The organism is Cylindrospermum stagnale PCC 7417 (genome assembly GCF_000317535.1).
Classification (GTDB): Bacteria; Cyanobacteriota; Cyanobacteriia; order Cyanobacteriales; family Nostocaceae; genus Cylindrospermum; species Cylindrospermum stagnale.
In genome coordinates this window covers 5130202-5187872 of the sequence record NC_019757.1, presented here as the reverse complement: position 1 = coordinate 5187872, position 57671 = coordinate 5130202, and the positions used below count along the sequence as shown (strand labels likewise).

Sequence of the window (57671 nt, the reverse complement as noted above, 5' to 3'; positions counted from 1 at the left end):
GGTGGCAGCTTTAAAAAGGGAGAATTTTTGGTGAAGCTGGATAGAAGATATGCCGTGGGAACTATTGACATAGCTGCTAATGGGCCTAATGTAGCTAGAGGCGTTATTGCTGGGCCTAGTTGCGGTACTCTTTGAACTATTCACAGGATTTCTAGCTCAATACGGTTCAGTTAGAGCCGAAAGCCTTAAACTGCGTAGGTTGGGCTTACCGTGTGAGAACCCAACAATTAACATTTAATGTTGGGTTTCGTTCCTCAACCCAAGCTAGTATCTGGTTAGGTAACTTACTCAGTAAACCATGATACAACCAATACTAGCTCGCTTAAGCTGAATTAATCTGCGGAACTTCCTCGAACAGATCCTTTATCTGTTGCATTCCTGCTGCTCCATTTATTAAATAAGGCAGTCCCAAACTAAAATTGTTGATAGGTTGAATTTAAGCCAATTACTAAAAGCTGATTAGAAACAAGTGTGCCTACAGAAATAAAATTTTTATAGGTCATAACAACGCTAATACCTAAAATTATCAGTTGCTCTAATATAAAAGTTAAGATAGAAATTTAGCCTTGACGTAAACGGTTTTTAATTCTTCTAAATTGGTAGAAAAATTATTTGCTGCTCGGTTTTTTAGTCCAAATATATTGATTACAGATTGAGAGAGAATGTTTTCTTGTACCACGCTAGCAATATATCCTTCTTTTTGCCGTAGTTGATAACCTTCTTCAGTTCAATATCCACAATTAAGCATAAGTATTAAATTTTTTATTAATGAAGTGGGCGCTATGCCCACCGCAACGCCGGATAATAAACTGATGAGATTAGCCCAAATTTTTTACTGGCTGAGTTTGGCGCTTTTTCCTAGCAGTAATAGAGAATACACCAAGCGCTAACAGACCCCCTAACATACTGTACTTTTCAGGTACAGGTACAGCAGTAATACCGACAGAACGCACCAGACTACTGTTAGTAAATTGACTACCAGTGAAATTTGTAGAACTGCCTGTAGCCCCATTGAAAGCTAAGACTGAGCCAAGGTTGTTATTAGTAAAGTCAAACCCAGCAGCATAGAGATTATTACTAGAACTACCAGCCCCGAAAGTTAAGCCGCCAATAAAATTATTACTGGGATTAGTACCTGTGTAATTAGTCGATAAAGTCTCAAGCAACAAGCCATCTGAGTTATAACGCCGGATGCCCCCAGCAAAGTCACTAACTAAAATATCATTGTTGGATGCGATCGCTAAACCCAGCAAACTCACAAAACCGAAACTTTCGGGTAATGGGGTAGGCTGAGAGATAAAGACAGTGGGAGTTGTAGTTGCCTCAGTACCAGCTACTTGCGCCGGACTGTAGCGCAACACCTGGCTTTCGTAAGGAAAATCGAGGCTACCATCAGCTTTATTAGCCGAACCCTGGGTAGTCACATACAGGCTACCATCTGAACCAAACACCAGACCATCGGGGCCATTCAATCCGTTAAGTGACCCTTGACCGTTATTATTATCAGAAGCAAAGACACCTAAAAAAGCTCCTGTTACAGGGTTAAATTTCAATATCTGATTACTACGGAAACTAGCGACATAGAGAGTACCATCGGGCCCAAACGCATTCCCATAGGGGCGAATCAATCCGTTACCAGTAGCAGCTACACCCAAGAACTCCCCAGTTGGGCTATAGCGCAGCACCGCAGAATCAGTTGGATATAAGGAGTCAAGCAGGTTGAGGTTAGAGTTACCACCACTACTAACATAGAGGTTGCCGTCTGGTCCGAAAGTTAAGTCATCGGGAGCGCGTAACCCACCGCTACTAGGGGTTGTAAAGTTACCCAGAAAGTTGCCAGTATGTTCATCAAAAATAATAATACTGTCGCTATCACTATTGCCAACTAAAAGGGCTGCATTTACCTGGGGCGCACCAATGCACAAGGTTGAGAAAATACCAAGAAGCAGTGAAGCTGAAAGGGTAGAAGCTTTAAAACCGATTGAACTCATTTTTTTCACCAGTTTATTTTGTGTATTTAAATGCTAGTTAGCTACAGATGCATATGATATTTTCAGCATTTATACGAGTAATTATGTAGAGTTTAATCTGAAAAAATAGCTATAAATTATCTAAAAAACTATACTTTATCAAAAGTTCATTGAACTTCGCCAATTTTGGCGGCATTTTGTTTTCTACCTTCATATTTTTTCTGGTGATCTTCACAAAACACAATCAAAAATAAAAGGTAAAAATCCTGACTTGGACTTTTACCTTTTATTCACCTCAAATCATCAACATCAAGAAAATTAAGGATATAAACCCCGATCAGTTAGCGCCTGCGCCACTCTACCCACCCCCAGCGTATAAGCTGCTAACCGTAGAGTAACCTGCCGCGCCTTTGACTGTTGAACCACCTGGCGATAAGCCTGCACCATCAAGTGTTCCATTTCCCGGTTGACGCGTTCCTCATCCCAAAATACGTAGGAAAGACCCTGTACCCACTCCAGGTAACTCACCACTACACCGCCAGCATTCGCCAAAATATCTGGCAACACCGTTACACCCCGCGCCTCTAAAGACAGGTTAGCCTCAAGGGTAACTGGGCCGTTAGCAGCTTCGGCGACAATCTGCGCCTTTACCTGATGGACATTTTCTTCAGTGATTTGGTTTTCCAACGCTGCTGGAATTAAGACATCGCAAGGTAAAGTCAGCAAATCTGCATTGCTAATTGGTGTCGCTTGGGGAAAACCTGCAACACTTTTATGGTTGTTAGCGGCATAAGCTTTCAAGGCAGGAATATCAAGACCGGTTTGGGAAAATACACCCCCAGCACCTGTGGAAACAGCAATAACCTTCGCTCCCTCTTGATGTAGCAATTCAGCAGCAGCACAGCCAACATTACCGAAACCTTGGATGACAACTCGCACTCCCACCAGGGATTTACCTTGATCTGCCAGCGCCTCACGCACAACAATCATCACACCGCGTCCGGTGGCCATTTCTCGTCCCCGCGAACCACCAATGGAAAGCGGCTTACCAGTCACCACCCCAGGCACAGCATGACCAACATTTACAGAGTAAGTATCCATCATCCAAGCCATCTCACGGGCAGAAGTACCCATGTCTGGTGCAGGTATGTCTACAGCGGGGCCAATATCTTTAATTAACTCACTAATATAACGACGGCTAATCCGCTCTAATTCGCCTACACTATAGCGTTTGGGATCTATGGGAATACCTCCCTTCGCACCCCCGTAGGGAATACCTACCAACGCACATTTCCAAGTCATTAGCATCGCTAAGGCTGACACTTCCCGCAGTGTCACAGCCGGATGGTAACGAATTCCCCCCTTGTAGGGGCCTAAAACGTCAGAGTGCTGCACCCTGTGTCCGGCGAGAACCCGCACTTCTCCATCATCTAGTTTCACAGGAATAGAAACTGTCACCACCTTACGCGGATGGCTAAGGATTTCCAATAAACCTTGATCTAGTTTTAGTTCTTTACCCGCCCATTCTAAATAGCTACAAGCTTGATCGAATGGGCAAATATGCGCTGGCGAATGATTTTCCAGCGATCGCACAGAGGTTGAAACCATAAGATTTTCTCCTCATCACCGTATATTCGCAAACTGAATTTATGTATAGCTAGTTTATCCCTTTTTTTAGAAAAATAGGGATTTTGTAAATTTCGTTACATTTTTTTTAGATTTTTTGTTGTATATTCTTTCTGCCCTCTCAATCAGAAGAGAGCTAATGCCTTAGCTAGAGCAGCAGAAGCCCCACCTCCTACCCTGCCGTTGGCGAAGCCTGCCGTAGTCATAAGCATAGTTCGGCAAGCACAGACAGCACCCAGCCATCTTGTTGGAAATTTGGGCGGGGGGCATTGGAGGCTGACTCACAAAACGACGGGACGCAGCACGCCACAATTGTCTTTCCCCTGACTCCAAATCAATTTTTAACTATCAAATCAGGTGAAAACGATTGTCACCCCTTCTTGACTGACAATGTTGTAATTTCAGTTTGCTCTTCAGTATCTGGTAGCCAATTGAGGAATAGTAGGGGTAACAAGGTGGTGAGGTTAGCAATCAACACTAACAGCCAAAGCAACTCAAAGTTCGTTGCAGTAATCCCCAGCCAATGCATGATTAATGCCCCAAATGCCTGGGAAACGACTCCTCCCAAATTCAATACCGACATTAGCAAGGCAAAGAATGTTGCTTCAACTCCAGAGGGACAAAGTCTTGCTGCTAATACCATTACTGGCATAAATGCGATTTGCCCCATCACAGTCAGAATCAAACTATCACCTAAACTAAACCAGTGGTCATCTATACCCAAAAGTCGGTTAGTGTGAGTCACTAACAGCAATGTCGTCATTCTCAAAGCTGTTGATAAGACGATACTCCAACCAAAAATTACCCGAAAGGGGACGGTTTTGAGGAAACGTTGAAAAAGCCAAACTCCAATTAAGGAAGCAAAACTTGTCACTAGGCGCACCCGCCCTAAAAATTCTGGTGCAAAGTGCAGTTCGTTAGTGGTGAAGAAGAAAAAGGCTGAGTCTGCGCTTGGGGTAGCATGCCAAATAAAGATAAATGCTGTTGGCAGCCAAATTGCTTTTTGGGCGATCGCTTGGCGTAGTTGTCTTAGTTGATGTTTGAGTGTCGGGAAGTTGGTTTGATCTGAATCTTGATCGTCTTTGCTGATGGGTGTTTCGGCAATTAACCAAGCGACTGCTGAGACAATCAGGGGGAATAACGCGGTAATCCAAAATACAGTGCGGGTAGTGAAGTGTTCTAAAAGCAAACCGCTAAAGTATGCTGTGATCAAACCCCCAATTGCAGACGCACCCCAGCAAAGGGATTGTAGAGAACCTGCACTTGCAAGTGATTCTGCTCTTGCCCGTTCGACAACCAGGGAATCAACTATCACATCACTGACAGCGACGGAGAGGGAACCAAGGGCGATCGCAATTGCCGCTGCCCAGCTAGTATGAACTATTGTCGCCAGACTCAGCCAGGCAGCTGCTCCCAAGATGCCAGATAACACAAGGTATGGACGTCTGCGGTAGCCGAATATGGGTAAGCCATCGGAGACAAAACCATACAGTGGCTTGATCATCCAAGGTAGGGCAACTATTCCCAATAGCGCAGATACCTGAACCGGACTCAGCAATAATTCATCTTTAAGGAAAAAGCTGACAGCTAGACGCGCTAATCCTAAGATGCCTTGCACAAAGTAAACGCTGAGAATAGCGATTAATTCCGCAGTGGGTTTATTGCCGAAAAAAATCTTTTCTGTTACCGAGTCTTTGACCTTGGACAAGCCAGGAGAGTCAATCAGCATTTGGTAAACATTCTTTAAGCTTTATTTACTTACCTATCATATCGACATTTCAGCTTTGGGAGTTAACTCACCCAAGCAGCTATTTTAATGAAGTGGCGGGATGAAGCCGCACACCCAACCCTTAGTTTCTGTATCAGTGAGCATCATTCCTAGCTTCATATATTCTATGTGTGCAGATTGCAAGATATGCTTCATCATCAAGAGTTACCCGCCATCAGCTATTGATAATTAGCAGTTTACCAGTCATTGTTCAAAGTCATATTCATGACTATTCCCTTGATTTTCAGCCGATTTAGTCAAGATTTTTCTACGTGCTTGGCAAAACTTGGTCAAAAGGTTAAATTAGTTACAAAGCTGTTAATAACACTATTATAGTAACTTGCGTATGTCTCGCCATAAAGTACAAAAGTCATCTTTTGGAAACAATGCGGTTCCCAAGAAAAGCAGTTCTTTGAACCAAGCAAACTCTTGGACAAACCCTTATCAACAGAGAAACGCCAAAGCCTCAGAACAGCCGATAAACACTGTCAAGCCACCGACAACAGCCGAATGGCTGCAAGATAATGTCTTCCTGAAAGCCATAGAAACTAGAAAAGCGCAACTTCAGAGACAGCAGCTAGAGGAGAATGCTGGCACTGAACCACAGCTAGAATCAATTCAGACAAAGTTAACAGTGGGGGAGCCTGGGGATAAGTTTGAGCCTGTTGCAGACATGATGGCTAGTCGAGTCATGTCTATGCCGGATAATGCTGTGCAACGGCTTCTGGCACCAGAGGAACAGACAGAGCAGGAAGTACAAACCAAGCCGGCAAATGCTATCACCCCACTTGTGCAACGGGCAGCAATGCCAGCAACTGATGGCAGTTCACAAGCTGGTGGTAATATTGAAAGTCGGCTAAATAGCAGTAAAGGTGGTGGTAGTCCATTATCGGCTGATGTGCGGGGCTTCATGGAACCGCGCTTTGGGGCTGATTTTAGCTCAGTGCGGGTGCATACAGGCAGTGAAGCAGTGCAGATGAGTCGTGAGTTGGGCGCACAGGCGTTTACTCATGGTAGTAATGTTTACTTTGGGGAAGGGAAGGCTCCTGGTAATAATGAGTTGACTGCTCATGAATTGACTCATGTTGTGCAGCAAGGGGGTGGGGTGCAGTTTCAGCAAGGTCAGAACTCACAAAAGCATCAAGATACAAAAGCGGCAGTAGTTTCATTGACATCACTGGTACAGCAAAATGTAATTGCTCCGCGTATTCAACGTTGGGTTCTACCCACAGATTGGTTAGATTATATTGGACTGACTGTTGATGCAGCAGAGCGCATTTATATTGAATTAAAATATAAAGAAGGACAAGAAAAAGACTTTAAGCGCTTTGTTAATAACCTTTTTATTGCCATAGATTTAGTATTTGCAGCTGCACCTGGGGCTGGTGGGGGTGGACTTGCACTTAGAGCGTCTCATTCAGGTGCAGTAGTAGCCTGGGCTGCTACTCCTGATTCACTGAAGTTAAAAATAGCAGCAGAAGTCGCTAAAAGAATGGGTTGGCCTGTAACGAGAGCATTACAGATGGCCAATATTTATTTTTCTGCGACTGAGGGGAGTGGAGGAGAAGAGGAAAACAGACCCTGGAAGGAAGATGCTTATCATGGTCAAAAACCAGAATATGAAAATCCCGGACATCACGATCCATCATCTCCTAATTTCCGAGGTCAAGGATCTAAGACTTCCAAATTACCTCAAGATGCAGAGGAAGTCTACAAAAAAGCAATTCCAGAAAAAGATGGAAGAACGTGGTGGGGTAGAAATTCTCAAGGAGAGTATTACAGATATCAAGGGTCAAATGGTAAAGTTCATTGGAACGGGCGCCAACAATCTGAACGCGGCTTAAAAGTCCCTGATTATATAAAGAAAAGGTTTGAAGGACTTAATCAGAGATAGAAGTGGGAAATAATTTATGATATTAGGGGATAAACAAGAATTTGCTCTAGAGTGTGTGGTAGATCGGAGAGAAAACGAGCCACAAAACTACTTATTTGGACATATTGCTCTTTGGGCTGGAGAATCTATGATAGGAGATTTTTCTTTGACGGTAATACTGGATATTCCTTATGCTTATTTTAAAGATTCTTTAACAGAATGCGGACAAAGAAAAGATCCATTTGTGATGGGAATTGCTGCCGTAGAAGCTTGGAATTTTCTCGACTCGGCTCTTTACGGTGATAATAGTGAATCTGATTGGAGTTCAGAGCAACTAGAGGAAAAATATAGAAAGTTTTGTATATGTCCAGGTTTTTCTGAAGCATTTGATGGAGAAACAGCTTTCCTTATTGAAGGTGAACAAGAGGAAAGATTCATTTGGAGAGATTTTGCATCTCAGTCCATTAAGGAAATCAGATTAAAACCTGAAACATATAAACATATAGTTGAATCTTTTGTTACTTGGTATTCCAATCTCATTAGCACTTGACACTTAATATAGAAAGCTAAACCGTAAGCAGTACAAGTGTACGAGTGTGATCGCTATAGGCGATCGTACTTGTCCCGCCAAAACCGACAAAAGTCATATCCTCTTAACAATGCGGTTCCTAATAAAAATCGATAATTGTTATCTTATGTCCCAGGAAATTTCCCCAAATATACCTAATTTTTCCAATACAGAACTCTTGCAGGAACTACGTTTTCACCTGAAAGAACTTTATTGGGATATGACTAGCCTAGTCAAGAGAATGTCAGCGCTATTGGATACTTTTACCCAGACCTCTCAAACTTTTCAGGAAGTGCGATTGGGAATGTTTGATGTCACCTCTGATATGGAACATGATGTTACACACCACCTTGCAGAAGCTCTTAAACTGGCAGGAAAATTGCTGGGGAAGCCATCCCTGCTCGAAGTTGGCGAACAGCTAGGTTGCCAAGAGATAAACTGGGAAACTCTGGCTACACAGCTACCTAATGATGGACAAATAGATGACCCTGCTAGGCTACATCTGGAACTACAGGAATTGGCTTCAAACTTGCGTTTTTCCTTGGATACAGTTGCCCAAGTTGTTAATTACCAAGGAGAAGAAGCAACAGGATGGGAGCAATTAGAAGATAAACTAAAGTATTTGGCTGAAGTGTTAGGTACTCGCTCTTGGCTAGATACACAAAAAATGTACGGACAAGCTTTGCGCCTCGATCTAGCAGCAGATCCGGCTCGGCAAGCCAGAGACGATTATTGGCGAATGGTATCTACGCCCCTAAATCAAAATTACCATCCCTCAGCTCGTAGTTTAGATTTTTGTCCTACTTGTGGTGCAATACTTACAAGCGATGAGCGCACTTTTGATGGTTCTTATTGTGAGGAATGCCGCACTGCTTGGATAGAGTCGTCAGCAGATAGTTTACTTGTCGAGTGACAGACACTAATCGCTTGTTGTTTTTTCGGGAGGTTTCTAGTAAGCAAAACTCAGAAATCAAAGCATTTATTACTGATCGCGTTCTGCGTTTTACCCGGCCTTGGTTTGCCAAGAGGTTCGCGATTAGTTACTATCGGAATCATTATAGCTACTATGGGATTGTGTGGTACTATTTACGTAGCATTAATGCGTTCGCGCGTGCGTAACGTGCCGTAGGCAATCGCTATTTTTTTGTTGAACTCCTGCTAGGGTAATTAACCAAGTTCAATATTATGAAAATATCTTTGCCAATACCACTCACTATCTTCATCTTGTTATTTCCACTTATTTTAGCTATGGGAGGATGGTTTAGTAGAGATTATATCTTGGCTGCTTCATTCTTCATGGGCTTCCAAAATGCCAAGACAAACGATGTTAAATGTGGGAATCTTTTACAAATTTTGAGAGTTAGTCCAGAGGCAAGTTTGACCTCAGTGGTTCAACAAACCTACCCCAACAGACAATACAAAGTAAAGCGCGGTACTCTTCTGTGGAATAAATATGCTGTTGCTGAATTGAAGGAAACAACAGAGTCGGTGACATCCCAAAAGGAGTGGCAAGGGTCAAACTTGGAAGTAGTGCTGTTTAAAAAAGAGTCGAATGGTAATTTACAAGTTATTTATTCTTGTGAGAAGTTATTGGGTTAGAATTCGAGAGCGTTTAGCGCAACTGAACACATTGCACAACCAAGAAAAATATGCAGAAGCATTTAAATTGGTTGAAAAACTTTTGGAGGATTATCCATATTCAGTTGAATTACTTGTTAAGCGGGCTAAGATAATTCAATTGTTAGATAACGATGATGCAGCAACTCCCAGCTTAGAAACAGCTAAAGAAAGCTTAAAAACAGCTAATGTAATAGCACCTCAATCTATAGAGCCTTGTATAGAGTTAGGCTATTTTGAATATGCAATCAATAATTGTCCAGGTGATGCAATTAACTATTTTGAGGCTGCCAGAAAAAATGCAGAATTAGGTTTAAAGGAGGCATTAATTGGGGAAATCAAATGTTATATAGACATGAATAAAACATCCAAAGCAAGGGAAATTATAGAAAAAGCAAAGATTTTTTTTCCAGATGACAGTGAAATTGGATTTCTTGAATTTGAATTACAAGAGTATGAGTGACAAAAATAATAAGCTGCTCTTGGTGGGCATGGCTGTTATTTTGTAGTGCAATTGCCGCTAAATTGAGAATGGGAATTGCTTTTTAGTCAAGTAACTCCATCAAAGCATCACACCCAACCTCTAGTTTCGACATCAGTGAGCATCATTCCCAGCTTCAGATATTCAATCTGTGCAGATTGCTTAATATGCTTCATCATCACTGGTTCCCCAGCATCAGCCGCAATAAAGGCAGCATTTAAAGCAATATTGCGGATATTCCCACCCGCGACATTTAACCGCCCTAGATTAGTATAATTTAGTTCTTTAGTTGGGGTATTTTTGGGGAAAACCCGCTGCCAGATCTCTTCTCTTTGCTTGGCATCCGGGAAATCAAACTTGACAATAAACCTGATCCGCCTCATAAATGCCGTATCAATTGCATCTTTTAAATTAGTCGTGAGGATAGCTAAACCTTGGTACTCTTCCATCCGCTGGAGCAAATAGCTGACTTCCATATTAGCATAGCGATGGCGCGGAGCGCCCGCTGGAAGCGATCGCGTGCATCCTTAACCTCAGAACGCTTACCAAACAAAGCATCAGCCTCATCAAACAGCAAAATCGCCGCCCCTGCATCTGCCGCATCAAAAATCCGCCGCAGGTTCTTTTCCGTCTCACCGATATACTTACTAGCAACAGCGCTGAGGTCAATTCGGTATAAATCTAGGCGGAGTTCATTAGCTAACACTTCCGCAGATGTAGTTTTCCCAGTGCCGCTAGCCCCAGCAAACAAAGCACTAATACCTAAACCCCGTCGAGAAGCACCAGCAAATCCCCAATTTTCATAAACTTGGATACGTTGACGAACATGTCCAGCAATACTTTGCAAAATTTGTTTTTGCGTCTTCGTAAAAACTAAATCATCCCAAGTTGCTTTAGCAGGAATCTGTTGGGCTAGATCATCTAAGCCCAGACGTGCTTGAGCGCGGCAAGTATCCCATAACAGATTTTGAAGCTCACCAATTTCTCCCCTAGATTCTGCCAACTTTCCCCGAACTTCAGTACACACAGCCTCAATTGTCGGTGCATTGAGATTAAACTGATTTACTAGAATATTATTGATATTTTCATTGTTATTATCTGCTAATTCACCCAAAGCAATTTCCCAGAGGGCGCTTTGCTCATTTCTGGTTGGGTGATGAACTTCTAGGCAGATTAAAGGACGCCGCCTTTGCCCCATTCTCTCGCGGCTAGTGATAATTAGTAAGCTATTAATTTTATCAATAATTTGGAAAATAGCATTTTGTTGGGCTTTTTCTAATTCATCACTTTCACTATCAATTAACAAGACTGAATTAGTTAATATTGCCTCTCTTTCCCAAAGCAGGAGAATATTATTTAGCTCATTAATATCCTTGGGAAGATGTATTGGAGATATAGTGGAAATTGGTAGTCCTAACATGGCACTAGCAGCCGCAGCTATAGCTTGCATACTGGTAAAATCATCGCCATATAACTGTACAATCGGGAAATTTTTACCTGGTTTACCCTCAGTCCAAATTGCTGCCACTTCTTGGGCTATTTTCTCATGAGAGGGAACTAAAAAATCAACTGCGGTAATGGGTGAAATTATGCCTTTAAGACGCTCATCCTGAGATTGTAAACCAAGAAGATAGTGAAATATGCGCTCATCAATTCGTAACGGGTTTTGGGTATGAGTTATACCACCTTGAATTTGGATTAATTGCCAATGACGTAAAGGAGCATCAGCAGTCCAAGCACTCCAGTCTGCTCCCGGTAAAACTTCCATTGCCAAAATTATCGAGGGATAAGCCAATTGCATATCTCCTAACACCTGACCGCACAGAGAACCCAAAGAATAATCGCCTTCCATCGCGGCACACAACAACAATACATTTCGCTCAAATTCTGTCAAGTTAAAAATGGTACAAAGTTGCTCTAAAGCTGAAGGCGCAGACATCCCAAAGTTGACAGATGGCTGAATATCTCGGAGTGGTTGATTTTCTTGGCTTTCAATGGCATTTTCTAGAGTTTGGCGCACTAAAGATATTGCACCAAGGAAATATTCATAATTAGCGGTGTACCATTCGTTATTCAAATTCATATTCATTACCAGTTCCAAATATTTTTCTACGTGCTTGGCAAAAGTCGGACAAAAGGTTAAATTAGTTACAAGGCTGTTGATAACATTATGACAATAATTTGCGTATGTCTCGCCACAAAGTACAAAAGTCATCTTTTGGGAACAATGCGGCTCCCAAGAAAAGCAGTTCTTTGAACCCAGCAAACTCTTGGACAAACCCTTATCAACAGAGAAACGCCCAAAGCGCAGAACAGCCGATAAACACTGTCAAGCCACCGACAACAGCCGAATGGCTGCAAGATAATGTCTTCCTCAAAGCGATAGAAACTAGAAAAGCGCAACTTCAGAGACAGCAGCTAGAGGAGAATGCTGGCACTGAACCACAGATAGAATCAATTCAGACAAAGTTAACAGTGGGGGAGCCTGGGGATAAATACGAGCAAGAAGCAGACATGATGGCTAGTCGAGTTATGTCTATGCCTGATAATGCTGTGCAACGGCTCCTGAAACCAGAGGAACAGACAGAACAGGAAATACAAACCAAGCCTCTAGCAAATGCTATTACCCCACTTGTGCAACGGGCAGCAATGCCAGTAAGCGATGGCAGTTCACAGGCTAATGGTAATATTGAAACTCGGCTGAATAGCACTAAAGGTGGTGGTAGTCCATTATCGGCTGATGTGCGAGGCTTCATGGAACCCCGCTTTGGGGCTGATTTCAGTCAGGTGAGGGTGCATACGGGTTCTGAAGCGGTGCAGATGAACCGGGAGTTGGGCGCACAGGCGTTTGCTCATGGCAGTAATATTTACTTTGGTGCGTCCAAGGCTCCTGGTAATAATGAGTTGACGGCGCATGAGTTGACTCATGTGGTGCAGCAGACAGGAGCAAAAACACTACAGCAGAAGCCTGTTACTGAACCAAAGACGCTTGTGCTGCAAGCGATGATGATCAGATGGACAATTCAACGCAGAGTTCCTCAACAGTCAGCTTCTAAAGATGGGACATTTGCCATCAGGTCTACAGCTGGTTCTACGGTCAAGGTAGGAACTCAAATAACCTATTCCATCGTACCAACCAATCCCACCCCCATTGCCAGTGGTAGTTCTTATCATTACCAGTGGTCGATAGAGAATGATCATAATACCTACGCGACTTATGTGAAAACCAATCCAGGACTTCGTCAAACTCTAGAAAGTCCAATCGATGCTCAAAAATGGAGTCTGAGAGCAGCTTTTCCTGGGACGCATCGCATCAAAGGGAAAGTCCTGTTTAATGATAGACCCGTCTCGAACCTAGTTTTTCAACAGACCGTTACGGACGATGGACGCAGCCTTTTACATAAAAATCTTATGCAAGCAGCTAATCAAGCAAATGTGGATAAAGATGTCAAAGAATGGACAACTTTAGACCTCATTAAATGGAAGTTTCCAAAACTAGGCGAGCCTAACTACATCCATGATTTTAAGAAGCAATGGGTTAGAGGATATCGACAGGTGATCAAGTCCGCTGCCACACAGTTTAATCTCCCTGAAGTTCTTGTTGGGGGAGTTGCGTACAACGAAGTAGGTGGCGACCCTCTGTGGATTGATGATATTGCCCATGCAATTCGTACCTTTGATCATTCAGCTGACCCACTGCTAGAGCCGTTAACCATTAACAAGAAGCCTGAACTAACCTCCTTTGGTAATCTTAGTACCCAAGTTCGCCGAGCAGCTGAAACATTGGGATATGAGCCGGAAAAATTAAGTAATGAACAAGAGAGAATGATTATTGATTCCCTCAAAGACCCTAAACAGGGAATTTTTATTGCGGTCGGTCATTTGGCTGAACTGAGAGATATCGATTTTCCTGGTAAAGGCGCAGCACAAATGACCTTAGATGACATCAAAGTAACAGCAACCCGTTACAATCGTGGATCACATTTAAGTATCGAACAAATCAAGCGGAACTTGATCTATGGCGAAGCTATTATCAATAAGTACCAACAGTTGATAGCGTTACTCAATGATTAAGCAAGGTTCTAATTTAAAATGTGTCGGAATATTTCTCAGCAACTTTTCTGCTTATGCCTTGGGCATTCTGAGCTATTTTATTCCCTTGTATCCCTATGAATGGTCTGATGAACCCAGCCTAGCCGAGCAAGTGGATTCAGATTCATCTCTAGTTATCTTGTGTTTGTCTGGTTTAGGCTTATTTTGTGCTGGTTTAGCGTCAATTGTGTCTTACCGCAGCATTAGCATAAAATCACGATTACAAAGTTTGAAGGGTTTGGTTCCTTCGATTGGGGCTTTAGTTCTCTGTAGTTATCGTTTCATACAAGTTCTGCCGTTCTACACTGGCTGAAATATGGTTTATCGAATTACGAGCGCCAATCTTGTAGGATGAGCATTGCTAACAAGCCTGACGGTAATGCCCACCTTACTGCTCTGAGCGATCGCACTTGATGTTTTGGGTAGAATGCAATCGATCTTTGGTGTTTTGGGTGGAATGCGATCACTCTTTGGTATTTCGGATAAGAAGGGCGATCGCTTTTTGATGAAATGGGTGGAGGGCGATCGCTGTTTTTTTGCTCAAAATGTGATCTGGTTTTTTGGGAAAGAGTGCGATGGCGAAACGCCCGTCGGAGGCGATGGTGCAAAGCACCATCACCAAAAGCAAATACTGATAAACTAGGTCGTTGATTAAGAGCCGGTTTAGTCAATATTTTTCTACGTGCTTGGCAAAACGATGAATATTTACACCGTGGAAACGTTTCTTGGGGATGTGTCAGTGTCAAAGATAACAATTGGCCATCTATCTATAAACATCTGATTAATAAACGGAGTGGAAACCAACACATAGGAACAATTACAAGAATAAAACAGTAAGAATACTTTATCTAAATCTAAAGTGCTTGAATGGGGTTAGAATTTGGATATGGAACAGAGCCTCACTCTACCGGGATAATTATTATCCACTCAATCCACCCCAAAGTTTTGTGCTTGAATATATATGATTGAAAAATCCATCAAACTGTGGCTTACTTCAGTAAAAACAAGCAAGGGGTACAATAATCATAAGTGTACTTCAAACCCTACTTTGAATATCCAGCATTCCCATGAAGTAAAGAAGGTCAACATAGCCCTTTTTTTACTTCTCTTTCCGGCTATTTTGGGTTTGCAATCCTGTACTACCCAGAAGCCGACAGTGACTTTAAGTAATTCTTTAGAACAGGTGCAGGTATCCAATGCCTCACAGATCCAGAAACAGGAATCAAGTCAACTGTTTCCTATTGTTCAGAATGGTAAGTGGGGTTATATTAATTCGACGGGGCAGATTATTATCAAGCCACAGTTTGATGAAACTGGGTGGTTCTCCGAAGGATTAGCAGCCGTCAAGATTGCCAATAAGTCGGGTTATATCAACAAAGCTGGACAAATCTTGATTAAACCAAATTTTGATTCTGCCTATGACTTTTCCGAAGGACTGGCTGCTGTAGATATTGGTGGCAAGATGGGCTATGTCAATAAGACAGGTAAATTAGTTATTCGTCCACAGTTTGAGTTAACTTATAGGTTCTCTGAAGGGTTAGCAGCAGTCAGAATTAAATTGGATCAATGGGGCTATATTGATAAGAACGGCAAGATGGCCATCTTGCCTCAGTTTAATGAGGCTAGGGACTTTTCTAAAGGGCTGGCATTGGTCACAATAGATGAACGAGCGAGCTATATCAACAAAACCGGACAGGTACTCATTAAGCCACCTTCAAACTTGGTTAGGAAATTCTCCGAAGGGTTAGCTGCTGTTAGAATTGCAGACAAAGTAGGTTACATTGACACAACTGGTCGGATGGTTATTGAACCCCAGTTTGATGAAGGTTATGACTTTTCTGAAGGGCTAGCAGTAGTAGCAACTGGTGTTATCTCTGCTGACAGCCAACCACCAGACATGAGCAATGTCAAATGGGGCTATATTGACAAAACTGGACAAATGGTTATTGAACCTCAGTTTAAAGGGCGACCTGTTGACTTTTCCGAAGGGCTGGCAGCAGTGAGGGTTGGAGAAAAGTGGGGCTATATCGACAAAACTGGGCAGATGGTTATAGCACCCCAGTTTGATTGGGCTAGTGTCTTCACCGAAGGGCTAGGATGGGTAATGGTTGGTGAAAAGCAAGGTTATATTGACAAGACAGGGAAGTATATCTGGAATCCCAAAAACTGAGGAGTTTGGTAATAGTTTATTGTTCCTTGCAAGCCTCAGTTGGTTGTAAATTTTGATTAATTTGATATGGATTCCCTAAAATCGTTATATCCAGAAATAAGAGCAGTTCTTCAAAACTCAATTCCCAATTATTGGCCAGAATTGAAGTTGTTACTGGGAAAATTGTTTGAAGAACCGATGATTCCAGAGGCGATATTACCACTGGCGTCCTGCCAAGCTGTTAATGGAGAAGCAAAAGATGCTATTCATGTTTGTGCTGCACTCCTAGCCTTCGGTGTATGTTTACGCATTTTAGACGATTTAGAAGACCAAGATCGAGATGGACAGCTATGGAAGGAAGTTGGCTCTGCAAGGGCTTGGAATTATGCCTCGGCTATTCACGTTCTTTCCTTTGAGATACTGAGCAAAGCACCTCTTGAACCCCAAATATTTCACAAAATTAATCAATGCTATATTGATGCTTTTTTCCGCATATCAGTAGGTCAAGATAGAGATTTAGCCGGAACTACTCGCACAGTTGAAGACTATTGGTTAACAGTAGAAATGAAAAGTGCTGGCTTTCTTGCCACAGCTTGTGCAACTGGTGCGATGGTTGGCACAGAAAACCCAGAACTGATTCAAGCTTGTGGTGTTTTTGGTCATCATCTAGGGCTAGCTCTACAAATCTTGAACGATATGGAATCAATTTGGCAACCTGATGGAATAACCGACTTAAAACAGGGAAAAATTACACTTCCTTTACTCTATGGTTTACAATTTGATCACCCTGAACGCGACGAACTTCTATCCCTAGTGACAGCTAATGAAATCGCCATCCATGCTGAAAGAATTAAGGAAATATTAGATAAAATTCACACAAAAAGCTTCTTGATTTGGGCGGCTTTAGAAGAACGGAAACAAGCCCTAGAAGCTATCAAAATTTGTCCTAATACCGAAGGTAGAGAAGTTCTGGAATCTTACATAACGGGGATGTTCGGAGACATCGATTTATTATTGCAACAGCCAGAAGTTGACAAGGCTTAAACTCTCTTTGGCATACCAGTTATTTATTAATGGATCTCTTTCAAGCGATCGCTCTTTAGTCAAGTAACTCCATCAAAGCATCACACCCAACCCCTAGTTTCGACATCAGTGAGCATCATTCCCAGCTTCAGATATTCAATCTGTGCAGATTGCTTAATATGCTTCATCATCACCGATTCCCCAGCATCAGCAGCAATAAAAGCAGCATTCAAAGCAATATTACGGATATTCCCACCCGCGACATTTAACCGCCCTAAATTAGTATAATTTAGTTCCTTAGTAGGGGTATTTTTAGGGAAAATCCGCTGCCAAATCTCTTCTCTTTGCTTGGCATCGGGGAAATCAAACTTGACAATAAACCTGATCCGCCTCATGAATGCGGTATCAATCGCATCCTTTAAATTAGTCGTGAGGATAGCTAAACCTTGGTATTCTTCCATCCGCTGGAGCAAATAGCTGACCTCCATATTAGCATAGCGATCGCGTGCATCCTTAACCTCAGAACGCTTACCAAACAAAGCATCAGCCTCATCAAACAGCAAAATCGCCGCCCCGGCATCTGCCGCATCAAAAATCCGTCGCAGGTTCTTTTCCGTCTCACCGATATACTTACTAGCAACAGCACTGAGGTCAATCCGGTATAAATCTAGGCGGAGTTCATTAGCTAACACTTCCGCAGATGTAGTTTTCCCAGTGCCGCTAGCCCCTGCAAACAAAGCACTAATACCTAAACCCCGTCGAGAAGCACCAGCAAATCCCCACTTTTCATAAACTTGGATACGTTGACGAACATGTCCAGCAATACTTTGCAAAATTTGTTTTTGCGTCTTAGTAAAAACTAAATCATCCCAAGTTGCTTTAGCAGGAATCTGTTGGGCTAGATCATCTAAGCCCAGACGTGCTTGAGCGCGGCAAGTATCCCATAAAAGATTTTGAAGATCACCAATTTCTCCCCTAGCTTCTGCCAACCTTCCCCGAACTTCAGTACACACAGCCTCAATTGTCGGTGCGTTTAGATTAAACTGATTTACTAGAATATTATTGATATCTTCATTGTTATTATCTGCTAATTCTCCCAAAGCAATTTCCCAGAGTGCGCTTTGCTCATTTCTGGTTGGATGATGAACTTCCAGGCAGATTAAAGGACGCCGCCTTTTTGCCATTCTCTCGCGGCTAGTGATAATTAGTAAGCTATTAATTTTATCAATAATTTGGGCAATAGTATTTTGTTGAGCCATGTCTAATTCATCAATTTCAATATCGAGTAATAATATGGAATTAGTCAATATTGCTTCTCTTTCCCAAAGCAGGAGAATGTGATTTAGCTCATTAATATCCTTGGGCAGATGTATTGCAGATATAGTGGAAATTGGTAGTCCTAACATAGCACTGGCAGAAATAGCAATAGCTTGCATACTGCTAAAATCATCGCCATATAACTGCACAATCGGTAATTTTTGCCCTGGTTTAACCTCATTCCAAGTTGCTGCCACTTGTTGGGCTATTTGCTCGTGAGAAGGAACTAAAAATTCAACTGGGGTAATCGGTGAAATTATGCCTTTAAGACGTTCATCTTGAGATTGTAAACCAAGAAGATAGTGAAATATGCGCTCATCAATTCGTAACGGATTTTGGGTATGAGTTATACCACCTTGAATTTGGATTAATTGCCAATGACGTAAAGGAGCATCAACAGTCCAAGCACTCCAGTCTGTTGCGGGTAAAACTTTCATTGCCAAACTTATCGAGGGATAAGCCAATTGCATATCTCCTAACACCTGACCGCACAGAGAACCCAAGGAAGAATCCAATTCAGCAGCAGCGCATAGCAACAATACATTGCGCTCAAATTCTGTGAGTTGAAAAATGGTACAAAGCTGCTCTAAAGCTGAAGGTGCAGACATCCCAAGGTTGATAGATAGCGGAATATCTTTGAGTGGTTGATGTTCTTGGCTTTCAATTGTATTTTCTAGAGTTTTGTGTACTAAAAATATTGCCCTTAGCAAATATTGATAATTAGCGGTGTACCAGTCGTTGTTCAAAGTCATATTCATAATTAGTTCCTTGATTTTCAGCTAATTTAGTAAATATTCACCTACGTGCTTGGCAAAACTCAGTCAAAAGGTTAAATTAGTTACAAAGCTGTTAATAACATTATTACAATAACTTGCGTATGTCTCGTCATAAAGTACAAAAGTCATCTTTTGGGAACAATGCGGCTCCCAAGAAAAGCAGTTCTTTGAACCAAGCAAGCTCTTGGACAAACCCTTATCAACAGAGAAATGCCAAAGCCTCAGAACAGCCGATAAATACTGTCAAGCCACCGACAGCAGAGGAATGGCTCAAAGATAACATCATGCTCAGAGCCATAGAAACAAGACAAGCTCAACTCCAAAGACAACAGCTAGAGGAGAATCCTGGCACTGAACCACAGCTAGAACCAGTTCAGGCAAAGTTAACAGTGGGGAAGCCTGGGGATAAATACGAACAGGAAGCAGACATGATGGCTAGTCGAGTTATGTCTATGCCTGATAATGCTGTGCAACGGGCATCAGCAGAAGTACAAACCAAGTCTGCAAATGCTTTCACCCCAATTGTGCAACGAGCAGCAAGACCAGAAATGGGTGGAACTTCACAGGCTAGTGGTAATTTGGTAGGTCGGTTGAATAGTAGTAAAGGTGGTGGTAGACCTTTACCAAATGATGTGCGAGGGTTCATGGAACCCCGCTTTGGTGCAGATTTCAGCCAAGTGCGGGTGCATACAGATAGTACCGCAGTGCAGATGAGTCGGGAGTTAGGCGCACAGGCATTTACTCATGGGAGTGATGTTTACTATGGGGAAGGGAAAGCGCCTGGTAATAATGAGTTGACTGCCCATGAGTTGACTCACGTAGTGCAGCAGGTTGGTAATACCATGCAGGCAAAATCATCTCAAGAAAAAGCTGGCACTGTACCTGACCAAGCTGAGGCAAAAAGCAACATTAAGGCAAAAAGCAAGATTAGTGCTACAGCACAAAAAATAGTTGACCTTGCACGGGGAGAAGTTGGTAGTACAGTTTGGGCGCGTGCTGCCAATAGAGCACCATATGGTCCACCACAAGCTTGGAAATGCAACATATTTGTATATGAAATCGCTACTAAAGCTGGTGCATCAATTCCTCTAAACACAAGATTCAGTTGGACTAAGTTCAGTAACGTTCAATATCCCCCTTTGGCCACAGACTGGGAGAAGTCAAGCATTTCAGGGTGGAGTACTGTAAGTATACCCCAGCCCGGTGATGTAGCTGCTTATTCTGGACATGTGGGCTTTGTGTCTAGTCCTAAAACAACAATATCTGCCAACGAAACCAATGTGGTTGAGAACGACTGGGGCTTCAGAGGAGGTCAGAAACCAGTCTTTAAAAGATACGGATAGTAAATTGGTAGAAGGGACATTAAAATATTTACTTGTTCAAGAGTTTAATGTCCTCAAGTATATGAGAAAAAACACAAGGTAGATGAATTGGTTGGGGAAATTACAATGACACTTAAACTTTTACTTCTGATAACTGTGTTCATAACTTCATTATCATTGTTGAGCATCTTTGGTGTTCAAGCATACTGCTCCCAAAGCCAAGAAAACTATCAACCAAAAGTCAGGACAGGAAATTCAGTGTTAGACTTCAAATCTTTAATACTAGCCAGTGAAAAAAAAATTGTTGACTTGACTAATCCATTAGAATTGAGAACATACCAGGAATTTCAAAGTATATATAACAACCCCAATATTTACATAGATGAAGCTCTGGCAGCTTTGAGTAGCAAAGAATTTACTGAGCAGCAAAAGAAAATTATTACTTTGTCAATGCAGAATTTGAAAATGGAAGCATCTATCAGTTTTTCTAGAAAAGTGCTATCTTTGCTCGAAGAAGGTAAGCTTACAAACAGTGTTTTTGAGAATGCTATTTTCCCAGGTTATGAATGGAGTACTAGATGGGTAGATTACAGTTCATCGGCTGAAGTTCAAAAGATTTTATCAGAAATACTTGAATCTAAAGCAGTAAGTGAGGATAGGAAAAAAAGTATTAGGGAAAATATGCTTACAGGGAAAGCAAAAGATGATGTCCAGTACTTGAGAGATATAGGTGCAATCAAACCTAAGTGGTGTTCTTAGAACGATTTTCATTAGAATTTATCTCTCCATGCCTAGCACTTCTTTAAAGTCAAGCTCGCTTTCAAAAACGAGCTATACATAACCAAATCCACCCTATAAAATGCAAGCTCAGACTTGGGTAAAAGCTTCTTAGATATAGCCACTAGGAATACTTATTGCTCAAACCAGCAATCAAGTGCGATCACTTGTTGCTTTTTTTTGAAATTGCGGTAGAAAAAGTAGAAATTCCTCAGAAAACTTAGATTTCAAATCCTCTTAAACCAATGAAGCTCAAATATGAAGTCAGACAATAATTTGATTTGCCTTACTCTTTTGGTTTTGACATCTTGTAATTTTTTCAATCAAACTCTCTTAGCCCAACCTTCCCAACAGCTATCAATTCAGAAAAAAGACTTAGCACAACAACAGGATTCAAATATGTTGTTCCCAATTTTAAGCAAAGGTAAAACTACATCGGAAGGAAATTGGAACCAAGACCGTGGCTATATTGATCGAACAGGAAAGATAGTAATTAAACCTCAGTTTAATTTGGCTGATCCATTTAAAGATGGGATGGCTGTCGTCAGCTTGGAAGGAAAAGATGGTTATATCGACAAAACAGGCACATTGATTATTCCACCTCAGTTTGATGGAGCCGAACCATTTTTTGAAGGTATGGCTGCTGTACAAATAAATGACAAGTGGGGCTATATCAATCAGCAGGGGGAGATAGTAATTAAACCTCAATTCGATGAAGTTCAGGCATTCTCTCAAGGACTAGCGGCTGTCAAGATAGGTGAAAATTGGGGTTATATTGATAAGATTGGCAAGATAGTCATACCGTTACACTTTGAAAATGCTGATAGCTTCTCAGAAGGTTTGGCAGTTGCCAGAATTAGATGTTCTGATGCCATCACTAAAATTGACTGTAATGATAATATAGGGGAACTTGATGACAGCAGATATGGCTTCATTGATTCCTCTGGAAAGTTGGCTATTAAAACCACTTTTTTTTACGCTTCGCGCTTTTCAGAAGGACTGGCTGCTGTAAATACGTTTGGAGCGAGTGGATATATCGACGCATCTGGAAAAATGGTGATTAAGCCGCAGTTTAATAAGGCTAATGTCTTTTCAGAAGGTCTAGCTGCTGTAGAAGTTAATGAAGGATGGGGCTATATCAATAAAACAGGTCAAATGGTCATTAAACCAATGTTTTATGAGGCTTGGCTTTTCTCAGAAGGGTTGGCTGTTGTTGGAGTAGTCGATAATAAAAATAACAAGTTGAGTTATGGTTATATAGATTCGCGGGGAACTATTGTTATTCAGCCTAAATTTGATGAGCCTTCTTCATTCCGGGGTGGCTTGGCAGAAGTCAAGATAATAAAATCTAAAGATGATGATACCTACAGTGACTGGGGTTATATCGATAAGACAGGAAAGTTTGTCTGGAATCTGTTTGAGTAAACCTAAAGTTAGAGGACATCAGGAATTGGTTAATTGTGCCACGATTTTTGCAACTTGCTTTCTTTGATTTGAGAGTTGGAGTAAATTGAATTGATGTCGCTAAAATCCTTATATCCAGAAGTTAAAGCAGTTCTGCAAAACTCAGTTCCTGATTATTTACCTCAATTAAGAGCCGGTTTAGTAAAGATTTTTCTACGTGCTTGGCAAAACTCAGTCAAAAGGTTAAATTGGTTACAATCAGGTTAATAACATTATTACAATAACTTGTGTATGTCTCGCCATAAAGTACAAAAGTCATCTTTTGGGAACAATGCGGCTCCCAAGAAAAGCAGTTCCTTGAACCAAGCAAGCTCTTGGACAAACCCTTATCAACAGAGAAACGCCAAAGCCTCAGAACAGCCGATAAATACTGTCAAACCACCGACAACAGCCGAATGGCTACAAGATAATATCTTCCTCAAAGCGATAGAAACTAGAAAAGCGCAACTTCAGAGACAACAGCTAGAGGAGAATGCTGGCACTGAACCACAGATAGAATCAATTCAGACAAAGTTAACAGTGGGGGAGCCTGGGGATAAATACGAGCAAGAAGCAGACATGATGGCTAGTCGCGTTATGTCTATGCCTGATAATGCTGTACAACGGGCATCAGTAGAAGTACAAACCAAGCCGGCAAATGCTTTCACCCCAATTGTGCAACGAGCAGCAAGACCAGAAATGGGTAGAACTTCACAGGCTCATGGTAATATTGAGAGCCGGTTGAATAGCAGTAAAGGTGGTGGTAGACCATTACCTCTTGATGTGCGAGGTTTCATGGAACCCCGCTTTGGTGCTGATTTTAGCTCAGTGCGGGTGCATACAGGCAGTGAAGCAGTGCAGATGAGTCGAGAGTTAGGGGCACAGGCATTTACTCATGGAAGTGATGTTTACTATGGGGAAGGAAAAGCGCCAGGGAATAATGATTTGACAGCACATGAATTGACTCATGTGGTGCAGCAAACTGGAACTATTCAGCGTCAAAATACACCCCTGCAACTAGCCAGAAGTAATTCAAAACCCAAAAATTCTTACAATATTAATAATAAGGTAGCATTTGTTCGTGAAGAAGGTCTAAATTTACGCCAGAAACCTGATCAAAAATCTGCATCTCTAGCTCAATTAAAATTTGGTCAAAGGGTTTACATCTTAGAAGATTCTGCTCCTCAATCAGGTTGGCAGAAGGTCGCTGTCTTAGGAAAAACAGGTTATGCTTTTGCTCCAAGAATACATCAGCCGCCTGATAAGCTTATTCAACAAGATCCTGCGTTGAGTCTCATCAAAGTGCAATCGGGTGAAAATTTTTGGGATCTAGTTAAAAAAATGTATGGTATTAAAGGAAATGAAAGCACACCGGATCAAAATATTAATCATTTTATCAATGCGATTCGAGCTTTTAATAAACCAGAGGCATTTAAAGTAAAGACAGGCAGTTTTAGTAATTCAGTTATTCCTGGAAGAGATGCCTCAAATACCGAACTGATTGGAGGCGTAGATTTATGGATTCCTAGTTTTGGCGTAGCAGCAAAAATGGATGTGGGGAGTGGAACTGTAACAGGTGAAGTATCCCGAAACCTTAAAAAAATAGACCAAAAACTTCAAGATTTTAAGTTAGCCTGTCAACTTTCAGGTCAGTTTATTCCTGGCGCTATTGCCAGGCACGCTGCTAACGCTAGCAAAGGATTATTAGAGGGATTAATAAAGTTTGCGAAAGAGGCGGCAATAATCTTAGCAACAAGCACTACTGTTGGAGCTTTAATTGGTTCGATGTTTGGTGGCGTAGGAGCGATACCCGGAGCAGAAATAGGATTTGAAATTGGGCTTCTAATTCTTGAGATTTATGGTTTAAAGATGCTTGTAGAAGCCGTTTTTGGCATTGCTGGTAATCTATTATCACAGTTAGGTCAATTTATTAAACTTGTCTGGACTGCTAATGGTGATCGGAAAAAACTTGAGGAGGCAGCTAAGAGTTTAGCAGAAGCTTTAGGAAGCTTAGTAGATGCGATTTTACTGGCATTGGTGGCATATCTTGCTAAGAAAGGAGCAGATGCTTTTAGTAAAACCAAATTTGCTCAGACCGTTGGCGAAACACCTTTAATGCAGTGGTTGAAAGAACGTCAACAGTTGAAGACATCAAGGCAAACACTAAAAGATACCCTAGAGATAGGGGCAAAACGGCAGGCACTAAGAAAATCGACTCTGGATGAAAGTCAAGTAAATAAACATCTTCCCAATACTGCCGAGTCGAATAAATTAATTAGGAAAGAAGGGTCAGCCCATGTATTTAAAGATAGAGCTACAATGGACAGAGTGACTCAAGAGATAATTAATCGCGGAGATTATCTTGGCACAGTTCGTGGACATGATCGATGGGGGCTGTCATTTGACAAACCTATTGGTGAACGAATTGCCAAAGATGGATCAAAAATTCCATTAACTTTTGGTGAACTTAAATTAAAAGGAGGAAAGTATCATGCTGTCCCAAGAACAAAATCTGCTAAGTGATTGGAAATTTTTAGAAATTTGGGTAGATCCAACTGGTTTTCCCCCTTACATCCTAATGCTTATCAATAATAGTAATGGTTGGTGGTATATTCTTGATCCTATCGAAGGATATAAGGTTTTGTTCTCTTCACAATCTTATGAGGATGTAAAGTTTTGGCTTCTTGAGGATGAATATGAATGTGTTAGGGGGCGATTTGCGAGAGAAGAGTAAGTGGAATCGTGAGTGCAGTGCGATCGCTTCACGGCAATACTCGTCTGGTGATCAGAAACAACGAAGCAAAAAATAAATATGGCAGTTTTTTCCGAAGAAACAACTACATTACTTTATCATGCCGAATGGCACGAATCATGGAATATAGATACAACTGAATACAAGGAGGTTTTAGAATCAGAAGGTTATTCAATATATCCTACTGTTATGAACTTCCTGAGTAGTTTTGGGGGGCTTCACGTCAAATATCCTCATAAACGAGTCCCCCGATTAGAGGATGATTTTCACTTCAATGTTCCAGAAGCAGTAGCAAATATTTATCCTGAGAGGGTCAAAGATTATAGTGACCGAGTTGGTGTCCCACTTTGTATTATTGGTGAATCTAATCGAGTCCACATGGTTTTGATGATGGCTCCAGAAGGCAAAGTTTATGCAGGTTATGATGAGTTTATGGTCTTTGTTGGGGATTCAGGTGTCGATGCAATTGAGGCTTTATGTAGTGGACGAGACTTAGTAGAAATCCCATTTATTGAGAGCGACGGATAGGATTGAAACCTGTCTATATACGTTCCGAAATTAATTTTGGAACTAGCAAATATAGTGCGATAGCGAAGCGCTGCTGCAAGCAGATATCCTCTTTTGTAACGACTGTCTTGATTGTTAAACGATCGCCTTATATAAGGTACATTCCGAACATTTACTCCAGGTAAATCGCCATAATAGATATTTCTCAAATACCAATATGTGAAAAATGCGGCAGTCAGATGGAGATCAGACAAGAGGGTAGTACCCAAGGGCTATTTTGCACCAATTGTGATTGGTCAATTGTGACAACCTATATTCCTGAGACTCAGCGTGACGAAACCTTGTACGAAGTCAGTATTATCAATGGAGACGCTCAAAACAAACAACATATTAGAACTGTAGCTCAGGTAGCAAATGTCAATTTCCTGGCAGCAAGAAAGCTACTTCAAGAACGATCGCCTTTTGTTGTCTTTAGAGGGAATGCAAAAGAAGTGGTGAGAGTTCGGGAGGTGCTTTCCATGCCTGAACTTGTCTATGAGATCACCCCAGAATTTCCTTGGCAAGGAGATCAGATTCTAGAGTTAGAAGGTTATTATTAAATATATCCTACTGTTATGAAATTCCTGAGTTGTTTTTTGGAGGGCTTCACATCAAATATCCTCATAAACGAGTCACCTAATTAGAAGTTTAAATTCCATTTGTTGAGAGCGACGAATAGGATTTAAACCTCATTTTTGTTATGCGTCCGTTGTAGAAAGACTCAGTGCAATCGCTTCTCTCCCGTAGGGTGCGTTCATTCAGACCACCTCTCATCTCAAACCAAACGTCCTTATGAGAATGCACCATCTCTATTGGTCTGTAAGTGCGATCGCTTATGATACCCAAAAATTCTGTATGACGGCTTCACTAAGGTGAACGCACAGATAGAAGTATCACAATAATTGTTTAAATTGAGAATCTTTTCAATGACTGTTAGTATCGCGTAGTGCCTTGAGAAATGCGATCGCTTTTGGGGGTACGGCTGTAAACCGAATCAGCCAATGATGCTCATCAACAGTTGATTGTTTGATTACCTTGGCATAGATGTCTGCGTCCTCTGTCAGCAATTCTGGTTCAGTCAATATCTTCAGCTTGAGGTTACTTAAAATTTCCAATGAATGAAGCGATTGCGCGGAGCGCAGTGCTGAAGGCAATCGCAATTCTGCCCCGTTTTCTGAGAGACTGACTAATTCCCCCTGAAAAACTGTCCCGACTGCGTGTTTTCCTTGCAATACTACATACTCAACAGCCACTTCCTGACTCAATTTCACCAAATTCTCGGCTTTTTTGGGCAAGAACAGCTTATATTTGCCACCAATCCCACCAACATCATAAAGGGTGATGGGATATTTGATACCCTTCGGTTCTACTCGCAATTGGTCATTAATTCTGAGTTCAATGCTGGCATCTTGCCCGGTATACTCAGAAATTAAAATCTGTCCACCGACAGTATAAGTCTCGACGCGAGCGGCTAGATTGACATGACTGCCGATAACTGTATACTGGGCGCGTTTTTGAGAACCAACATTTCCCGCTACCACCTCGCCTGTATTGATACCAATTCCCATTTCGAGAATTGGCAGATTCATGATTTCATTTTGCTCATTCACTTTTTGCATTGCTAATTGCATAGCAACAGCACAGGCGATCGCTCTTTGGGAATCATCCGGGCGACTAATAGGCGCACCAAACATCACCAAGATACCATCGCCAATAAATTCATTAATCGTACCTTGGTAATAGTTAATGACATCTGTCATCACTTCCAGGTAAAGATTGAGAATTTTCACCACTTTTTCCGGTGGTAATTGTTCTGAAATGGCAGAAAACCCTCTTAAGTCAGATACGAGAATTGTGACTTTTCTCCTTTCTCCCCCCAGCTTTAAGCCAGAAGGTGTTTCTAGCAAATTGGCGACTACTTCATCTGTCAGATAGCGACCAAAGGTTTTTTGCATTTCGGCAGCGCTACGGGCGATATACTGGGCGATCGCGATCGCCGAACCGCCTAATGCTAAAAGTGGCGGTACCACAGGAATCCACCAACCAAGCAGAAAGCCGAGAAAACAGCTGCCAATCAAACCACCAGCCGCTAGAAAAACACAGGTAGCAACTAGGTGGCTGCTGTGGCGTTGCTGCCAACACAAGGTAGCACCCGTGATTGACCAAACTAAAATCCACAGCCATTCTAAAGGCTCAGGTAAAGTCTGAATCAGCGGACGCCCATCTATAGCCGCACTCAAAATTTGACTAATCAAATTAGCATGAATTGTCACACCCGCCATTCGTTCTGGGGCGGCAAACACTTTACTGGTGTAAGGTGTATAGAACAGATCCTTTAAACTCTCAGCGGTTGAACCAATTAACACCACTCGTCCCCGCATTAAGTCTGGTGAGATGCGGTTTTCTAATACGGATGTCAGGGATACTTTAGGAAACTGCTGTATTTGTCCTCGGTAATTTAACAGTACTTGATAGCTTCCTGCATTCGCCCGCACGTAACCGCCATCATTGGCTTCAAAAATCGGGAAAACACCCCGACCTAATTCCAAGTAATTTGGGTTGGTTGTTGGGGAACGCTGGCTATCGGTAATGCCCTCAGCTTTCAAGTACAATAATGCCAGTTTTAGCCCAAAGCTTGTTAAGGTATCGCCATTCTTTAAATTCAGGTATAGTAAGCCCCTACGGATTTTGCCATCTCCATCTAGGGGTATGTCATTTGCCCCAACCTGTTGGCGTTGCTTCAGTACGGTTGGTGGATTGACCGGATCACTATCATCAGTCTGAGAGACTTTTTGAACTCCAATTAAGTTGGGTGTGGACTCAAATACTTTAACAAGGTCTGAATGACCGGGATTTACGGCTAAGTCCCGATAGAGGTCTAAACCGATGGCTCTCGGTTGCTGCTGCTTTATCTTCTCTAGTAAATTGGCAAGGGTGGCATCAGACATCGGCCATTGCCTCTGCTGACGAATATCTGCTTCATTAATCTCAACTATAACTATGCGGTTATCAAATGCCTCTCGCGGACGGTGGATAAAAAACTGATCCCACGCGGTCAATTCCAGCAATTGCAGCAATCCAGTCAAACGGATGGCAATCACTAAGGCTGTGACATTGGGAACTGTAATGATCACAACCCGCCATTGCCAGATTTGCTGCTTCAGCTTTGCCCACATATCAGTAGTCAGTCCTGAGTTTCGTAATGCTATGCACAGACTGACAATTCTTTCTAATTGTTCACAAGGACATCCGGGAAGTTTGTCAACCCTGGAGTATTAGAAATTATGTAAGAGTCTGTTGAAATTACAGAACTATTTTACTGATTATTTTTGGCTGTGCAGCAATCGATTAATGGCTCAGAGGCGATCGCATTTAATCCGACGGAGTTCAAGAATTGTCTCCAATTGAGAGTAGTTTTTAACTTATTCGTCCCAGTACGCCGTAACTGCACCAGACTAGTCAGCGCTTCATGCCAAATCCCAGCGTCTGCATAGAGAGTCGGTAACTGTTGTAAGTTTGATTTTAAGAGCGCCTCCGACAGGGTTAATTCTGGTTGGGTGCGTTTTACCCAACCATCTACGCGAGGATTGCTGCTGGAGTCTTGATCATCACAAACAAGTGTCAGATACCAACGGTAAGTTTTACCTACTTCCAGGGCAGGTGTATTGTCAGGGAGAGTGTAGCTAATAATGCCAGTTTTATCGGGAAGCGTCAAAGAAGTTTCATAAAATACGTTCTTGCCGCTATCATCAAGAACAAGCAACTGGGCAGTTTTGACTGGAGATGGCGGCACATACCAGAAAAAAGTGGGACGCTCAGAGAAGGTCAGCCCTAATTTATTTGCTGGTATTAAGGGGGTAAATGCCTTATTACCTTTTACGCAAGAAGTACCACGGGAAGCACCACCAGCACTTGCAGGAGGTGCTTCCCGCTGTGGTGGCTTAAATGCCTGACTAATTTGCCAAGTTTTTGTTGTGGGGACTGACTGAGCCTGTACCTGTGCCGCTTGAGAAAACAAAGGTAAGGAAAATGCTAGGAAACAAAGGTTCGTCTTGATCAATTTCATTTCAAAATATCCTCTTGATTAATTTTCTCTCTAGGAACGCCTAAGTATAAATACACCCTAACAATTAATTTTTCGCTAATGAGGTCATTATATGCTGTTGAAATTACCGACAACCAGAGAACGCGCCATCTACATCAAGTATTCACACTAGTAGGCTCAGATTCCGCAATCAGCAATAAAATCTCAGTTACCCAAGGCGATCGCCGCATTTTGACCGCCAAAACCAAAACTTAAACAGAGAACCCGCCGAATTTGACTTTGTTTGGCTACAGTTACGAAATCTAAATCAAACTCTGGCTGCTGCAATCCCACACAAGGCGGTAAAATTTTATCTTGCAATGCCATCAGCGAAAAAGCTACGCCCAAGGCTCCGGAAGCGCCTAGGGTATGACCTGAACTGCCTTTGGTGGAACTAATCGCTACCCCTTGGGGAAACATCTGTTGGATGATCATGCTCTCTACTCGGTCATTTAGGAGCGTGCCAGTACCATGAGCGTGAATGTAATCGAGATCTTTTGGTTTTAAGCAACTGCGTTCTAGACATTGCTTGATTGCGGCGATCGCACTTTTCGCCTCAGGTTCTGGCTGGTTAGGATGATATGCATCGGCTGTCAGTCCAAAACCGAGAATTTCACCATAAACTTTTGCTTGCCGATCTTGTGCTAACTCTGCTGATTCCAAAACAAGCACCGCCGCACCTTCACCTAATACTAAGCCTTCTCGGTACAAATCAAAAGGATAAGCCCCTGTTTTCGCCAAAGCACCCATTTGCTGAAATCCTGATAAAGTCAGGGGTGTAATTGGTGCTTCCACTGCTCCAGCGATCGCCCGTTGACACTGTCCAGATTGGATCAGGAAAGCTGCTTGGGCGATCGCCCAAATTCCCGTAGCACAAGCTGCCATTGGTGCTAAAACTATCCCCGTTGCCCCGATTTGCCGTGCTGAGGCGATCGCATTCATGTGCGGTAAGGTATCTAACCAATTCTCTAAATTTATTGAGGTTTGGCGGGAATCTTTAAGGCTCAACTGCCGTGCGAGCATCTCCCAAGACGCCTGATGACTACGACTCGATCCAATGATCACAGCACAATCAGACAAAGGTGGAACCAACTGGGCATCAAGCAGTGCAGCGTTAACCACCCGATGGGTGAGGATATTTAATTCGGCTGGTTGTTGATCAATTAATCCTAGAGGAAGTACTTCCAGTTCTGGAAATGGTTGATGTAATTTAATTCCAGATTTACCTGCCAGCAAATCTTGCCAGCTATCCTTTAAGCTGTTGCCCAAAGCAGAAACTAGACCAATACCAGTGACAACAACCTTCACATAATTCGTAATTTGTAATTAATTTGGATTCTGGTAATTGTCAGTAGTCATCTGCCATTGGCTAATGACTGATGACCACTGACTAATGACTACTGACTATTTTTCAAGTTTTCTGCACCTTGGGTGACTTTCGCTGAGTCAATGCGATCGCCTTGCTGAATTTTGCTAACTACATCAAAACCCTGGGTGACATTGCCAAAAACGGCATAGTTACCATCTAGGAAGTCCAAATCTGCTAAGGCAAAGTAAAACTGAGAAGAAGCTGAGTCAGGCGATTGCGATCGCGCCATTGCTAAGGCACCTTGCTTATGCTGCAACACAGGCTGTTTAGCAATAGTCTGACTGTAAACTATGCCTTCTTCGCCTTTTGGCTTAATTTCTAAGGGTATATAGCGCTCAGTCCCCGTTTTCGGGTCAATATAACCACCTGTTCCCAGTCTATTTGCCGGAACTTTCGGGTCTTTGCTTTGGGGATCGCCCCCTTGAACTACAAACGGTTGGGGTTCGCGGACAACTCGATGGAAAACTAAACCATCGTACACACCCTTTTGCACTAAATCTACGAAGTTGCCAGCTGTAATTGGGGCATTAGTGCCATCTACTTCGATGGTAATCGGCGAGCCTTTCACCGTGATCACCACAGTAGCCTTACCTTCGAGCCGTGGTAAATCTTTCATTCCCGGAATACTCTCACTAGTGGTTTCTGATACTGATGTTGTTTCAGCGGTTGTCTTACTGCTTGTTTCGGTCGCTTTAGAGGTAGCTGTTGCGGTTGGAGAAGAAGCGCGAGAAGCATCTTTCTGTGTTGAGCATCCTCCCAACATCAACGCCCCAACAATTACAAGAGCAACCAAAAATTGTGGAAATTTTAACTGCATTGCCAATTACAAAAAGGGTAAAACGCCTGAGAGCCACACCCGCTAAACCCAAAAAATTTACACAATTTCCCTTGTTTAGCGTCTTTTAAGGGTGGGATAAAAGGCGGATAAAAGCGCCCAAAGACGCAGTTAGTTTTTTTTGTTGATGTTTTCTGACTCAACCACAGTATTTTATCGCCTCTGATCAATTTTGGATTTTGGAAATTAGATTTTAGATTGAAGCTTCAACAATAGACTTAAAAGCAATTTGTATCATCTGATGTAAGTATTTCTTTTAACCCCAATCCAAAATCCAAAATCCAAAATTCAAAATCTAAAATTTACAGTCCTTCTAAAGGTACTTCCAAAAATCGAGCTAACTCAGCGCCTTGAGTTTCTAACTCTGTTAAGGATAACGGTTGACCTACCCGTGTTAAAGGAATATCGCGACGACCTTTGACACGCAGGTAAAGTGCGCGTTGGGGATTTAGACCTTCTTTCAGGGTGATTCGCACAGATTGCACCTCTTGGATGCGTCCGTCAATCTGAATTTGGCGGTTTTTGCCAGGAAAACCCCAGCGGAAGATTTTGAATGTTCCAGTTTCTTGATTAAATTCGTTGTAGCCACCGCCCACATCCCATAGAATTACCAACCACAGGTATGAGGCTAACAGCAAGCCAGCGATGCCATATAACCCCATAACCAATCCTTGAGGCACGAAGATTAGTTGCGTTGCGTCGGTAACCAGGAGTAAATTGACTTTTAGGTAACTGGATAGGCCAGCCAGCACAAAACCCGTGGCTCCCATCGTCACGATGGTTGCCCACCAGTAGTTGCTGAACCGACGAGAACCGAGAACGTTTTGATGTAGGAGGCGATCGCCTTTGTTAATCGTTGTTGATGCCGTCATGAAACTATTTTGGCCCGTGAGATATTCTCCTTATCAAGTCTAGTCTCCCATTCGAGGAGGATGTCTTGCAAGTTCATCGGCTGGACTTTTGAGATTTCTGAGAAAACTTGTGTCAAATTGTAAAAATTCTGATATTCATAGTAGATAGTTGATCGGTTCACTTGCGTACATGCGACGCAAACCTGAACTAATGTGATAAGTTAAGAATCATTAAGTTACTACAAGCTAGGTTACTAGCCAATAGTACAGGTAATAGCATAACTCTGAGAAATACCGACTGAAACTAGACGGTAAGTTCTCATAATCTCAGCAGCTTGCGAGCGACTGAGAGTGTCAAAAAAACGTTAATTCCTCAAGGCAGTCGTTCATAGAGGAAAACCTCTAGGAAGGCGCTGCTCGGAAACCGTGGCAATTTTAGTAAAAAAGAGGATTTTAGTTCGATGACCATCGCAGTAGGACGCGCCCCCAGTTCTAGAGGGTGGTTTGACGCTCTAGACGACTGGTTAAAGCGCGATCGCTTCGTATTCGTAGGTTGGTCAGGGATACTACTGTTCCCCTGCGCCTTCCTAGCACTGGGTGGTTGGCTAACAGGTACAACCTTCGTCACATCCTGGTACACCCACGGATTAGCCTCCTCCTACTTAGAAGGAGCTAACTTCCTGACAGTGGCAGTATCCACCCCCGCCGACAGCATGGGACACTCCCTACTGTTACTCTGGGGACCAGAAGCTCAAGGCGACTTCACCCGTTGGATTCAATTAGGTGGTTTGTGGCCATTCGTCGCCCTCCACGGAGCCTTCGGTTTAATCGGCTTCATGTTGCGGCAATTTGAAATCGCCCGTCTAGTAGGGATTCGTCCTTACAACGCCCTCGCCTTCTCTGGCCCCATCGCCGTATTCGTCAGCGTCTTCTTGATTTACCCCTTGGGACAATCCAGCTGGTTCTTCGCACCTAGCTTTGGCGTTGCTGCTATTTTCCGCTTCCTCCTATTCCTACAAGGCTTCCACAACTGGACCCTCAACCCCTTCCACATGATGGGAGTAGCGGGTATCCTCGGTGGTGCGCTACTTTGCGCCATTCACGGAGCCACAGTTGAAAATACCTTGTTTGAAGATGGTGAAGGTTCTAACACCTTCCGCGCCTTCAATCCGACCCAATCGGAAGAAACCTACTCAATGGTGACAGCAAACCGTTTCTGGTCACAGATTTTCGGGATTGCTTTCTCTAACAAGCGCTGGTTGCACTTCTTCATGTTGTTTGTGCCAGTAACAGGCTTGTGGATGAGCGCCATCGGTATCGTCGGCTTGGCACTCAACCTGCGGGCTTATGACTTCGTCTCCCAAGAATTGCGGGCAGCCGAAGACCCAGAGTTTGAAACTTTCTATACCAAAAACATTTTGCTGAACGAGGGTATCCGCGCTTGGATGGCTCCTCAAGATCAACCCCACGAACAATTTGTATTCCCTGAGGAGGTATTGCCTCGTGGTAACGCTCTCTAACACAACTTCTGTTATGGGCGGTGGACGTGACCAAGAATCAAGCGGTTTTGCTTGGTGGTCTGGAAACGCCCGTCTAATCAATTTATCTGGTAAACTGCTTGGCGCTCACGTAGCCCATGCTGGTTTGATTGTTTTCTGGGCTGGAGCGATGACTTTATTTGAAGTCGCTCACTTCATTCCAGAAAAGCCCATGTATGAACAGGGCTTGATCCTCCTACCTCACCTCGCCACTTTGGGTTGGGGTGTTGGTGCAGGTGGTGAAATTTTCGACACCTTCCCCTACTTTGTTGTTGGTGTACTTCACTTAATTTCCTCAGCCGTACTGGGTTTTGGCGGTATCTATCATGCCGTTCGTGGCCCAGAAACCTTGGAAGAATATTCTTCTTTCTTTGGTTACGACTGGAAAGACAAGAACAAGATGACCAACATCATCGGGTTCCACCTGATTATCTTGGGAGTCGGTGCACTGCTGTTAGTACTGAAGGCAATGTTCTTCGGTGGTGTGTATGACACCTGGGCGCCAGGTGGTGGCGATGTTCGCGTCATTACCAATCCAACACTCAACCCAGCAATAATCTTCGGTTATTTGATCAAGTCTCCCTTCGGTGGCGATGGCTGGATTGTCAGCGTCGATAACCTGGAAGATGTCATCGGCGGTCACATCTGGATTGCCTTAATTTGTATTTCTGGCGGTATCTGGCACATCTTCACCAAGCCTTTTGCTTGGGCACGTCGTGCTTTTATCTGGTCTGGTGAAGCTTACCTTTCCTACAGCTTGGGTGCACTATCCTTGATGGGCTTTATTGCCTCCATCATGGTTTGGTACAACAACACCGTTTACCCCAGCGAATTCTTTGGTCCTACGGGTCCCGAAGCTTCTCAAGCGCAAGCTTTGACCTTCCTCATCCGTGACCAACGCCTAGGTGCTAACGTCGGTTCTGCACAAGGCCCCACAGGTCTAGGTAAATACTTGATGCGCTCTCCTACCGGTGAAATTATCTTCGGTGGAGAAACCATGCGCTTCTGGGATTTCCGTGGCCCTTGGTTGGAGCCTCTACGCGGCCCCAACGGTCTTGATTTGGAAAAAATCAAGAATGATATTCAGCCTTGGCAAGCTCGTCGCGCCGCTGAATACATGACTCACGCTCCTCTGGGTTCTTTGAACTCTGTGGGTGGTGTGGCTACCGAAATTAACTCTTTCAACTACGTGTCTCCTCGCGCTTGGTTGGCTTGTTCACACTTCGTCTTAGGCTTCTTCTTCCTCATTGGTCACCTGTGGCACTCTGGTCGCGCCCGCGCCGCTGCTGGTGGTTTTGAGAAAGGTATTAACCGTGAGACTGAGCCAGCCATGTTTATGCCAGACCTAGACTAGGTTGCAAAGTTACTTTCATCACTGACAATTAAATGGTTTCGAGGCTCTTGTGTTAAAGCAAGAGCTTTTTTTTGCTTTTGGATGTGAGAAAATCGAATTTAGTGCTGGGCAGCACGCTACAGGTAGGATGCGTAAAGAGACGCATCAGAACACCATTAAAAAAGCCCAAAATTAGGATGAATTTCCACGGTGCGTAAGTCCTAGTTTTTAATTTTAACCGCACCAGGTAGCTAAAGACGCCCAGTGAGGCACAGAGTCTTGATGAGGTAACTAACATGCAGAACTATAATTTTGATGCTTTGCGATGGACAACGGAAGCTAAAACAAAATTGCAGAATATTCCCTTTTTCGTTCGCCCCCAAGCTAAAGCGCGAATTGAGCAACTAGCACGTCAAGCAGGACAAGACATTGTGACAGGCGAATTAGTTGAACAAGCTAGGTTAGAGTTTGGACAATAGGGGAATGATGAAAAATTTTTACTTATGGGTGTGAGGGTGATTTTCTAGATTATTCTTTGAAGGAGTTATGAAGATGACAATTGCTCAAAATCGCGCTGATAGAGTCATGCTTTACAACATTAGCTGGCAACAATTTGAAAATCTTCTGCAAGATTTGGGAGAAAGTCGTGCTGCTAGAGTTGCTTATGATGATGGGACTTTGGAAATTATGACACCTTTACCAGAACACGAATATTATAAAAAAGTTATCAGTACTGCGGTTGAAGATATCGCTGAAGAATTAAATTTAGAATATGAAAGTTTGGGTTCTACCACCTGGAAGCAAGAACGCAAAATGGCAGGGGTTGAACCCGATGATTGTTTTTATTTTCAGAATGAAGCATTAATTAGGGGTAGGTTAGATTTAGATTTACGACGAGATCCACCTCCTGATTTAGCTTTAGAAATTGATGTTACTAGTAAATCTTTAGATCGGTTTTCAATTTATGCTCGTTTGGGAGTACCGGAAATTTGGTGTTATGACTCTGGTGAATTGAAGATTTATCTTTTGCAAAATGGGGAATATGTGGAGTCAGAGAAAAGTTTAGTATTTCCAAGTTTAAAAATTCGGGAATTACCAAATTTAATTGAGCAAAACCAGGCAAATGGTAGACGAGCAATTCGGCGGGCGGTGCGGGAGTGGGTAAAGAGTGCAAATTAATTACTTATATAGCCATCCTAAATTAAGATGTGTTCGCGTAGCGTGCCGTAGGCACCAAATCTCTTTGTTCTCTGCCTCTGCGCTCTCTGCGTCTCTGTGGTTCGTTAAAAAAATCCTGTAATGCCTCCGGCTCCCGTCAGGGATACACAACTCAAATAGGATTGCTATAGTAATTTGTTGAATTAAGATATAAGAGAAACTTTTGTAGGGTCTTACCCTTCGACCTAACTTACTCTACCTACTTGGATGATTAATTTTTTTATTAAAACTCTATATCATTACCATTTATAATTTCATATATATCTACATCTGGATTTATCTTAAATTCAATATTTGAAATCTCAATAAATAAAAAATGCTTAATTCCCGTTTCTTCAAAAAAAGAATTTTTATTTTCTCTTATCATATTTACACTGGCAGGTATCTTTATAGTTTTCCCTTTACTAGATTCTATGGTAATCGAATCTTCTATAACTGAGATTGTTTTTCCTTGCTTACCACTTAATATTGAATTTAAAATATCTTCCAAGTTTAAAGGGTTATAAGGTAATTGTTCTACACATTCTTTTAAATTATTATTATCCCAAAGGTGGGGTTTTTTATTTTTAGGATTGCAATAAGGTTTAATATTTTTTTCGCTATATTGATAGGCATCTTGATGCCATACGCAAGTCGAACCATACTTATCAAAACCCTTTAAGGAATGACCCGGTACATAATCGTTTATAAATAATTCCCATATAGCTGCTGATGCTGACCAATGACTTTGTCTTGTTAACTGATCATGAAAATGAGATTGATTCTTTTGCTCATAATCCCAAGTATAGCTAGATTTTTGCAATCTTGGATACTTAGCTTCAAACATAGAAATTTTCGCAGCATCGCCAGCACGAAATAATATAATTGCATCACATCCGAACTCTTTTTCTAAATCATCAGATAAAATTTGTGATTGACAATGAATGAAATTTCTCGCCAATAGACTATTACGCAAAAGTAATCTTGTATAACTCATAAGCGTAGATACATAATCTCGCTCATTTACAATACAACCATCACAAATATCTTGTCTGATATATTGGTCTAAACCATAAATACTTTTAGCTACTAGGGAACTTATTAAATCAGGATTTAAATTAGACTGTATATAGGGATAAAAGTAAGAATTAAAAAAATTAAACATTATTTTTTTAATGCTGTGAGCTTCACATATAACTTATTATACCCCTTAGTTTCCTAAAGCCAATAATAATGCGTAATTTAAGTAATTACGCTTAACTCTATAATAAAGTTAGGCTGAACCTTACCATACAGAAATCAGAAGTTTAATGTTTTCTAGGTCGTCCAACACTGGGATAGGCTTTTATGTAGATTTGAGCAAACTTGATATCCTCCTCAGATAAGTAAGGATAATCTTCGCGGATAACCTCTGGCGACTCTCCCCGGTCAAGTATTGCACCAATATGGCGAACAGTTAGCCGAGAATTAGGAAACACTGTTTCACCACCCATTATATTGGGATCAATGATTAAACGATTTTTCCATGCATTAAACCGTGCAATCATTTCTGACAACTCTCTTATAATAAATCCGAGTTGCAGGATAAAAAATTTTCCTACTTCAATAGTCGCTTCTTTTTGTTCCAAAGCTTCTACTAAACGCTTATATAAACGTGTTCGAGAATCAACTGAAAACTCAAAGTTTACATCCTTGAGAACACAAAGATATATCAATGCAGCAAACGGAAGTTGTAAAGGTTGAGAAACAGGTAAAACTTTGTATTCCAACTCTTTGTAAACCTTTTTTGTAGGTAACTCTACAAATGCGGCTGCTTCGTTAGGTGTGAAAATTGTCTCCATAAGCATTAGTGTTACCTCACAATTACTAAAATACACAACAAGTAGAATAACAACCTAAACATCTGGTGATTTTCAGGACTATTTATACTGTAGTTTTTAATTGTGAAAGTTAATTACTGAAAAGTATACCCTGTCTAGGGAATATTTTAGCATTTACAAGAGTGCGCTGACAAGTTTCTTGATCTGGTGTCAGGGATTCAATGACAGACAACCGCTGAATGAGGTACACAAGGGCAGGCAAGATGCCTACCCTACAATAGTTTTATTATTTATATTTGTACCTCATTTACCTGCACTATGCTGTAATTCTGGTTTTAAATTCCATGTTTGATTTAACTGGATGATTCAGCTTTAATAACTTTTAATTTTAAACTAACCACTTAACTGCTTCCTATATTCATTGCTGCTAAAACAGCCTTCTGGCTGACATCTTTATAAATTGTATTCAAATACTTCATTACCACATCACTAGATGGTGAATTTACTCCATTTTCCTCTTCTTTAGCTAGGGGAATTGTGCCTAATACATCTAATACCGTTTCACTACCGGAAGGTACAATTACTACCAAAGAAGACTCTAGTGGTTCATTATATTGCCAGAAAGATTCAATTTTTATTGAGTATTGGTTTTGAGGAATTGACTTTTGAACAGTTGGTGTTTCTTTTTGGGGAGATTCTACATTTTTAGCATTGCGTAATTGACGTAAATCACTGATAATTTGCTCTTTGGTACGTCCGCGCAATTGAAATAAAACAAACGGATCTTCACTAAAACGATCGCCTAACTGATAATAAACTGCACCGACGTGTTTACAAGGGTTTACCTTATCAGGACAAGAGCATTTACTCTGAACATCAGATAGGGTAAAAGGAAATAATGAAAGACCGTTACTTGTAAAAACGTCTTCGATATTTTGCGGCATTTCTCCTGCTAATAACTTAGCGGCAAAAATTGCCCTTTTCGACATACTTTCAATTACATAACCCCACTCTTCATCACTAAAGGGGTTAAGGGAAAGGGAAACTTTATAAGGTTCCACTTCACTACCTTGCACCCTAGCTAATACTTTTGCACCTTTAAAATCAATGCTCAAAACGTTCCCTTGGCGAGAATAGTTTCTTGCACGTTCTAGACGCTTTTTAAAACGATAGGAATCTAACAAATCTAGCCAGCGTTGTGACCACCATTCTCTACTTGCTTGTAGGGTTCCTAAAGGGTTTTGATTAGTCATTCTGCATCCTCATCAATTACGGCGCTGCGATCAAGTAGTAATAAATTACGGAGTTGGTCTGTGTCCATTTCCGTCAGCCAATCTTCACCCGCACCAACAACTTGTTCTGCTAGTTGTTTTTTACTTTCAATCATGTCATGAATTTTTTCTTCTAAAGTGCCAGTACAAACAAATTTATGCACTTGTACATTGCGGGTTTGACCAATGCGAAATACTCGGTCTGTGGCTTGATTTTCTACAGCAGGGTTCCACCATCTATCAAAGTGGAATACATGATTTGCTCTGGTTAAATTTAGTCCGACTCCACCTGCTTTCAGGGACAAAATCATAATTGGTGGCCCTTGGGGGTCATGTTGGAAACGGTCGATCATTTCCTCACGTTGTTTTTTACTGGTGCTACCATATAAAAACAATATTTCTCTGCCTAGTTGTTTTTCTAAATGGGGTTTGAGCAACTTACCCCATTCGGCAAATTGGGTAAAAATTAAAGCGCGATCGCCTTCAGCTAAAGCCACATCTAACATTTCCTCTAGCCGCTGAAGTTTGGCTGAATGATGTTGTTCTAATGTGGTTATTTTTAAATATTGGGACGGGTGATTGCAGATTTGTTTTAGCTTGACTAATAAAGCTAAAATCATCCCCCGGCGCTGCAATCCTGCTGCTGAATCTATCTCGGATAAAGACTCTTCTACCAATTGTTGATAAAGTGTTGCTTGTTCGGCACTGAGTCCGCAAAATACTGTCATTTCTTGCTTTTCTGGCAAGTCTTGAATGATGGCGCGGTCGGTTTTCAGGCGCCGGAGAATAAACGGCTGAACTAAGGAACGTAATTGATTTAAAGAAGCCACATCACCATACTTTTCAATTGGCATGGCAAACCGACGCTGGAAAAACTGCCGATTGCCCAAATATCCGGGATTGATAAAGTCTAAAATAGACCACAATTCTTGTAGTCTGTTTTCTACTGGTGTTCCCGTCAATGCTACGCGAAATGTAGTTTCTAATTGTCGGACTGCCTGGGACTGCTTCGCTTCTGAATTTTTGACATTTTGGGCTTCATCTAATACAACTGCTTGCCAAGTAATGCTCTGTAATGATTTAATATCCCGGTGAATCAGTGAGTAGCTAGTAATTACTAAATCGTACTTTTTGGCTGTTTCTGCAAACGTCTTACCTTTGGGGCGTTTATCACCGTGATATTGTAAAACTTTGAGTGTGGGGGCGAATTTCTTTACTTCCCTTTCCCAGTTACCTAAAACAGAAGTGGGACAAACTAACAAAGTTGGGTTTTCCAGTGCTTCTTGTTCTTTTAGGTGTAGGAGAAAGGCGATGAACTGGATGGTTTTTCCTAAACCCATATCGTCAGCGAGACAAGCACCTAATCCCCAACGTTCTAGGAAAGCTAGCCAAGCTGCACCCCTTTCTTGATAAGGTCGTAACTGCCCCTGGAAACTGGCGGGGGTGGGTAAAGGTTCAATGGACTGATTATTAGTTAGCGCCCCAATTAATTCTTGCAATGCCCCGGATGCCTCAAAACTGACTACTGGTAATTTTTCAATTACCTGAGTGTCGCCGTTACTGATGCGTAAGGCATCTTCTAAAGAAAGTGCCATTTGGTCTTTACGGGAGGCAAAAAAGGCTTGGGCTGTTTTGATGTCTTGGGGACGCAACTCCACCCATTCGCCGTTAATTTCTACCAGTGGGCTATTCAGCTTTACAAGTCGATCAAACTCGGTTTTAGAAATTGTTTGCCCACCAATTGCCAATTGCCATTGAAAATTCAACAGACTTTGCAATCCTAAGCGTCCCTGTTTTTGCTTTGGTGTTTCGACGGCAATTTTCAAACCCAAACGGTTTGCCCATCCTTCACGGTTCGCTAGACTCGGAGGCAAAATCACGCCTAAACCGCTATCTTCAAACCTCCAAGCAACTGATTTGATAAACTCATAAGCTTGGATGGGTGTGAGGTGAAAAGATTGGGGCGATTCGGTTTCTAAACTGTGTGATATCGCGGGATACAATCGAGAAGCTAACCCCAAACCCCACAAAAACGTTTCTTGCGGTTCTTCAATTATGCGATTTTGATAAACAAGTTGCTCAACCGGGTTTTGCCAAATAGTTGCCGCATCCACTAAAAAATTAGGATCATCTGCCGCTTGGAGGAAATATGCCAATGTCCAATTTGTTTCCCCATAAGCTGGAGAAAGCAGTTGAAAACAGGTGCGAAACAGAGTTTTTCCCGCTAGTTGATATTGCAGTGGCATTGTCCAAGCTTTCAGCGCCGCTTCTAGCCGTTCGACTCCAATTGCATCTGCTTTGACTGTGTTAGTTTCACTAGTTAAGGCTTGCAACCACTGCCGCACAGCAGATGGTAAAGATGCCATTATCTTGGTTTCGATTGGGGCTTGAAAACCCTGCATCTCACGCACTTGGGCATCTATTGTACTGTTGAGAAAGCCCAAAAGTAATTCTTGAGGTTGTATTGGCAAATTGATTGCTAAGTCAGAAGAAAAATACTCAGGACTATCTTGATAGGTGCGACAAGCTGATGGCATTTTCGCCGCAAATTTTTCCAACCGGGTAGCGTCTACAGCACTGTCTAGAAGGACTTGCCATTTAGCAGCTAGAGAACCATCTGTTTGCGGCTGGATGGTTGGTAAAAATTTAGACCGTGAAATTAAGTCTAAACTCCAGCGGGCAACCTGCGACCAATAGCGCAAATCTCCTCCCAAAAGGGCGTCTTCGCCGTCAGCTGCACTCAGGGGAATAGAAGCGAGAAATTTTATTGCTACGCTGGGGTTGAGACAAAAGCCCTCTACTCGCCACGGGTGAAGGTATTGTGGGGATTTTGCATCAACATCTAAGGTGACAGAATGCACTGGGGAAATTGTTGTTTTCCCGGATTCATAGCTTTCTGGGATATGAGTTGGGAGGGCAATTATTTGGGAGTGTGTCGGCAAGGTTTTTTCTGTAGCACTTGTACTTTTGCGTCCTCTCCCGCTACTTACAGGAACTTGGGGTTGTTGGATGAAGTTAGCAAGTTTATTGTGACGTAAGTGCAACCATTCACTCAATTCAACTGGCGTCATTGCCAAGGGATGTGGTGGTATATCTCTGGACGCAATCGACTCAGAATTTACCTCAGAAGATCGCCAAGTTTCTCCCCACACAAATAAACAACTATTTTGATTTTTTAGTAACCAACTACTGTGTAAAATTGCCATTTTTCAAGTTCTCAGATTTGCGCCAAACTAAAGCATTCAACTTGCTTGTTTTTTATTTTTAGTAATTCCCAATTTTTCTTTGGTCAAAAATCTAACTTTGGTTAAATTTAAATATAATTGCCTGTTGACTTTGAGTTCTGTTTTGAATCCTAGTAGCATGATCATATTTTACAGTCAAATGCCAACATAGTCTGGAAAAAATGACTTTGTCCGCCCCGGGGTAAATGTAAGTAATTAGTAGTAATTGTTAGCTTTTTGCCTACTGTTAATTAACCTTCAGCGACAAAGGCAGCAGATAAGTGGTTAGTGCATGTGTTAACAGACTGGTTAATGGTTGTGGATCTTTGTATGTAACAGAAGCCAGCCATAGTGCATAAATGTTAGGATTGCCACAGAGAGAGAATAGCGAAAGAGAAGGAAAAAAAACTGAATGGCAGAAGTTGATAAGTCAATATCCTTCGATGGACGGGATATTCGACTGAAGGTTGGCCTATTAGCGCCCCAAGCTGGTGGGTCTGTTCTGATACAATCAGGGGATACAGCTGTTTTGGTAACAGCTACGCGATCGCAAGCCAGAGAAGGCATTGATTTTCTTCCGCTCACAGTAGATTACGAAGAAAGACTATATGCAGCTGGTAGGATTCCCGGCGGGATCATGCGGCGTGAAGGTCGTCCACCAGAAAAAACCATTCTTACCAGCCGTCTGATCGACCGTCCCTTACGCCCTCTGTTCCCTTCATGGTTGCGGGATGACTTGCAAGTTATTGCCTTTACGATGTCAATGGATGAGCAAGTACCACCCGATGTCCTAGCCGTTACTGGCGCTTCAATTGCTACCCTGATTGCCCAAATTCCCTTTGATGGGCCAATGGCGGCAGTACGGGTTGGCTTGGTGGGAGATGATTTCATTATTAACCCCACCTATGCAGAAATTGAAGCCGGAGATTTGGATCTGATCGTAGCAGGTTCACCGCATGGTGTAATCATGGTAGAGGCAGGAGCCAATCAGCTGCCAGAGCGAGACATTATCGAGGCCATTGATTTTGGTTATGAAGCTGTGCGGGACTTAATCAAGGCGCAGCAAGACCTAATGGCAGAATTGGGTTTGGAAATAGTGCAAGCAACGCCGCCGGAGGTAGACCAGACACTGGCAAACTATATCCGCGATCGCGCAAGCAGTGAGATTAAGAAAATTCTGGCGCAATTTCATTTAACCAAACCTGAGCGAGATATTGCTTTGGATGCAGTTAAGGATGCGATCGCTACTGGACTGACTGAACTAGCAGAAGACGACCCGATTCGCGTTTCCGCAACTGCTGATAAGAAAGCACTTGGTAATACCTTTAAAGAGATTACCAAACAGTTTATGCGGCGTCAAATCGTTGAAGACAACGTTCGCGTTGATGGTCGCAAACTGGATGAAGTCCGTCCTGTTTCTTGTCAAGTTGGCGTTTTACCGAAGCGAGTCCACGGCAGCGGTTTATTTAACCGGGGACTAACCCAGGTTTTATCTACCTGCACCCTCGGCACACCGGGAGATGCCCAAAACCTCAACGACGACATGCAACTAGATCAATCCAAACGTTACCTGCATCATTACAACTTCCCGCCTTTTTCCGTGGGAGAAACCAAGCCGATGCGGGCACCAGGCAGACGGGAAATCGGTCACGGTGCCTTAGCAGAGCGAGCGATTCTGCCAGTGCTACCATCGAAAGAGCAATTCCCCTACGTAATCCGCGTCGTCTCGGAAGTGCTTTCTTCCAATGGTTCCACCTCGATGGGTTCGGTGTGCGGTTCCACCCTGTCTCTAATGGATGCTGGCGTCCCAATTCTCAAACCCGTTAGTGGTGCGGCAATGGGTCTGATTAAGGAAGGTGACGAAGTCAGAGTCCTGACCGATATTCAGGGCATTGAAGACTTTTTGGGCGACATGGACTTCAAGGTTGCCGGCACAGATGCCGGAATTACTGCCTTGCAAATGGATATGAAAATATCCGGTTTGTCTTTGGATGTTATTTCCCAAGCTATCCACCAAGCCAAATCAGCCCGGTTACATATTCTGGAGAAAATGCTCCAGACTATCGAAACCCCACGGACTGAAACCTCACCTTATGCTCCCCGTCTGTTGACGATTAAGATTGATTCAGACATGATCGGTCTGGTCATTGGCCCCGGAGGCAAGACGATTAAGGGCATTACCGAAGAAACTGGTGCAAAAATTGACATCGAAGATGATGGCACCGTAACGATTTCTGCTGTGGATGAAAGCAAAGCGAAGAGAGCGCGTAACATCATCCAAGGCATGACTCGCAAGCTGCACGAAGGGGATGTCTATGTAGGGCGTGTAACCCGGATTATACCCATTGGTGCTTTTGTGGAATTTTTGCCTGGAAAGGAAGGCATGATTCACATTTCTCAATTAGCTGACTACCGCGTTGGCAAAGTTGAGGACGAAGTCGCTGTCGGTGATGAGGTGATTGTCAAGGTGCGCGAAATTGACAATAAGGGTCGGATTAATCTGACACGTTTGGGTATCCACCCAGACCAAGCGGTTGCAGCGCGAGAAGCAGCAGCAGTAAATCGTTAAATCGATTGGGGATTTTAGATTTTGGATTAGGGATGAATCGCAAATCTAAAATCCGCGATGCCTAATATCAAGGCATCGCCGTATATTCTTTAACTAATTTGCATAATTGCCCGGTCTTCTACAAGCCGGGGAGGTAAGCGAGTAAAATACGAGACACCCCATAACTTATTTTACCGCTGGTAAAATAAGTTATGGGGTAGTTGATTTTTTAATCACCGCCGTTATCACCGCCGTCATCGTTTTGTGCCAAATGCTGGAAATTAATGAAAGCGGTATTTTTATCCCCAGAAGTAATCTCAGTTCCGCGCGCACCTTGAGCTGGCTGCTGCCAAGTACTCAAAAATGTACTTATACCTAATACAAATGCAAAAGCAATAGCTTTGGTATTCATCTTGATTCTCCTAAATAAGTTAATTATCGAAACTTGCGATCATACATCCGCAGAATGTAGGATAAGCAAACAACTCATAAGCTAATCGCATTTTCGGCTTGCTCTGCTTTCAGATATTAACAAAGCAGCTTCTATTACTTAGAACGATCACCAAGCGCAAAATATTCCAAAACTTGCAAAAAATTTTAGGGCGTTCAAACTAGAAGTCTTTCTCCTCCAATACCTGCATTCACCCTCCTAACCTCAACCAATAAATTTCACCAACCTGAGCATATTGAGAATCATGATTCACGCAAAGCTTTAACCGGATCAAGTTGGCTAGCACGTATAGCAGGCAAAAGACAAGCACCCATACCTACCAGCAAAGCTGAACCCAAAGACAACATGGCTGTTTGGCTCTCAAATCGATATGGCAAGCTAAATGTGTCAGCAATTACTAGCGTCAATCCATGCACTGAGATGATTGCAGCTATTCCTCCCACTAAGCTTAGAACTACTGCTTCCAAAATGAACTGCTGTAGTATCTCCAGCTTAGTTGCGCCAATAGCTCGTCTCAAACCGATCTCCGCAGTACGCTCAATCACAGCAGCTATTGTGATATTAGCAATACCAACACCAGCAATAAGCAGCGAAATCATTGCTACAGCAATCAGTCCCCGCGTAGCCAGTTCCAAAGTTTCTTGCTGCTGAATAATATCTTCTACATTATTTGCTCCAAAGATATCTGAGCCTGCAAGGCGTTGTTTTAATAATTGCGTTGCTTGCTTTTCCAGGTTCTTCAGATTTTTGAGCTTGTAGGGACGCATTGAAATTGCATCAATGCTTTGACTACCTGTCATGGAACTGTAAGTTGAAATGGGCATCAATAAACTACCTTGAGGTTGTTCTCCAATATTTAATTTAGTTTCAATAACTCCGACAATCATAAATAATCTCCCTGAAGTAAATATGAGTTTACCAATAGGATCTTTACCGGAGAAAATTTTTTCTTCCAAGAATTTATCAATCACTGCTACTGGTCGATAGTTAACGAAATCAGTAGGATTAAAAAAACGACCTTTTAACACTTTTCTACCAGAAGTGAGCAAGTAATTTTCAGAAACAGCCAGTATCAAAGCTTTACTTGTCCGATCCTGAAAGACGACTTGCTCAGAAATTACATAATTGTAAGCACTAATTACCTGAATATTTTTTATCCGTTTTTGTAGGAACTCCATATCCTCCAACTTTGGTTGCCTACCTTTTGCTTCTAAGATATAAACAGAGGCTTGCGGTGCTTCTCGCTCTGCCAACTGTTTAGTAATTACAGCACGACTAATACTACTTACCTGAAAAGTTGCATTCACCGCCGCTACACCCATAAATACGCCAAGAGTAGTTAAAGCAGAACGCAATCGATTACTGAGTAATGATTTAATAGTAAGGACAACAAGGTCTTGGAGAGAAAGACTCATATTCGGCAGCAGGAGAAAAAAGGAGTTAGGAGTACAAGGGTAACGGACTCTAGATAGGGAGAGGTAACTTACTCGGTGTTGGGTGAAGCAGGACTGTTGGACTGGTCATTTGATGAACCTTCTATTATTGGCATTCCTGGTTCCAGTTCAATTTCTGGCGCAGGCAGTATAACTTTATCACCTGCTTTTAAGCCAGATGTTACCTCTACAGTAGTTGCCCCCTCTACGCCTAAAGTCACAGTCTGTTTGTGAGCTTTACCTTGATTATCCTGTATCCAAACGTAGGGTTGGGCTTCAGAACGTTGAATTGCTTCTAACTTTAAAGTCACTACATTCTGACGTTGCTGTACAACGAGTTCCACACTGACTTGACTACCGGGAATTAAAGTGTTAGTTGGTTTATTTAGCTGCACAGTTACTGGTACTCTAGCTTGAGGTGATTGCCCAGCTGATTGGCTAGCTGCTGATACTTCAGAAGCAATAATCGCTTGAGGATAGACACTCTGCACTTTTCCAAGGAATGTTTTTGCATTGGGGCCAATAACTTTGATGCGAGCCAGTTGGTTAACTCGAACTTTAGCAGCTTCAAGTGTCCCAAGCTGAAGTTTCACCTCTTCTTTTGTGGTATCGCCTAGTGTAAGTAAAACATCACCAAACTTGATGCCATCGCCATTTTTCACTTTTAAGTCAAGAATTTTTCCTGTGATAGGTGCATTCACAATATTATTTTGTTGTCGCTTTTTGATCCTTTGTCGCTCTACTTGCAAGCGTTGAATTTCTTGGTTTGAAGTATTAACTGCTGACTGAGCTTCTCGCAATTCTGACCTAGCTGTTAAAATGTTATTTTGCTGTTCTAAAGAGCGTTGTTGCTCTAGACTTAGGCGCTGAAGTTCAGTTATTTGAGTGCTGGCTTCCAACTCTGCATCTCTCAAATTAGCCTCAGCCTGATTAAGTGCTGTTAACTCTTGTTGGAGAGCATTGCGAGAAATAACACCTTTTGCTGCTAAAAATTTAGAATTTTCAACTTTCTTTTGGTCGGTAGCAAGCCTTTCTTTTGCTTCAATAATTTTTTGGCGGCTACGTGCTATGCTAAGTCTCTGTTTTTCAATCTGCAATTGTTGTTGTTTATTCCGCTCTTCAGCTTCCTTGTAAGCAGCAGTCAGCTTTTCTTTTGCTTCGCCAACTTTCTGCTGATTGCGTAATAGGGTAAGTTCTTGTTGATGAATTAGTAAATCCTGCTCAGTCAGGCTAGTTTGTTCCTGTGGATTGCGAAGAATCAGCAACTGCTGACCAGACATAACGCGATCGCCAACTTTTACCAGTACACGCTCTACTGCAACTTCTCCTGGAGATTTTAGGCTTTGTTGATTCCCCATCTCTACGATGCCACTTTCATTAATTGTAATTTCAACATTGCCCCTATTAACAGTAATAATAGGCATTACAGGTGCATCAGTAGATTTATCATAATTTGATATGTAAAATAACCAACCACTAAAGCTGAGAAAAGTTAAAATACCCGACCAGGCTAACCATCGAGTTCCAGGTTTGAATCTATTTTTACTTTTACCTTGCTGCTCTGTAGCTAACATTTCAAATCCATTTATAGTTGCAAAGTTCTACGACAGTTTAAAAATCACAACTTCAGCAGTTTAAAAGTTGTAATTTTTTGCCTGCATATTCCAAAGCGTGGCATACTCGCCTTCGCGCTGTAAAAGTTCTTGGTGAGTGCCCTGTTCGATTAAACGACCAGCCTTGAGAACTAAGATGCGGTCAGCCATACGTACCGACGCTAGCCGATGAGTGATCAGGAGAGTAGTCTTGCCCTTAGCTAACTCAACAAAGCGATGATAAACTTCGTACTCGCTACGAGGGTCAAGCGCCGCAGTAGGCTCATCAAGAATCAATAACTGAGCTTGTGTCCGTACAAACGCTCTCGATAGAGCTAATTTTTGCCACTCCCCACCCGAAAGCTCTGTACCACCGAACTGCTTACCTAAAGGAGTATTTTCTTGAGTCGAAAACTTTTCGACTAATTCAAGCATACCAGCTTTTTCAATTGCATGTCTAAGAAGCTCTGGATGTTCTAAAGCTTTAAGGTCTCCCAAAGCAACATTTTCCCCCAGTGTAATGGCGTAGCGACCAAAGTCTTGAAATACTACTGCAATCTGCTGTCGCCAGTCATCTAGATTTAATTCTCTTAGATCTACACCATCAATCAAAATCGCTCCTTCTGTAGGGTCATACAGCCTGGTGAGTAACTTTACTAACGTGCTTTTGCCAGCTCCATTTTCCCCAACTATGGCTACTGTTTGATGAGGGTAAAGAGTAAAGGAAATATCTATTAAAGCCAAGCGATTGTCTGGGTAGCGAAAGTGAACTTTATCAAAAGTAATGCCAGAGTGAATCATATCTGGCACAGGTCTTCCTGGAATACACAGTGGCATTGATAATTCAGTATCTAGGAAGTTGAAAAACTGTTGCATATACAACAATGTTTCATAAAGTTCTAAACTAGCTTTGACAAATTCTTCAAGATTTCGCTGGAGGGCAGCCAGCGATTCTACAAACAGAAGTACACTTCCTGGACTAACTTGTCTTCTAAAAGCCTGTTGCACTACCCAGAAAAAGGCAAAACCATTTCCTAGCGTACTTATCAGGGCCAAGCCAGTCGTCCATAGAGCTTGCTTTTGCCGCAGATGTCGCATAGATCGGTGTAAAGATTGAAATGCTTGCAGGTAAATACCAATAAAAAATGAACCTGTCTTAAACAACCGCACTTCTTTAGCATAAGCATCAGTAAGCATTACTGATGTGCAATACTGCATTCGCCGAGCTTGTGGACTATTTTCAAACAGAGTTAACCAAATTTTCGTCTCATACTGAAAAGAAACAACTATCTGAGGTATGGCTGCGATCGCAATCACCAAAGGAATCCAAAACCCTAAGGGAACCAGTAAAACTATCATAGCTACCAAGGTAATGAACGACTGACCTCCTCCAGCTAAATTCTGAAGTAAATTCAGTGGCTGATAGCTAACTTCCTTTTGGAGAATTTGTAGCTCGTTATAAAACTCAGGGTCTTCAAAGCGGCTCAAATCTGCAAAAGTATCTGCTTTATGCATTAAACGTAAGCTAATATGAGCCGTTAGCTTATCATTAATATTACCCTGAACTGCTTGTACCCAAGGGTTTAGAAGGAAATCTAATAGGAAAGCTCCAACCCATCCTATTACTAAAATACCAATTGATAATTGCCCTAAATTCTCACCTTGAGTCAAAGCTGCTGCTACTGTATCTACTACTAACTTGCTAATCCAAATGCTTAATGCTGGAACAAGCCCCTGCAACAGAATAGCAGCAGCTAGAAAGATGGTCTCCCTTGGAGCCGCTTTCCATAATAATGTTAAAGCCCGAAATAAAACTTTTGTGGATTTACGTAGAGAATCAAGCCATTCTTGAAAGCCAATCATTAATTTAATCCTTTTTTATAAGCCTTCTTATGATAAATTAGTTTTGGATAAAACTAAAGTTCCAATTTAGCGGCTTGGCTTGTAACCTTGACTCTTTTGACTCGATTTAATGCTTTTAAGTACCAGTTACTAATTATTTCCTTTAAAAAATTTAACTTAATCAGAATAGGAACTTTGTGACTAGCTCTAGTCGTCCCGTTAGTCAGTCCATGACAATCATATAAAACAAGCTTTATAAGCCACTCTGTACTTAATTTCACTGGTTATTAGAGGATGATTGAGAAGTCTAATTTATTACTTAAATGGGCGAATATAATTCGCGACTACACAGACAAAACCCACCTATGTGGGTTTGAGACCCTTGATTTTTCAGTCTTTCCGCGCAGGCTTTGTTTGTGTAGTAGCGAGTTATATTCGCCTAAAAGTTTTTAAACAACCTCTAAGCCTTTTGATGAGCTATAACCTTAATTTTCTCGTCATCAATTCTAACAACTTGGAGCAAAATAAACGAACTGAAGGATTTATTTTAAACGGCAATCAATTTTCTAAAGTGATATTCAAAATTATCCACTTCACGAAAGGGTGTATCACTAATTTCTACCCATGCATGGGCTTGAACTGGTTCATTAGATACACCTACACACCAGGTTGATGACAGACCTTTAGTTAGTGCAAAGAGCACAAAAGCCAAAGAAAATTCTAGACATGCTAGTCTTCCTAATAGCAAAAAATTCGACTTACGTACTGCTGCCCATACAATCTCTGCCTCCTCATATGTGATTTCACGCAAGCAGTATCTCTTGAGTACGCTAAGAATTTTACTAATTCTAAAAATACTCAAACAACGTATAGCTATGTATGCAACTATGACAACAAATAGACCTGTTAAGCGCTCACTCCATTTTAAATTTATGTCAATAGGAGTTAACGACATTCTATCATCCATAATATCTCTCTCCCTGTTTAAAATCAAAAACTGAGTTTTTCCTGTAAATACAGCACTTTGCACGACCAATTGGTACAGGGTTTATCTTGGTTTTTAAACTTATTTGCCTAATTATTGTGCCTGACCATTACGCAAAGTGCTGTATATAGCATCATATTTTTATTCAGCTTTGCTTGATGGTATACATAAAATTATGGTTTCGCGCATCAAAAGACTTAATTAGAAAATATCGAAGCATCACCAACAATTTAATTTTTTCATAGATTACTTCTTTTTATTTCTAGCAGTCCAGCTTTTAGAAGACGGTCTACTAGAGCCTCCATATCTTTTAAAACAACAGTAGAAGAACATTCATATAAATCTGAAATTTCTTTCAGCGTCTCTTCAACGGAGTCAGATTTTACTAATAACTTCCAAAAATCAGCCGCACTATCATTCAAAGCATAATAAATATTTTTTTTGGCATCTAATAAGACTGCACTTTCTTCAAAAAAACTTGTGTAAATGTGATGTGGAATAGAAACTTCTTTCATGAATTTACTCCTATTAATAACTAAAGCTAAAACTTTGTCTTGTTTTAGTATGGTAGTAAAGGACTTCGTTAAGAGCAAAAAATAACCCACCTTAATATTCAACTTTATTTCAGGACAATTCTGCAACTTTTGCTGTTTTTAGAAATCCTCTTTCGACCAAAAACTATAATTGTTTTGCGCCAATCGACGTAACCAAATTTCAAGTGATAGTGTAGTATTGAAAAATGACATATTATCAGACAATCGTATACTAAAATATTGCATGGCAGTTTGTAATTTTTTTATGTCTACTAGTCCCATATCAGCTAAAAGAGAGGTATTTAAAATTTCTTTGATTATATGTCGGTTTTCTCGAAAACCAATTAACTCATCTGCTGTATATTCCCCTTTAGTATTACGTTTAAAGATACTCTGCGGTAAATCCTGCTGAAATGCTTTGATTAAAAGTGGTTTGTAGGCAAATGGACTTGTCCGCTCTTCTGGTTTTGCAGACAGACAGGCATCAATTACCGAAGAATCAAGAAAAGGAGATTCTAAATTGACATCATAAATATCGGCTACCTGCTGTTCAGCTTTAATACTAGACCCCATCCCTTGAATAATAGCTATAGCTTGATGTTCACCAGGATTATCAGCAAAAGGTGTCGCTATTAGTGCCCACTTGTATAGTTCTTCCAAAACTAAATCTACTAACTTATTGGTATACCAACTAGTAGACTTAGGAAGAGAATCCCAAGTGATAGTTTCCTCAAGATTAGTTAGATTATTAGATGTTGTAACTAGTAAAGTTTTGTTTTTAATTTTCTGCATTAGCCACTGCTGATAAGAACTAAAATTTAGGTTTATAGAACTCATTATCAATGGGAGTGGTGAACAAGTTGCTAATCTTGACCATCCTAAAATGTGCTGCAAAAATCCTATAATTTTTGCTTGCTTTAATAGATCCACGCAATAAGAACAACTCGATGAAAGTACTGCATCTCCACCTTCTCCATTAATATGTAATTGAGAGCCGCTTAATTTGACAATTTCCATTTTATAAATAATTCTTGCCATATCAAGAACTACTGGATCTGGTATATCTATTAAAGGAACTGATTCCAAACCACTATATTCACTAGGAAGATTAAAATCCTCAACCATTACAGGATTAATATTTGGATAAAGACTAGCTGCTTGCTGGGCATATTTGACGTCCGATGATTGAATGGCACTCAAAGTTTTCTCGGTTATTGTAACCAATTGTTTACTCTGATTTGCTAAAGCTTTGGAGGCTATTAAAGCCAGAGTCGTAGAGTCAAAACCACCGCTCAAATCGCTAGATATATTGCCGTATAAGTTGACTCTTCCCTCGACAGCAGTTAGCAACTGTTCATGCAGATATTCAGCCGCATCAGAGAAACTCTTATATTCCTGCGGTTTATACCAATAGCGCTTACATGCCAGTTTTCCTGATGAAATATGTAAATAGTGACCGGGGGGAATAGGCTGCACACCGCAGAAGGGAGTACGTTTTTGTACTAGACTTAGTGTCCCCGAACCTGATAAAAAAGTAGCAAGCCAAGACTGATCTACTTCAGTTTTCAGCAGTTGTTGTAGGGCTATTGCTAATGAAGAGTAAGTGATGACAGAATTATGAACTGCATAAAATGCAGTTTTTACACCAGCAGAATCGACAAATACATATGTATCAGCATTATCTTGAACAATTAAATTATATATGCCTGGCAGTCTCATGAGTTGGCTATACTCACTTTCTCTGACGGCTTTCTTAAATAACTTAACCACAGTTTCATATGATGCAAGACAACTACCAATTATGGCTAGTTTAACCAAGGATTCAGAAAATTTTATTACCTGCCTTTTTTTCCAATCTCCACAGAGCCACAAGTAATTAGTATCTTCCCAAAGTAACTTTCCATTAGATGGTTTGGGAAGGTTTGTTAGAAGACAATCATCCTGGATTACAAAACCACAAAACCAATGTTTCATATTATTTTAGTTTTATTCAATAGTTGATTAACATTTTTTTGGTTTTACTGATTTAGGAAAATCTTAGATATTGCGACTTTAGAAAATAAAGATGTAATGCTATTAGCTTAATTACAAATGTAAACTAATACAAAATTACTGCTTTATTAACATGATCTTGAAGCAGTAATGTCAGTAAATTTTTTATTTTAAGAAATTTACAAAAGGGTGAAGTAAAGTGAAAATTAGTGCTAACTTACTTCATTTTCTTCACCCAATTTTTTTACGAATGACAGTTAGCTACTTAAGTAGCTAAAGTTGAGCAAAAGATTAGCAAATTGGCTTTGAGGCAGTTATTCTACTTCAGTGCCAACGGTAGTAGTAACGGCGGTGGTGTTCTCGACGTCCCCAACGATGATGACCTAAAGTTGTTCTAACTGCATCACCTATCTCAATAATTTCAGGCTGAGAGTACTGTTTTTTTGTTGGATTTAGCGTTGTCATTTGAAAACCTCCAAATGATTGAGTTAATAAGTAAGTTGGGTGGAATCAAACCTTAGCTAATCTGCTCCATAAAGCTAATACAAAGCCTGACTTAGCCTGATATTGAGGTTTAATTTCTGCTTCAACACAGGGCGTCGGGGTCTTTGGCTTCACAGATTAGGCATAAAGCAACTAAATAGTGTCTCCAACCTTCATCACACATAGGATCACTCAGATTTAAAAAACTGTAAAAACAAGTGAAACGTAAGTGTATGAGCCAGAGTCTAGATAAAATAGTTGCTCATAGCCAGACTTCCTTTTCTACCTGTGAACTTCATTATTAGCAGTTCTTATTTCTGATAACGAATACCAAAGGTAAATTATTCCAAGACTTGCAAAAAAAAAAATCTGTGGTTTTATGGGATAAATCTTTTATGCCCTGAACGTGTTCTCTAAAATCCAGGAATTTTAGCTACCAATACTTGCTTTAGGGAGTTTACAGGCTTTATTCTACGCTAAAGCAAGGAAGACTTACCCTAGCTCTTTAGGATGTTTGCATTCTTAAAATCACAACCAGGATATACAAGCTGCAAGTGCAAAATATTTATTTACATTTCTATATATTCAGGCTCAAAGATATTTTGCAGTTTACCAACTCAACAATACTGGTGTTTTGCACTAGAAACTTTTGCTCACTCTTGTTCTAAGTGCAAGGTCTCATCTAATACTGCATTTGTAAATTTTATACTTTCCCAGTAAGTCTGGTAAGCTGCTACTGGAACTGTCAACACATCACTCCAAGCTTTCTCTTGCTGATGAAACTTTTGAATTGCTGAGTCTTTGGCAGCATCTAAGCTCCCACTTATTAGTCCTAAGCTATAAGTTTCTGGCACTGCTGGTAGTTCCTCCGCTAACCCCTGATAATAGTCTCCTACTGCCAGCAGGTAATCATAAATCTTGCGGGAGAGCCTTTTTCCAACTGGTTGTAGTAAGTTACAAGCTAATGCAGGAACAACATGCCAAGTCTCAGCTAGTAAATCTTGTCCAACCGCAGACACATCTGAAGGAATCAACAAATCCACATTATTGAGAAACTCTGTTTTTACAGATAACAACATCACAAAAACAATTGCCCACTGCTGTTCTTCTTCTACTGATGATTCAGGTTCTTTGACAATCATCACATAGCGCGGTAGTGAGTTCCCTGCTAAAAACCTTTGCACTGAAGAGGGGTACAATGTTTGTTGCTCTTTATTTGAGAACTCTAGAGGACTTCGCACCACACGGCTCACTTCCCAGATTTCTCCAGGCTGTGGAATTGACATGTTACTACTTTGTGTATTATTCCTATTTATACGCATAAGTTTGTAATACCCAACGAAGATATCTGAGTGTCGGGGATTCTAAGAGGATGTTTGAAAAGTATCAAAATTGATCGAGATCCCCCCAACCCCCCTTAAAAAGGGGGGCAATAAACTCTTAAAGTCGCCCGGAAGGGGAGCCAGCGCGGTCTTGGGGGTCTCCACGCCACATGCTTCAAGTCGGCGGAGCCGCCCAACGCAGTGGCTCCCCATGAGCGACTGGCGTGGATTTAGGGGGATCTACGAGTGTTATATTTATCATAAACAACTTTTCAAACATCCTCTAAGTGTGATTATGTTTATATATTCGTTAACGAACGAGCACGTCCGATTATAACGACTCGTTTAAATCTTTACAAATTTGAGCAACAACGAATTTATGAGTTATTGATTTACCATTGATTTCTTGAGTACTGTTGTGTTGCTTTCTGCTTGCCAATTGCTTGCTGTTTTTGCTTAACGTTTTCAAATTCGAGTAATCCTAATGCCTCAGCAATTCGTTCTACAAGTTCCTGCCACCGCTTGCAGACTTTACTTTGGCTAACTCCTAGTTCAGCTGCAATATGCGTTTGTGTTTTTCCTTCAATCTTCCCTTGCCACAGCTTGAGATATTTTTGATGAGGATATTTTTGATCAAGTTGGTGAATCGCTTCTACCGCTTTTATAATTAAATCTGCACGCTCTGCTGCGTCTAAAGCATTATATTCATCAGGAATCGTATCTAGCAGAACTATATCCGTCTCAGGAATAGCGCAATCTAAACTTTGACAGTTTCGTAGTTTTTCTTTGCGAACAAAATCAATGACTTCACATTTAGCGACTGTAAAAGCCCAGTGATAAAACTGTTCCACGTCCCTTAACTGAAATT

The 57671-nt window shown here is 41.6% G+C and carries 48 protein-coding genes (2 of these 48 only partly in view); 22 read left to right on the top strand and 26 right to left on the bottom strand.

The genetic code is table 11. The features are described from left to right. A protein-coding gene (locus CYLST_RS35565) for a hypothetical protein (protein ID WP_015209883.1) crosses the window boundary here: on the top strand, positions 1-135 show its 3' portion. 1173 nt of this gene lie to the left of the window's left edge; the window shows 135 of its 1308 coding nt (coding positions 1174-1308); its start codon lies off the left edge, out of view; it ends in the stop codon at positions 133-135. 683 nt (positions 136-818) lie between these two features. Here the strand turns inward: CYLST_RS35565 and CYLST_RS21670 are convergent. From CYLST_RS21670 to CYLST_RS21660, 3 genes are all read right to left on the bottom strand, one after another. Beyond that, the gene (locus CYLST_RS21670) at positions 819-1991 is read right to left on the bottom strand and encodes a Vgb family protein (RefSeq protein ID WP_015209882.1); all 1173 of its coding nucleotides are present in this window, start codon (positions 1989-1991) and stop codon (positions 819-821) included. Between the two features lie 297 nt (positions 1992-2288). Next, a complete protein-coding gene (locus CYLST_RS21665) occupies positions 2289-3578 on the bottom strand; it encodes a Glu/Leu/Phe/Val family dehydrogenase (RefSeq protein ID WP_015209881.1) in 1290 nt (429 codons plus the stop codon). Between the two features lie 388 nt (positions 3579-3966). Then, a complete protein-coding gene (locus tag CYLST_RS21660; protein WP_015209880.1) occupies positions 3967-5325 on the bottom strand; it encodes a folate/biopterin family MFS transporter in 1359 nt (452 codons plus the stop codon). Between the two features lie 385 nt (positions 5326-5710). On the opposite strand from CYLST_RS21660, the gene CYLST_RS32465 reads away from it, so the two are divergent. The 5 genes from CYLST_RS32465 to CYLST_RS21625 all read left to right on the top strand — a co-directional run bounded on the left by CYLST_RS32465 (position 5711) and on the right by CYLST_RS21625 (position 9885). Beyond that, positions 5711-7258, top strand: a complete 1548-nt coding sequence (locus tag CYLST_RS32465; RefSeq protein WP_015209879.1) for an eCIS core domain-containing protein — start codon at positions 5711-5713, stop codon at positions 7256-7258. Between the two features lie 16 nt (positions 7259-7274). Beyond that, positions 7275-7787: an Imm42 family immunity protein gene (locus tag CYLST_RS21645; protein ID WP_015209878.1), complete on the top strand. Its 513-nt coding sequence runs from the start codon at positions 7275-7277 to the stop codon at positions 7785-7787. Positions 7788-7932: 145 nt separating this feature from the next. Then, complete coding sequence (locus CYLST_RS21640; RefSeq protein WP_015209877.1) at positions 7933-8718, top strand: hypothetical protein; 786 nt, start codon at positions 7933-7935, stop codon at positions 8716-8718. Between the two features lie 272 nt (positions 8719-8990). Continuing rightward, positions 8991-9404, top strand: a complete 414-nt coding sequence (locus CYLST_RS21630) for a hypothetical protein (RefSeq protein WP_015209876.1) — start codon at positions 8991-8993, stop codon at positions 9402-9404. A gap of 31 nt (positions 9405-9435) precedes the next feature. Further along, the gene (locus tag CYLST_RS21625) at positions 9436-9885 is read left to right on the top strand and encodes a tetratricopeptide repeat protein (protein WP_157162624.1); all 450 of its coding nucleotides are present in this window, start codon (positions 9436-9438) and stop codon (positions 9883-9885) included. A gap of 107 nt (positions 9886-9992) precedes the next feature. Here CYLST_RS21625 and CYLST_RS36070 read toward each other — a convergent pair whose 3' ends face one another. Beyond that, positions 9993-10379 (bottom strand): ATP-binding protein, encoded by a 387-nt coding sequence (locus CYLST_RS36070; protein WP_245587418.1) that lies wholly within the window; start codon positions 10377-10379, stop codon positions 9993-9995. After that, the gene (locus tag CYLST_RS21620) at positions 10331-11986 is read right to left on the bottom strand and encodes an ATP-binding protein (RefSeq protein WP_245587417.1); all 1656 of its coding nucleotides are present in this window, start codon (positions 11984-11986) and stop codon (positions 10331-10333) included. The genes CYLST_RS36070 and CYLST_RS21620 overlap by 49 nt, the downstream gene beginning before the upstream one ends. A gap of 104 nt (positions 11987-12090) precedes the next feature. Here CYLST_RS21620 and CYLST_RS32460 point away from each other — a divergent pair, with 104 nt between their 5' ends. Together CYLST_RS32460 and CYLST_RS21610 are read left to right on the top strand one after the other, a co-directional pair. After that, complete coding sequence (locus CYLST_RS32460; protein WP_015209874.1) at positions 12091-13977, top strand: eCIS core domain-containing protein; 1887 nt, start codon at positions 12091-12093, stop codon at positions 13975-13977. After that, positions 13970-14308 (top strand): hypothetical protein, encoded by a 339-nt coding sequence (locus CYLST_RS21610; RefSeq protein ID WP_015209873.1) that lies wholly within the window; start codon positions 13970-13972, stop codon positions 14306-14308. The genes CYLST_RS32460 and CYLST_RS21610 overlap by 8 nt, the downstream gene beginning before the upstream one ends. 16 nt (positions 14309-14324) lie before the next feature. On the opposite strand, the gene CYLST_RS34765 is transcribed toward CYLST_RS21610, so the two are convergent. After that, the gene (locus tag CYLST_RS34765; RefSeq protein WP_157162623.1) at positions 14325-14666 is read right to left on the bottom strand and encodes a hypothetical protein; all 342 of its coding nucleotides are present in this window, start codon (positions 14664-14666) and stop codon (positions 14325-14327) included. Positions 14667-15151: 485 nt separating this feature from the next. Here CYLST_RS34765 and CYLST_RS21600 point away from each other — a divergent pair, with 485 nt between their 5' ends. Both CYLST_RS21600 and CYLST_RS21595 read left to right on the top strand, forming a co-directional pair. Further along, positions 15152-16165, top strand: coding sequence for a WG repeat-containing protein (locus tag CYLST_RS21600; RefSeq protein WP_216595222.1), 1014 nt, complete (start codon positions 15152-15154; stop codon positions 16163-16165). Positions 16166-16231: 66 nt separating this feature from the next. Next, the gene (locus CYLST_RS21595; protein ID WP_015209871.1) at positions 16232-17188 is read left to right on the top strand and encodes a polyprenyl synthetase family protein; all 957 of its coding nucleotides are present in this window, start codon (positions 16232-16234) and stop codon (positions 17186-17188) included. A gap of 80 nt (positions 17189-17268) precedes the next feature. Here CYLST_RS21595 and CYLST_RS21590 read toward each other — a convergent pair whose 3' ends face one another. Then, positions 17269-19236 carry an ATP-binding protein gene (locus tag CYLST_RS21590; RefSeq protein WP_245587416.1) on the bottom strand — a complete coding sequence of 656 codons (1968 nt, stop codon included), beginning with the start codon at positions 19234-19236 and terminating at the stop codon, positions 17269-17271. Between the two features lie 125 nt (positions 19237-19361). On the opposite strand from CYLST_RS21590, the gene CYLST_RS32455 reads away from it, so the two are divergent. The 7 genes from CYLST_RS32455 (at position 19362) to CYLST_RS21550 (ending at position 26660) form a co-directional block, all read left to right on the top strand. Then, complete coding sequence (locus tag CYLST_RS32455; protein WP_015209869.1) at positions 19362-20603, top strand: eCIS core domain-containing protein; 1242 nt, start codon at positions 19362-19364, stop codon at positions 20601-20603. 105 nt (positions 20604-20708) lie between these two features. Further along, on the top strand, positions 20709-21341 hold the full coding sequence (locus CYLST_RS21580) for a hypothetical protein (RefSeq protein ID WP_015209868.1): 633 nt from the start codon (positions 20709-20711) through the stop codon (positions 21339-21341). Positions 21342-21617: 276 nt separating this feature from the next. Then, positions 21618-22784: a WG repeat-containing protein gene (locus tag CYLST_RS21575; RefSeq protein WP_015209867.1), complete on the top strand. Its 1167-nt coding sequence runs from the start codon at positions 21618-21620 to the stop codon at positions 22782-22784. A 270-nt stretch (positions 22785-23054) separates the two neighbouring features. After that, positions 23055-25325, top strand: a complete 2271-nt coding sequence (locus CYLST_RS33610) for a DUF6972 family protein (protein WP_015209865.1) — start codon at positions 23055-23057, stop codon at positions 25323-25325. Then, positions 25294-25536: a hypothetical protein gene (locus tag CYLST_RS21560; protein WP_015209864.1), complete on the top strand. Its 243-nt coding sequence runs from the start codon at positions 25294-25296 to the stop codon at positions 25534-25536. The genes CYLST_RS33610 and CYLST_RS21560 overlap by 32 nt, the downstream gene beginning before the upstream one ends. 78 nt (positions 25537-25614) lie before the next feature. Then, positions 25615-26082, top strand: a complete 468-nt coding sequence (locus CYLST_RS21555) for an SUKH-3 domain-containing protein (RefSeq protein WP_015209863.1) — start codon at positions 25615-25617, stop codon at positions 26080-26082. Between the two features lie 218 nt (positions 26083-26300). Further along, on the top strand, positions 26301-26660 hold the full coding sequence (locus CYLST_RS21550) for a hypothetical protein (RefSeq protein ID WP_041233207.1): 360 nt from the start codon (positions 26301-26303) through the stop codon (positions 26658-26660). A gap of 363 nt (positions 26661-27023) precedes the next feature. Here CYLST_RS21550 and CYLST_RS21545 read toward each other — a convergent pair whose 3' ends face one another. The 5 genes from CYLST_RS21545 to CYLST_RS21525 all read right to left on the bottom strand — a co-directional run bounded on the left by CYLST_RS21545 (position 27024) and on the right by CYLST_RS21525 (position 33260). Further along, positions 27024-29276 carry a CHASE2 domain-containing protein gene (locus tag CYLST_RS21545; RefSeq protein ID WP_015209861.1) on the bottom strand — a complete coding sequence of 751 codons (2253 nt, stop codon included), beginning with the start codon at positions 29274-29276 and terminating at the stop codon, positions 27024-27026. Between the two features lie 140 nt (positions 29277-29416). After that, positions 29417-30166, bottom strand: a complete 750-nt coding sequence (locus CYLST_RS21540) for a DUF928 domain-containing protein (RefSeq protein WP_015209860.1) — start codon at positions 30164-30166, stop codon at positions 29417-29419. 183 nt (positions 30167-30349) lie between these two features. Continuing rightward, positions 30350-31492, bottom strand: a complete 1143-nt coding sequence (locus tag CYLST_RS21535) for a beta-ketoacyl-ACP synthase (RefSeq protein ID WP_015209859.1) — start codon at positions 31490-31492, stop codon at positions 30350-30352. A gap of 89 nt (positions 31493-31581) precedes the next feature. Then, positions 31582-32370 (bottom strand): peptidylprolyl isomerase, encoded by a 789-nt coding sequence (locus CYLST_RS21530; protein ID WP_015209858.1) that lies wholly within the window; start codon positions 32368-32370, stop codon positions 31582-31584. Between the two features lie 320 nt (positions 32371-32690). Further along, on the bottom strand, positions 32691-33260 hold the full coding sequence (locus CYLST_RS21525; protein WP_015209857.1) for a photosystem I assembly protein Ycf4: 570 nt from the start codon (positions 33258-33260) through the stop codon (positions 32691-32693). A gap of 440 nt (positions 33261-33700) precedes the next feature. On the opposite strand from CYLST_RS21525, the gene psbD reads away from it, so the two are divergent. From psbD to CYLST_RS21505, 4 genes are all read left to right on the top strand, one after another. Then, on the top strand, positions 33701-34759 hold the full coding sequence (gene psbD / locus CYLST_RS21520; RefSeq protein WP_015206017.1) for a photosystem II D2 protein (photosystem q(a) protein): 1059 nt from the start codon (positions 33701-33703) through the stop codon (positions 34757-34759). After that, positions 34743-36131, top strand: coding sequence for a photosystem II reaction center protein CP43 (gene psbC / locus CYLST_RS21515; protein WP_015209856.1), 1389 nt, complete (start codon positions 34743-34745; stop codon positions 36129-36131). Before psbD ends, psbC begins: the two co-directional genes overlap by 17 nt. Positions 36132-36406: 275 nt before the next feature. After that, positions 36407-36589, top strand: coding sequence for a PCP reductase family protein (locus tag CYLST_RS21510; RefSeq protein ID WP_015209855.1), 183 nt, complete (start codon positions 36407-36409; stop codon positions 36587-36589). Between the two features lie 73 nt (positions 36590-36662). Next, positions 36663-37289, top strand: coding sequence for a Uma2 family endonuclease (locus CYLST_RS21505; RefSeq protein ID WP_015209854.1), 627 nt, complete (start codon positions 36663-36665; stop codon positions 37287-37289). A gap of 262 nt (positions 37290-37551) precedes the next feature. Here the strand turns inward: CYLST_RS21505 and CYLST_RS21500 are convergent, their stop codons facing one another. The 4 genes from CYLST_RS21500 to CYLST_RS21485 all read right to left on the bottom strand — a co-directional run bounded on the left by CYLST_RS21500 (position 37552) and on the right by CYLST_RS21485 (position 43604). Further along, entirely contained in the window at positions 37552-38472 is a 921-nt protein-coding gene (locus tag CYLST_RS21500; protein ID WP_015209853.1) for a hypothetical protein, read from the bottom strand. Between the two features lie 142 nt (positions 38473-38614). Beyond that, on the bottom strand, positions 38615-39154 hold the full coding sequence (locus CYLST_RS21495) for a DUF433 domain-containing protein (RefSeq protein WP_015209852.1): 540 nt from the start codon (positions 39152-39154) through the stop codon (positions 38615-38617). Between the two features lie 374 nt (positions 39155-39528). Beyond that, complete coding sequence (locus tag CYLST_RS21490; RefSeq protein ID WP_015209851.1) at positions 39529-40380, bottom strand: SWIM zinc finger family protein; 852 nt, start codon at positions 40378-40380, stop codon at positions 39529-39531. Beyond that, on the bottom strand, positions 40377-43604 hold the full coding sequence (locus CYLST_RS21485) for a DEAD/DEAH box helicase (RefSeq protein WP_015209850.1): 3228 nt from the start codon (positions 43602-43604) through the stop codon (positions 40377-40379). The genes CYLST_RS21490 and CYLST_RS21485 overlap by 4 nt, the downstream gene beginning before the upstream one ends. A 430-nt stretch (positions 43605-44034) precedes the next feature. Between CYLST_RS21485 and CYLST_RS21480 the strand changes: the two genes are divergently transcribed. Then, a complete protein-coding gene (locus CYLST_RS21480) occupies positions 44035-46191 on the top strand; it encodes a polyribonucleotide nucleotidyltransferase (RefSeq protein ID WP_015209848.1) in 2157 nt (718 codons plus the stop codon). A 208-nt stretch (positions 46192-46399) separates the two neighbouring features. Here the strand turns inward: CYLST_RS21480 and CYLST_RS21475 are convergent, their stop codons facing one another. The 10 genes from CYLST_RS21475 to CYLST_RS21435 all read right to left on the bottom strand — a co-directional run. Then, positions 46400-46582 (bottom strand): hypothetical protein, encoded by a 183-nt coding sequence (locus CYLST_RS21475; RefSeq protein WP_015209847.1) that lies wholly within the window; start codon positions 46580-46582, stop codon positions 46400-46402. 281 nt (positions 46583-46863) lie between these two features. Beyond that, positions 46864-48036, bottom strand: coding sequence for an ABC transporter permease (locus tag CYLST_RS21470; RefSeq protein ID WP_015209846.1), 1173 nt, complete (start codon positions 48034-48036; stop codon positions 46864-46866). 68 nt (positions 48037-48104) lie between these two features. Beyond that, positions 48105-49628 (bottom strand): efflux RND transporter periplasmic adaptor subunit, encoded by a 1524-nt coding sequence (locus CYLST_RS21465; protein WP_015209845.1) that lies wholly within the window; start codon positions 49626-49628, stop codon positions 48105-48107. A gap of 60 nt (positions 49629-49688) precedes the next feature. Further along, positions 49689-51509: an ABC transporter ATP-binding protein gene (locus CYLST_RS21460; protein WP_015209844.1), complete on the bottom strand. Its 1821-nt coding sequence runs from the start codon at positions 51507-51509 to the stop codon at positions 49689-49691. Positions 51510-52035: 526 nt separating this feature from the next. Then, entirely contained in the window at positions 52036-52518 is a 483-nt protein-coding gene (locus CYLST_RS21455; RefSeq protein WP_157162622.1) for a lasso peptide biosynthesis B2 protein, read from the bottom strand. Between the two features lie 194 nt (positions 52519-52712). Next, entirely contained in the window at positions 52713-52988 is a 276-nt protein-coding gene (locus CYLST_RS21450) for a PqqD family protein (RefSeq protein WP_015209842.1), read from the bottom strand. A 138-nt stretch (positions 52989-53126) separates the two neighbouring features. Then, entirely contained in the window at positions 53127-54980 is a 1854-nt protein-coding gene (locus tag CYLST_RS21445; RefSeq protein WP_015209841.1) for an albusnodin/ikarugamycin family macrolactam cyclase, read from the bottom strand. Between the two features lie 342 nt (positions 54981-55322). Then, complete coding sequence (locus CYLST_RS34760) at positions 55323-55463, bottom strand: hypothetical protein (RefSeq protein ID WP_015209840.1); 141 nt, start codon at positions 55461-55463, stop codon at positions 55323-55325. A 671-nt stretch (positions 55464-56134) separates the two neighbouring features. Beyond that, the gene (locus CYLST_RS21440) at positions 56135-56767 is read right to left on the bottom strand and encodes a hypothetical protein (RefSeq protein ID WP_015209839.1); all 633 of its coding nucleotides are present in this window, start codon (positions 56765-56767) and stop codon (positions 56135-56137) included. A 428-nt stretch (positions 56768-57195) separates the two neighbouring features. After that, positions 57196-57671, bottom strand: the 3' portion of a protein-coding gene (locus tag CYLST_RS21435) for an RNA polymerase sigma factor (protein ID WP_015209838.1). The gene runs 172 nt beyond the window's last position; 476 of the gene's 648 nt are visible here — the last part of the coding sequence; the start codon falls outside the window, past its right edge; its stop codon occupies positions 57196-57198.

Excerpts from the sequence above, each read along its gene's own strand:
- CYLST_RS21500 (WP_015209853.1), bottom strand. The coding sequence starts at position 38,472 with ATGTTTAATTTTTTTAATTCTTACTTTTATCCCTATATACAGTCTAAT.
- CYLST_RS21490 (WP_015209851.1), bottom strand. The coding sequence starts at position 40,380 with ATGACTAATCAAAACCCTTTAGGAACCCTACAAGCAAGTAGAGAATGG.
- CYLST_RS32460 (WP_015209874.1), top strand. The coding sequence starts at position 12,091 with ATGTCTCGCCACAAAGTACAAAAGTCATCTTTTGGGAACAATGCGGCT.
- CYLST_RS21575 (WP_015209867.1), top strand. The coding sequence starts at position 21,618 with ATGAAGTCAGACAATAATTTGATTTGCCTTACTCTTTTGGTTTTGACA.
- CYLST_RS21505 (WP_015209854.1), top strand. The coding sequence starts at position 36,663 with ATGACAATTGCTCAAAATCGCGCTGATAGAGTCATGCTTTACAACATT.
- CYLST_RS21445 (WP_015209841.1), bottom strand. The coding sequence starts at position 54,980 with ATGAAACATTGGTTTTGTGGTTTTGTAATCCAGGATGATTGTCTTCTA.
- CYLST_RS21630 (WP_015209876.1), top strand. The coding sequence starts at position 8,991 with ATGAAAATATCTTTGCCAATACCACTCACTATCTTCATCTTGTTATTT.
- CYLST_RS32455 (WP_015209869.1), top strand. The coding sequence starts at position 19,362 with ATGTCTCGTCATAAAGTACAAAAGTCATCTTTTGGGAACAATGCGGCT.
- CYLST_RS21580 (WP_015209868.1), top strand. The coding sequence starts at position 20,709 with ATGACACTTAAACTTTTACTTCTGATAACTGTGTTCATAACTTCATTA.
- CYLST_RS21560 (WP_015209864.1), top strand. The coding sequence starts at position 25,294 with ATGCTGTCCCAAGAACAAAATCTGCTAAGTGATTGGAAATTTTTAGAA.
- CYLST_RS21525 (WP_015209857.1), bottom strand. The coding sequence starts at position 33,260 with ATGACGGCATCAACAACGATTAACAAAGGCGATCGCCTCCTACATCAA.
- CYLST_RS21510 (WP_015209855.1), top strand. The coding sequence starts at position 36,407 with ATGCAGAACTATAATTTTGATGCTTTGCGATGGACAACGGAAGCTAAA.
- CYLST_RS21645 (WP_015209878.1), top strand. The coding sequence starts at position 7,275 with ATGATATTAGGGGATAAACAAGAATTTGCTCTAGAGTGTGTGGTAGAT.
- CYLST_RS21530 (WP_015209858.1), bottom strand. The coding sequence starts at position 32,370 with ATGCAGTTAAAATTTCCACAATTTTTGGTTGCTCTTGTAATTGTTGGG.
- CYLST_RS21640 (WP_015209877.1), top strand. The coding sequence starts at position 7,933 with ATGTCCCAGGAAATTTCCCCAAATATACCTAATTTTTCCAATACAGAA.
- CYLST_RS21465 (WP_015209845.1), bottom strand. The coding sequence starts at position 49,628 with ATGTTAGCTACAGAGCAGCAAGGTAAAAGTAAAAATAGATTCAAACCT.
- CYLST_RS21550 (WP_041233207.1), top strand. The coding sequence starts at position 26,301 with ATGGAGATCAGACAAGAGGGTAGTACCCAAGGGCTATTTTGCACCAAT.
- CYLST_RS21660 (WP_015209880.1), bottom strand. The coding sequence starts at position 5,325 with ATGCTGATTGACTCTCCTGGCTTGTCCAAGGTCAAAGACTCGGTAACA.
- CYLST_RS21440 (WP_015209839.1), bottom strand. The coding sequence starts at position 56,767 with ATGTCAATTCCACAGCCTGGAGAAATCTGGGAAGTGAGCCGTGTGGTG.
- CYLST_RS21590 (WP_245587416.1), bottom strand. The coding sequence starts at position 19,236 with ATGACTTTGAACAACGACTGGTACACCGCTAATTATCAATATTTGCTA.
- CYLST_RS21555 (WP_015209863.1), top strand. The coding sequence starts at position 25,615 with ATGGCAGTTTTTTCCGAAGAAACAACTACATTACTTTATCATGCCGAA.
- CYLST_RS21485 (WP_015209850.1), bottom strand. The coding sequence starts at position 43,604 with ATGGCAATTTTACACAGTAGTTGGTTACTAAAAAATCAAAATAGTTGT.
- CYLST_RS34760 (WP_015209840.1), bottom strand. The coding sequence starts at position 55,463 with ATGACAACGCTAAATCCAACAAAAAAACAGTACTCTCAGCCTGAAATT.
- CYLST_RS21475 (WP_015209847.1), bottom strand. The coding sequence starts at position 46,582 with ATGAATACCAAAGCTATTGCTTTTGCATTTGTATTAGGTATAAGTACA.
- CYLST_RS21545 (WP_015209861.1), bottom strand. The coding sequence starts at position 29,276 with ATGTGGGCAAAGCTGAAGCAGCAAATCTGGCAATGGCGGGTTGTGATC.
- CYLST_RS21480 (WP_015209848.1), top strand. The coding sequence starts at position 44,035 with ATGGCAGAAGTTGATAAGTCAATATCCTTCGATGGACGGGATATTCGA.
- CYLST_RS21610 (WP_015209873.1), top strand. The coding sequence starts at position 13,970 with ATGATTAAGCAAGGTTCTAATTTAAAATGTGTCGGAATATTTCTCAGC.
- CYLST_RS21665 (WP_015209881.1), bottom strand. The coding sequence starts at position 3,578 with ATGGTTTCAACCTCTGTGCGATCGCTGGAAAATCATTCGCCAGCGCAT.
- CYLST_RS33610 (WP_015209865.1), top strand. The coding sequence starts at position 23,055 with ATGTCTCGCCATAAAGTACAAAAGTCATCTTTTGGGAACAATGCGGCT.
- CYLST_RS21540 (WP_015209860.1), bottom strand. The coding sequence starts at position 30,166 with ATGAAATTGATCAAGACGAACCTTTGTTTCCTAGCATTTTCCTTACCT.
- CYLST_RS21460 (WP_015209844.1), bottom strand. The coding sequence starts at position 51,509 with ATGATTGGCTTTCAAGAATGGCTTGATTCTCTACGTAAATCCACAAAA.
- psbD (WP_015206017.1), top strand. The coding sequence starts at position 33,701 with ATGACCATCGCAGTAGGACGCGCCCCCAGTTCTAGAGGGTGGTTTGAC.
- CYLST_RS21450 (WP_015209842.1), bottom strand. The coding sequence starts at position 52,988 with ATGAAAGAAGTTTCTATTCCACATCACATTTACACAAGTTTTTTTGAA.
- CYLST_RS32465 (WP_015209879.1), top strand. The coding sequence starts at position 5,711 with ATGTCTCGCCATAAAGTACAAAAGTCATCTTTTGGAAACAATGCGGTT.
- CYLST_RS21470 (WP_015209846.1), bottom strand. The coding sequence starts at position 48,036 with ATGAGTCTTTCTCTCCAAGACCTTGTTGTCCTTACTATTAAATCATTA.
- CYLST_RS21595 (WP_015209871.1), top strand. The coding sequence starts at position 16,232 with ATGGATTCCCTAAAATCGTTATATCCAGAAATAAGAGCAGTTCTTCAA.
- CYLST_RS36070 (WP_245587418.1), bottom strand. The coding sequence starts at position 10,379 with ATGGAAGTCAGCTATTTGCTCCAGCGGATGGAAGAGTACCAAGGTTTA.
- CYLST_RS21495 (WP_015209852.1), bottom strand. The coding sequence starts at position 39,154 with ATGCTTATGGAGACAATTTTCACACCTAACGAAGCAGCCGCATTTGTA.
- CYLST_RS21670 (WP_015209882.1), bottom strand. The coding sequence starts at position 1,991 with ATGAGTTCAATCGGTTTTAAAGCTTCTACCCTTTCAGCTTCACTGCTT.
- CYLST_RS21620 (WP_245587417.1), bottom strand. The coding sequence starts at position 11,986 with ATGAATTTGAATAACGAATGGTACACCGCTAATTATGAATATTTCCTT.